Here is a 51,436-nt window from a genome sequence, read left to right as displayed (position 1 = left end):
AGCACCATAAGTCAGCACCAGCCATCATCACCAAAAAACACACCAAACGCGCGTATCAATCAACACTGCATGATCAGATGCGGTTGTGAAACAGCAGCCACGACAGCCGGGGCCCGGCTGACGTGATGACCCCCACTCTCTCGGGAGGCTGCAGGTCCCCCTGCGAAGGGCTGGCAGTCTAGCGAAGAACGCCGGGCTGTCAACCCCGTCACCGCGCCGCACCGTCACCGGCGCCGTCGCGGTGACGGCTCATTAGGCCCCTGCGCCGCGCCTGTAAACCCCCTGTCACGCATGCGCGCGCATGGCGCGCATGCGCCTCAGGCCATTGCCCGGCCGAATCAGCTATCGGCGCGGATGTTGTTCTCGTTGATCACGCGGCCCCACTTCGCGATCTCCCCCTGCACGAACTGGCCGCAGGCCTCCGGGGTGGAGGCCACGATGTCGCAGCCCTGCTCCTCGATGCGGTTCTTGATGGCGGGTTCGTTCAGGACGCGCACCAGCGCCTCGTTCATCTGCCGCACCAGAGGCTCCGGCGTGCCGGCGCGCCCCAGCAGCGCCCACCAGGTCGGCGCCTCGAAATCACCGAAGCCCTGCTGGCTGAAGCTGCGCGTGTTCGGCACATGCCGGCTCTCGCCGCGCGTGGTCACGCCGAGCGGCCGCAGCACGCCCGAGCGGATGTGCTGGCTCACGATCACCACATTCGTCATGAACAGCGGCACATGCCCCGCCACCGCATCCTGCACCGCCGGGCCGCCGCCCCGATAGGGCACATGCACGATCCGGAAATTCCCCTGCTGCTGCAGCAGCGTGGTGGAGACATGCGCCAGCCCGCCCACGCCCGAGGTCGCGTAGTTGATCGTGTCCGGCGCGCGGCGCGCCGCCGCCACCACCTCCTCGAAGCTGCGATAGGGGGTGGACTGGTGCGCCACCATCACCAGCGGGCCGGAGGCCACATGGCAGACCGGAACGAAGGCCTCCATGGTGCGGAAAGGCAGGCGCATCACCGTCTCGTTGGTCGCCTGCGTGTCGTAGACGAAGAGCCAGGTGCTCCCGTCGCCCGGCGCGCGCGCGGCCTCGATGGCGCCCGTGGCGCCGGAGGCGCCGCCCCGGTTGTCGATCACGATCGGCCGCCCCAGCACCTCCGCGAGGCGCGGCTGGTAGATGCGCGCGATGGTGTCCGTGGAGCCCCCCGGCGGCCAGGGCACGATCAGCCGCAGCGGCCGGTCGGGAAAGCCCGCCCCCAGCCCCTGCCCGCGCGAAACGGCCGGAGCCACGAGACCAGCGGCGAGAGCCGCGACGAGATGACGACGCTTCACGGGACGGATCCTCCGAGACAGGGCCTTTTGCGACCTCTTTGCCGCCTGCGCGGGCCGAGGACAAGCGCGATCAGCGCGCAAGCCCCGCATCGTCCGCGAAGCCGGCGCGAATCGCCCCAGCCAGGGCCGCCACGCCCTCCGGCAACGACGCTGCGGCCAGCCACTGGTCCGCGAAGGAGAGCAGGATCCCCATGCCGGGCAGCGCCGGCAGCCCCTCCGCCTCGCCCAGCCAGCACAGCCCCGGCGGCAGCCGCGCCGGCGTGGACACCGTCAGCGCGAGCCCGGCCAGCGCCACTGCGAAACAGCCCGACTGCGTGCTCGCATTGTAGGTGACCCGCGCCCGACGGCCCGCCCGGCCCAGCGCCTCCAGCGCCGCCCGCCGCCAACTGCAGCCGGGATGGGCGAGCGCCAGCGGCAGCGGGTCGCGCCGGTGCAGCGCCCCGGCCGAGGGCCCGACCCAGCGCAGCGGGCCGCGCCACACCTCCTCGCCCTCGCGCCCATGCCCCTCGGTGAGCAGCGCGAGATCCACCGCCCCGCTCGCGAGGCGATGCACCAGCTCCTCCGTGTTGATGCACACCACCTCCACCTCGATGCCCGGATGGGTGCGGGCGAAGCGGGCCAGGATTCCGGGCAGCCATTGCAGCGTGTAGTCGTCCGGGCTGCCGAGCCGCACCTGGCCGGTGATGGGCGGGGTGCGGAAGGCCTCGAGGATTTCCTCGTTGAGGGCGAGCAGGGTGCGGGCGCGCTCCAGCAGCCACAGCCCCTTGTAGGTCGGCTCCAGCCCCCGCGGCCCGCGGCGCAGCACCGGCTCGCCCAGGATTTCCTCCAGGCGCTTCATCTGCATCGAGACGGCCGATTGCGTGCGGCCCACGCGCTCGGCCGCGCGGGTCACGCTCCGCCCTTCGGCGACCAGCACGAAGCTGCGCAGCAATTCGGGATCGAGGCCTGCCGGGAGCACGCCCCATCATCAATAAATCTGATGGAGCGCGTCAATATTAGTCGTTTGGCTGATGATGCGGCGGCGGCCATTCTCTCGGCAGGATCACCCCAAGGGACACGCCGATGTCGAGCCGCTCCAGCCTCTCCCTCCCTGCCCTCCGGCCGTTTCCGGCGCCGCAGGCCGGGCTGTGGCTGCGCCAGCTCCTGCAGCTCCGGCGGGTCTGGAAGACGCGGCGCGCGCTCGCCGAGCTCGATCCCCGGCTGCTGCGCGACATCGGCCTGACGGCGGAGGAGGCGCGGCGCGAGATCAGCCGCGCACCCTGGGATCCGTGGCCGAAGACGGGGCGGCGCTGAATCTCCCGGCGGCGGGCAGCGCGCCCAGGCGCATCGCCTCCTCCACCGCCGCACGGATGCACAGCACGAACACCTGGCGCCGGTCGCCGTCCATGAAACCGGCCAGATCCACGCCGGTCAGCATGGCCAGCGCCGGGGCCGAGCCCGGCTCGGGCAGCGCCGTGGTCAGGCCCGTCACGCGGCCGTTCTCGTCCACCACGGGGCCGCCCGAGAAGCCCATCAGCGCGCCCAGCCCCGCCGTGTAGCCGGGGCCGAAGCGGCGCAGCACGACATCGGGCTGCGCCACCCGCCCCGCCGCCATGGCGCGGCCGAGCCCATGGGGCCCGAGCGCCCAGACCGGCTGGCCCGCCCGCACCCCGCCCTCCGCCAGGGCGGCGGGCCGCAGGAAGCCCGGGGGCGCCTCGAGCACCGCGAGATCGAGCCGCGGGCTGACGGCCACCACCCGGGCGGGGGCCGACTCGCCGTCATCGCCGCGCCGCAGCCGCAGCTCGCCCCCTGCCTGACGCAGCACATGGGCGTTGGTGAGCAGCCGCCCCTCGCCCACCGCCACGGCCGCCCCCACGGGAACCCCATGCGCTTCGAGGCTGGCCAGGCTCTCCGCCGCCACCCGGCCCGCCGGGGTGCCGCGCGCCTGCTGGGCGGGCGAGGCCGCACAGGCCCCCAGGGCCAGGAGGGCCGCGAGAAGAAGGGCGCCGAGGGCGCTCCGGCGACGGGCGGCTGCGAGCATTGCTTTCCTCACGGAGAGCGAAGCACGGAGCCTCTCCGAACCGGATGAACAAAGTATTTCGTGCCGGGTGCACAACATCCGGCTCCGGATACGAAAATCTCTTCCTAGCAATCGCTTGCGCACGGATCGCGCCGATCCCGTCAGAAACGGCCGCAACCCTGCCGGGAATCGCCGGCTCTTCCCTTGACGCTGGAAGACGCCTGCCCAGAAACTAGGAATAAGATCGCACAATGACCGAGCCCGTCCCCTCCCCCCCTCCCGCCATGGACCGCGCCGGCCTGCTCGCGGGGCTGCGCGCGCGCATCGCCCGACTCGACCGCAGCGGCCCCGACATGCAGGGCCGCGCCGCGCTCCCCCTCTCGCCGGAACTCGACGCGCATCTGCCCTGGGGCGGGCTGCCGCTGGCGGGGCTGCATGAGATTCTGGGCGAGGATCCAGGTTCAAGCCTCGGTTTCGCCGCGCTTCTCATGGCGCGCGCCCAGGCCGCCCTGCCCGGGCGCTCCCTGCTCTGGATCGCTCCGGAGCCGGACGCCTACCCGCCCGGCCTCGCCGGCCTCGGCCTCGACGCGGCGCGGCTGATCCTGGTGCGCGCGCCGCGCGCGGCCGATGCGCTCTGGGCCGCCGAGGAGGGGCTGCGCTCGCCCGCCATCGCCGCCGTGCTGCTGCTCGGCCCCGCGCCCGATCTCACCGCGGCGCGCCGGCTGCAGCTCGCCGCCGAGACGGGCGGCGGCATCGGCCTGCTGCTGCGCGACGGCGCGGAGGAGGCCGGCCCCGGTGCGGCGCTGACGCGCTGGCGCATCGCCCCCCGCCCGGCGCAGGAGGCCACGGCCCATCATCTCGGCGATCCGGCCTGGGAAATCCGCCTGTTGCGCGCCCGCGGCGGCCGGCCGGGCGCCTGGCTCGCGGAATGGGATGCGGCGCAGGGGCGGCTCGTCACGCCCGCCCCCCTCGCGGCGGCGGGCCGCAGGCGCGCCTGATGGCCGGGCGCCGGGCCGCGCGCCCCCCTTCCCTGCCGCTCCTCGCCGCGCTGGAGCCCCCTCCGCCCGCGCCCCTGCCCTCCGCTGGGCCGGCGCCGACCGCGCGGGGCCGCCGCTTCCTGGTGCTGGAGGGGCCGGGGGTCGGCGCGCGCGCCGTCTGGGCGCTGCGTTTCTCCCCGCTCGTCGGCCGGCGCGGCCCGGACGGGCTGATCGTCGAGACCACGGGGCTGCCCGAGCCCGAGCCCGAGCTGCTCGCCCGGGTGCTCGCGGCCTTCGCCCGGGCCGGAACGCCGGCGCGCGGGATGCTCGGCGCCGCCCCCGCCGCGCTGGCCGCGCTGCTGCGCGCGGGGCATGGTTCCGCCGTGCTGGCCCCCGCGCAGGAAGCCGCGGCCGTGAGCGCCCTGCCCACCGCGGCGCTCGACCTGCCGGAGGAAGTCGTCGCGGGCCTGCACCGGCTCGGGCTGCGCGAGGTGGCGGCGCTGGAGGCGCAGCCGCGCGGCCCTCTCGCCCGCCGCTTCGGCCCGGCGCTGCTCGCGGAGCTGGCCGCCCTGCGCGGCGCCCTCGGCCCCTTCACCCCCGTCCGCCCGCCCCCCTGCCATGTCGCGGCGCAGGATTTCCCCGCCCCGCTGCTGACCGCCCCGGCCATCGCGCGGGCGCTGGAACGGCTCCTCGCCTCCCTCTGCGCGGGGCTGGAGGAGGCGGGCGTGGGCGCGCGCGCGCTGCGCCTCACCGCCTTCCGCGGCGACGGCACCTGGCAGGAGATCGGCCAGGGCCTCGGCCGGGCGAGCCGCGATCCGGCCCATCTGATGGATCTCCTCCGCCGGCGGATCGAGACGCTGCGCCCGGAATTCGGCTTCGAGCGGATGATGCTGGCCGCCCCCGCGACCGAGCCGCTCGCCCCCGCCCAGAGCGGCCTGCCGGGCGAGGCGGTGGCGCAGGAGGCCCTCTCCGCCCTGCTCGACCGGCTCGGCCAGCGCCTCGAGCTCTGGCGCCCCCTGCCCCGGGCCTCGCACTGGCCCGAGCGCGCCCTGGCCCGCGGCGACGCCCATGGCCCCGGCGCCCCCTTCGCCCCCGCGCCGCGGCCGCTGCGCCTGCTGCGCCGGCCGGTGCCGCTCGAGGCGGTGGCGCTGCTGCCCGACGCCCCGCCGAGCCTGCTCCGCCGCGGCCGCCGCACCGAGCGCGTGGTCCGCGCCGAGGGGCCGGAACGCATCGAGCCCGAATGGTGGCGCGCGGGCCCAGAGCCGCCGCCGCGCGACTATTACCGGGTGGAGCTCGCCTCCGGCGCGCGCTGGTGGGTCTGCCGGCGCGGCGCGCCGGGCGATGCGGACACGCGCTGGTTCCTGCATGGGTATTTGAGTTGAGACCCCATACCAGCGGCCGCTTGCCATGACCCGTCGGAAGGCGGCGCGGCCGCTGGTATGCCTTTGTTTTGGCGCGCAGCCGCCACACCAACCCTGCGCGCGAGACGGGCGGGCGCTCCGCGCCCTTGGCTTCGCCGCGCCGTGGGGGCGCCTGGCGGCCCGGTCGCGCGGGCGGCGCCGGCCGCCTTGCGGCAGGATTCTTCGGCGCCACGGAGGCCGCCCTGTTCGGTGAACCCGCCGCCCTCTCGAACTTCACCTTCCTCGAGGGCGCCTCGCACCCGCATGAGCTGGCCGAGACGGCGAAGGCGCTCGGCCACACCGCGCTCGGCCTCGCCGACCGCAACTCCATGGCGGGCCTCGTGCGCGGCATGCTGGCCTGCGAGGCCGCGGGGCTGCGCTTCCTGCCCGGCGTGCGGCTCCACCTGACCGACGGCAGCGAATACCTCGCCTGGCCGACCGACCGCGCGGCCTATGGGCGGCTTTGCGCCCTGCTCTCGGCCGCGCGGATGCAGGCGCCCAAGGGCGAATGCCCGCTCGACTTCGCCGCGCTGGCCGCCGCGGCCGAGGGCCAGGTGCTCGCCCGCCTCGCCCCCGACCGGCCCGACGCCGCCTTCGCCGCCCGCCACGCGCGCGAGGCGCGGGGGCTGCGTGACCGCCTCGCCCTTCCCCTCCTGCTCGCCGTCAGCCACCGCGCATCGGGCGCCGACCGCCACCGGCTGGACAGCCTCGCCGCCCTGCCCGAGGCGCGGCTGATCGCGGCCGGCGGCGTGCGCTACCACGCGCGCGCGCGGCGCCGCCTCGCCGATGTGCTGACGGCGATCCGCCTCGGCGTGACGGTGGAGGCGCTCGGCCGCGCCGCCGAGCCGAACGCCGAGGCCTGCCTCAAGCCCGAGGCGGAGCTCCGCCGCCTCTTCGCGGGCCATGAGGCGGCGGTGGAGCGGGTGGCCGAGCTCCTCGCGGCCTGCCGCTTCTCGCTGCGCGAACTCTCCTACGAATACCCGGACGAGATCCTCGACCCCGGCCGCACGCCGCAGGAGACGCTCGAGGCGCGGGTGGCGGAGGCCGCGCGCGCCCGCTGGCCGGAGGGCGTGCCGGCGCGCGTCGCCGCCCAGCTCGCGCACGAGCTCGCCCTCATCCGGAAGCTGGACTACGCGCCCTATTTCCTGACGGTGCATGAGATCGTGCGCCACGCCCGCTCGCTCGGCATCCTCTGCCAGGGGCGGGGGTCGGCCGCCAACTCGGCCGTCTGCTACGCGCTCGGCATCACCGCCGTGCCGCCCGACAAGCACGAGCTCCTCTTCGAGCGCTTCATCAGCGAGGCGCGCGGCGAGCCGCCCGACATCGACGTGGATTTCGAGCATGAGCGGCGCGAGGAGGTGATCCAGCACATCTACGCGCGCTACGGGCGGGACCGCGCCGCCCTCGCCGCCACCGTGATCCGCTTCCGCGAGCGCAGCGCGATCCGCGAGGTGGGCAAGGCGCTCGGCCTGCCGGAGAGCGTGACCGCGCCGCTCGCCCAGGCCGTCTGGGGGGCCGGGGATGCGACCCTTCCCGAGCTCGCGCGCGCGCAGGGGCTCGACCCGGAGGATCCGCGCCTCGCCCTCGCCTGCGAACTCGCCGAGGAGATCCAGGACTTCCCCCGCCACCTCGCCACCCATGTGGGCGGTTTCGTCATCGCGCGCGGGAAGCTCACCGAGCTCTGCGTGGTGACGAAGGCGGCGATGGAGGGCCGTCACACCCTCGAATGGGACAAGGAGGACATCGAGGCGCTCGGCATGCTCAAGGTGGATGTGCTGGGGCTTGGCATGCTCTCCTGCCTGCGGCGCGCGATGGACATGCTGGGGCTGCGTGCGCTCACCGACATCCCGCAGGACGATCCGGCCACCTACGAGATGCTCGCGCGCGGGGATTCGCTCGGCGTCTTCCAGGTGGAGAGCCGGGCGCAGATGAACATGCTGCCGCGCATGCGCCCGCGCTGCTTCTACGACCTGGTGATCGAGGTCGCGATCGTCCGCCCCGGGCCGATCCAGGGCGACATGGTCCACCCCTATCTGCGCCGCCGCAACGGCGAGGAGCCGGTGGAGGTGCCGCCGGGCCTCGAAGGGGTGCTCGGCAAGACGCTCGGCGTGCCGCTCTTCCAGGAGCAGGCGATGAAGATCGCGATCGTCGCCGCGGGCTTCTCGCCCAGCCGGGCGGATCAGCTCCGCCGCGCCATGGCGACCTTCCGGCGCAACGGCGCGCTGCCGCAGTTCCGCGCCGAGTTCCTCGAGGGCATGGCGCGCAACGGCTATGACCGGGGCTTCGCCGAGCGCTGCTTCCGCCAGCTCGAGGGCTTCGGCACCTATGGCTTCCCCGAGAGCCACGCCGCGAGCTTCGCCCAGCTCGTCTATTTCTCAGCCTGGATCAAGCGCCACCACCCGGCCGTCTTCGCGGCGGCGCTGCTCAACAGCCAGCCCATGGGCTTCTACGCGCCCGCGCAGATCATCCGCGACGCGCGGGCGCATGGGGTCGAGCTGCGGCCCGTGGATGTGGCGCGGAGCGACTGGGACTGCACGCTCGAGGACGGCGCGCTGCGGCTCGGGCTGCGGCTCGTCAACGGGCTCGGGGAGGCGGCGGGGCGGCGCATCGCGGCGGCGCGGCCCTTCGCCTCGCTCGCCGATCTCGCGCGCCGCGCCGGGCTCGATCGCGGCGCGGTCGAGCGGCTCGCCGAGGCGGATGCGCTGCGCGGCCTCGGCCTCGACCGGCGCGCCGCGCTGTGGGAGGCGCGCGCGGTGGAGCGCCCCGCCCCCCTCGCCGCGCCGCTCCGCGAACCCGCCCCGCGCCTGCCGCCCGCCACGGCGGGCGAGCGCGTGGTGCTCGACTACGCCGCGACGGGGCTCAGCCTCGGCCCGCACCCGCTCGCCCTGCTGCGGCCGCGCCTCGCCGCGCTCGGCGCCGCGGACAGCCGCGCGCTCGCCGCCGCGCGGCAGGGCGCCTGGCTGCGGATCGCGGGCCTCGTGCTCGTGCGCCAGCGCCCCGGCAGCGCCAAGGGGGTGATGTTCTTCACGCTGGAGGACGAGCACGGCGTCGCCAATCTCGTGCTCCACCCCGACCTGCAGCGGCGCTTCCGGCGCGAGATCGTGGCGGCGCGGCTGCTGTTGGCGGAGGGGCGCGTGGAGCGCACCGAGGCGCATGTGCCGATCCTGCATCTGATCGCGCGCCGGCTCCAGGACCGTTCCGACCTGCTGCACGGGCTGCATGCGCTGGAGGAGGACGTGTTCGGCCGGGCCATCGCGCCGGCCGACGAGGTGCTGCGGCCCAACCTCTCGCCGGACCCGCGCGTGAAGCGGAAGGAGGCGCTGCGGCAGCCGAGCCGGGATTTCCGGTGATCGCGCCGGTCGTGGCCCTGGCCGCGATCTTCTATTTGCGAATCACTCGCATTTGCAGTAAGCCCATCGCCACGGAGGTTCCCGATGGCGACACATGGCCTGCCCGCCTGGCCCCTTCTCGGCGCCGAGGCCGATGCGCTGCCCGAGGCCGAGCGGCTGCTGCTCGACGCGCTGCGCGCCTGGGCGGGGGATGGCCCCGCCGGCCCCGTGGCGGCCGCGGCGCTGGTGCTGGCGAGCGCCGGGGCGGAAGGCGCCGCCCTTGCCCTCGATGCGGCCTGGCGCGGGCTTCCGGGGCTGGTGGCGCGCGCGCCGCTCTGCCCCTGCCTTGCGCCCGAGGAGGCGCATCTGCTCCAGGCCCTGGGGGCGGCCCAAGGGGGGCGGCGCAGCCTTGCCCTCGCCCTTCTCCACCGCCTCGCGCCGCCGCTCGGCGCCTATCGGGCCATGCCCGCGCTGCTGCTCGCCGCCGCCGCCCTGCGCCGCGCGGGGGTGCGCCTGACGCAGATCGGCTGAAACGGTCGGCATGACATGCCGACCGTATGGCGCGCAGGGTTGGCGGGCACCCATCGAAGCTTTGCTTCGATGGGACCCGGTGTGGCGGCTGCGCGCAAAACAAAGGCATACCAGCGGCCGCACCGGCCCCTCAGGAGTCGAAATCAGCGGCCGCTGGTATGAAACGGGCGGCGGCCACGACGAGGACATGTCGGCGAGAGCGCCGCCTTCTCCGAACGCGAAGAAGGCGGCCGCGCCCAACCCTGTGGCGGGATGGATGGCCGCCGATGTCGGAAGGCCCCCTTGCGGGGCGTTCCGCGAGGCCCCGCGGCCGCGGGCGGAGGGGTCAGCGCCAGCCCGCGCGCTGCATGATCCGCAGCGCCTCGGGCGAAAGGGCCGCGAGCCGCGCGGCGTTCAACGGATCCTGCCGGAAGGGGCCGAGGCTGCGCAGGAAGGCGCTGGGCTGGGCGTCCGCCACCACCGGGTATTCGCTGTTGCCGTCGGCGAAGAGCGACTGCGCCTGCGGCCCGCTCAGATAGTCGAGGAAGGCGACGGCCGCCTCGCGGTTCGGCGCGGTGCGCACCACCCCAGCCCCGGAGATGTTCACATGGGTGCCGCGATCGCCCTGGTTGGGGAAGAGCACCGCCATGCGCTCCGCGATGGCGCGGTCCTCCGCGCGCGGCGAGCGCGCGAGATGGCCGAGATAATAGGTGTTGGAGATGGCGAGCCGCCCCTGCCCCGCGGCCACGGCCCGGATCTGGTCCGTGTCGCCGCCCTGGGGCGGGCGCGAGAGATTGGCCACGACGCCGCGCGCCCAGGCCTCGGTGGCCTCCGGCCCATTCGCGGCCAGCACGCTGGCGGCCCAGCCGATGGTGTAGATGTTGCCCGAGGAGCGGGTGGAGACCATCCCGCGGAACTCGGGCCTCGCCAGATCCTCGTAGCGCGCGAGCCCGGCCGGAAGCCCCAGGGCGCGGTCGTACATCACCACCCGCGCCCGCACGGAGAAGCCGAACCAGTGGCCCTGCGGGTCGCGCAGATGGGGCGGGATGCGGCTGTCCAGCACGGCGGAGCGGATGGGCTGCAGCACCCCCGCCTCCTGGGCGCGGGCGAGGCGCCCGGCATCCACCGTGATCAGCACATCGGCGGGGCTGTTCGGGCCCTCGGCGCGGATGCGCTCCAGAAGCTGGTCGGCATTGGCCTCGATCAGCCGGATGCGTACCCCCGTCTGGCGGGTGAAGCTCTCGTAGAGCTCGCGATCCGTGTCGTAGTGGCGCGAGGAATAGAGGCTCAGCGTGCGCTCCTGCGCGCGCAGCGCCGCGGGCGCGGCGAGGCAGGCGGTGGCGGCGGCGAGCAGATGGCGACGGTGCATGGCGAACCCCGATGACAGGTGGCGCGGTGTTACCGCAAATGCGAACCATTCGCAAGAGAGATGCGAATCACTCTCATTTGACGGGCCGAGCGTGCCCCCATCGCCCCTCTGCCGCCTTGATCGGCCGCAACCCAGGGCGTCGCGGGGCGTCCTTCATCGCGGCGCCGCGCCCGACTCCGCCGCCAGGGCGGCCACCGCCTCGACCCCGTCCGCCTCGGCCGCGGGCTTGTCGCGCCGGATGCGCGCGATGCGCGGAAAGCGCAGCGCGAAGCCCGATTTGTGCCGGCGGCTGCGCTGCGCGGCGTCGAAGGCCACCTCCAGCACCAGCGTCTTCTCCACCTCGCGCACCGGGCCGAAACGCGCCACCGTGTGCTCGCGAATCCAGCGGTCGAGCCAGGCCAGCTCCTCGTCCGTATAGCCGGAATAGGCCTTGCCCACCGGCACCAGCTCCCCCTCCTTCCAGACGCCGAAGGTGTAGTCGGAATAGAAGCTGCTGCGCTTTCCGTGGCCGCGCTGGGCGTACATCAGCACGCAGTCGAGCGTGAGCGGGTCGCGCTTCCACTTCCACCACAGCCCTTTCACCCGGCCCGCGAGGTAGGGGCTGTCGCGCCGCTTCAGCATCAGCCCCTCGATGGCCGCCGCCCGCGCCTGCGCCCTGAGCCGCGCGAGTTCCTGCATGCTCTCGAAGGGGATCAGCGGCGAGAGATCCATCCGCGCCGGGCGGCTGCGCGCGAACCAGGCCTCGAGCCGCGCCCGCCGCGCCGCGAAGGGAAGCCCGCGCAGATCCTCCGCCCCGTCGAAGAGCATGTCGTAGAGGCGCACGGCCACCGGGAAATCGCGCTGCAGCCGCGCCGTCACGCTCTTGCGGTTCAGCCGCTGCTGCAGGTCGGAGAAGGGCGCGACCTCCGCCCCGCGCAGCACCACCAGCTCCCCGTCCAGCACGGCGTGGAACCGCGCCGCCGCAACGATCTCGGGGAAGGCGGCGGAAATGTCCTCGCCCGCGCGCGACCACAGCCGCGCCCCGCCCGGCCCGCCCGTGATCTGCACGCGGATGCCGTCCCATTTCCACTCGGCGCACCATTCGGCCGGGTCGAGCGCGGCGGCCTCGCGCTCCTCCAGCGGATGGGCGAGCATCAGCGGCCGGAACACGGGCGCGCCCGCCGGGTCGGGGCGCGGGCCCCTGCCCTCCAGCCAGAGGAAAAGCGGCTCATAGGGCGGCGCCACCCCGTGCCAGACCTCCTCGACCGCGCCCACCTCCACCCCCGCCCATTCGGCGAGGGCGAGCCGGGCGAGCCGGCCCGAGGCCCCGACGCGCAGCCCGCCGGTGACGAGCTTGATCAGCGCGAGCCGCCCCCCGGCGTCCAGCGCATCGAGCCAGCCCGCGATCAGCCCCGGGATGTCGGCGCGCGAGGCGGCCTCCAGCGCCCCCACCACCTGCGAGAGCGCGGGCGGCGGCCCGGTGAGGCCCTCCGGCTCGGGCCAGAGCAGGGCGATGGTCTCCGCGAGATCCCCCACATAGTCGTAGCTCAGGGCGAAGAGGGTGGGGTCGGTGCGCGCCGCCGCCATCTCGCGCAGCAGGGCGGGTTTGGCCGTGCGCAGCCTGAGCTCGCCCGAGAGGGCGGCGAGGCCGATGCCCCGTTCGGGGTCGGGCTGGCTGTCGAACCAGCCGCGCAGCAGCGCGAGCTTGCCCGCCCGCCCGGGCGTGAAGAGCAGCCGCTCCAGCAGCTCGGCGAAGGCCGGAAGGCTCATGCCCGCGGCCACCGGCATGGCTGCGTGCCGGCGCGGCCCCGCACGCCCGGGCCCCGACGCGGCGCGCCGCATCGGGTGTCGGCGCCCCGGCATGCGGGGAGGTCCGGCGAAACCGCCTGCCGCATCACTCCCCCTCCTCCGCGCGCCCGATCAGGTGCAGCGCGCGCCCGCGCACGCCGCGCCGGCCGAGAGCGTGGATCAGCGCCTCCTCCCGCCCATGTGTGATCCAGACCTCGGGCGCCTGCACCTCCTCGCAGGTGGCCAGCAGCTCCGGCCAGTCCGCGTGGTCGGAGATCACGAGCGGCAGCTCCACCCCGCCCTGCTTCGCGCGCTGGCGCACCCGCATCCAGCCGCTCGCCAGGCAGGGCAGCGGCTCGGCCAGCCGGCGCGCCCAGCGATCGGCGATGGCCGAGGGCGGCGCGAGCACGATGGCGCCGGCCAGCTTCTCCTTCCCCGCCACTGTCGCCGGCGGCAGGGGCCCGAGCGGCACGCCCAGCCGCTCGTAGAGCGCGCAGAGCCGGGCCAGCGCCCCGTGCAGCGGGATCGGCCGGTCCCAGCCCGCGGCGCGCAGCAGCGCGATCAGCCGCTGCGCCTTGCCCAGCGCGTAGCAGCCGATGACATGGCTGCGCTCGGGAAACAGCGCGACGCTGCGCAGCAGCCGCGCGATCTCCTGCTCCGCCGGGGGGTGGCGGAAGACGGGCAGGGCGAAGGTCGCCTCGGTGACGAAGACGTCGCAGCGCTCGGGCTCGAAGGGCGGGCAGGTCGGGTCCGGGCGGCGCTTGTAGTCGCCGCTCACCACCACGCGCGCCCCGCGCCATTCGAGGCAGACCTGCGCGCTGCCCAGCACATGGCCGGCCGGGCGAAGCCACAGCCGCACCCCGTTCACCTCCAGCGCCTCTCCGTAGCGCAGCGCCTGCTGCGTCCCGCCCGCGCGCTCCTCGCCCAGCCGTTCGCGCATCAGCGCGAGCGTCTCGGCGGTGGCCAGCACATGGCGGTGCCCGGGCCGGGCGTGGTCGGAATGGGCGTGGGTGATCACCGCCCGGTCCACGGCGCGCAGCGGGTCCACGAAGAAGCCTCCGGGTTCGCACCAGAGGCCCGCCTCGGTGACGCGCAGCCAGGTTTCGGGATGGGGTGGCATCGGGCTTCCCGCGCCATATAGGGGGTGGCGCGCATGACCGCACTCCCGCCCCCCTTCGCCCGCTGGTTCGCCGCGCGCGGCTGGACGCCGCGGCCGCACCAGCTCGTCCTGCTCGAGGCGGCGCGGCAGGGCCGCTCCGCCCTGCTCATCGCCCCGACTGGCGGGGGCAAGACCCTGGCCGGCTTCCTGCCCTCCCTCCTCGCGCTGCACGAGCGGCCGCGCGAGGGGCTGCACACCCTCTATGTCTCGCCGCTCAAGGCGCTGGCGGTGGACATCGCGCGCAACCTCACCGCCCCGGTGCGGGAGATCGGCCTCGACATCCGCATCGAGACGCGCACCGGCGACACGCCCCCGAACCGCCGCGCGCGGCAGCGCGAGCGCCCGCCGCACATCCTGCTCACCACCCCCGAGAGCCTGCTGCTTCTCCTCTCCCTGCCCGAGGCGGCGGGGCTCTTCGCCGGGCTCGAGGCGGTGGTGGTGGACGAGGCGCATGCGCTGGCCGGCACGAAGCGCGGGGACCAGCTCGCCCTCGGCCTGTCGCGCCTCTCGCGCCTCGCCCCCGCCGCGCGGCGCATCGGCCTCTCCGCCACGGTGGCCCACCCCGAGGCGCTGCGCGCCTGGCTCGCCCCCGGCGCCCGCGCCGGGGAGGTGGCGCTGATCCGCGGCGAGGCGGGCGCCGCGCCGGTGATCGGGGTGCAGCTTCCCGCCGGCCGGCTGCCCTGGGGCGGGCATATGGGCCTCGCCTCCGCGCCCGAGATCATGGCGGCCATCGCCGCGGCGCGCGTGAGCATCGTCTTCGTCAACACCCGCGCCCAGGCGGAGCTGATGTTCGCCGCCCTCTGGCGGCTGAACGAGCAGGCCCTGCCCATCGCGCTGCACCACGGCAGCCTCACCGTCGAGCAGCGCCGCAAGGTGGAGGCCGCAATGGCCGAGGGGCGGCTGCGCGCCGTCGTCGCCACCTCCTCGCTCGATCTGGGCATTGACTGGGGCGATGTGGACCAGGTGATCCAGGTCGGCGCGCCCAAGGGCGTCTCGCGCCTGCTGCAGCGCGTCGGCCGCGCCAACCACCGCATGGAGGAGGCCTCGCGCGCCCTGCTCGTGCCGGCCAACCGCTTCGAGGTGATCGAATGCGCCGCGGCGCTCGAGAGCATCGCCGCGGGCGAGCTGGACGGGGAGCCGCCGCGCCCGGGCGGCCTCGACGTGCTCGCCCAGCACATCCTCGCCATGGCCTGCCACGCGCCCTTCCACCCCGACGAGCTCTATGCGGAGGTGACGCGCGCCGCCCCTTATGCCGCGCTCTCCCGGCGCGACTTCGACGACGTGCTCCGCTTCGTCGAGGATGGCGGCTACGCGCTCCGCGGCTACGAGCGGTTCCGCAGGCTCTTCCGCGACGCTGAGGGGCGCGTGCATGTGCGCGGGCCCGCGGTGGCGCGGCAGTTCCGCCTCAACCTCGGCACCATCGTCGAGGCGCCGCTCGTGAAGGTGAAGCTGCGCGGCGGCCCGGTGCTGGGCGAGGTGGAGGAGTGGTTCCTCTCCACGCTGCGCCCCGGCGACGCCTTCCTCTTCGCCGGACAAGTGCTGCGCTTCGAACGCATCGCGGGCGCGGCGGCCGAGGTGAGCCGCGGCGGCGAGGGCGATCCGCGCGTGCCCGCCTATGCGGGCAGCCGCATGCCGCTCTCCACCCATCTCGCCGGCCGGGTGCGCGCCATCCTCGCCGATCCGCGGCGCTGGCGCGCCCTTCCCGGGAGCGTGCGCGACTGGCTGCGCCTGCAGGCGCGGACATCCGCGCTGCCGCGCGCCGACGGGCTGCTGGTGGAGAGCTTCCCGCGCGGCGGGCGCTGGTTCCTCGTCGCCTACGGCTTCGAGGGGCGGCTCGCGCACCATTCGCTCGGCATGCTGGCGACGAAGCGGATGGAGCGCCTGGGCTGGGGGCCGCTCGGCTATGTCGCGAGCGACTACGCGCTGGTCGTCTGGAGCGCCTTCGAACCCGGCGATGTCGCCGCGCTCTTCGCCGAGGATCTGCTGGGCGAGGAGCTCGAGGAATGGATCGCCGAGAGCAGCGTGCTGCGCCGCAGCTTCCGCCACATCGCCACCATCGCGGGGCTGATCGAGAAGCACCATCCCGGCGCGGAGAAGAGCAGCCGGCAGATGAGCGTGAACGCCGACCTGATCTACGAGGTGCTGCGCCGCCACGAGCCCGACCATGTGCTGCTGCGCGCCACCCGCGCCGAGGCCGCGCGCGGCCTGACCGATGTGGGGCGGGTGGGCGCGCTGCTGGCGCGCGCGAAGGGCCGCATCACCCATCGCCGGCTCGATCACGCCTCGCCCCTCGCCGTGCCCGTGCTCATCGAGGAGGGGCGGGAATGGGTGGCCGGCGGCGCGCAGGAGGCGCTGCTCGCCGAGGCCGCGGCGCTGGTGGAGGAGGCCACGGGCGGGCGCGAGGCCTTCGAGGAGACGCCGCCCCCGGCCGGGGAGGAGGGCTTCGCGCCGCGCCCCGAACGGCCGCGGGCCGCGCGCCGGGGCCGCTTCACGCGCAGCGCGCCGCGCGCGCTGCGGCGCTGATCCCGCCCCCCAGGCGCGGCCAAACCCATTGCGGCGCGCCGGCGCATCGCGCAGAACACGCCCCCCATGACCGAGAGCCCCCGCGCGTGAGCCTTGCGCCCCTGCACATGGCCGGCGAGCGGCTGATGCTCTGCCCCATGGGGGTCGCGCTCTGGCCGGCCCGGCGCAGCCTGATCGCGGCCGACCTCCACCTCGAGAAGGGCAGCCATTTCGCCGCGCGCGGGCGGCCGCTGCCGCCCTACGACACGCGCGCCACGCTCGAGCGCCTCGCCCTCGCGCTGCGCCGGCACGATCCGCGGCGGGTGATCCTGCTGGGCGACAGCTTCCACGACCCCGCCGGCGCGGCCCGCCTCGCGCCCGAGGATCTCGCCCTGCTGCGCCGGCTGCTGCAGGGGCGCGAGGTGCTGTGGGTGCTGGGCAACCATGACCCCTGCCCGCCCGAGGGTCTGCCCGGCGCGGCGGTGGATTCGCTCGAGGAGGGGCCGCTGCGCTTCCGCCACATCGGCGGGGCGGCGCTGGCCCGCCAGGGCGAGGCCGAGATCAGCGGCCATCTGCACCCCAAGGCGCGGCTGCTCACCCGGGCGGGGCCGGTCACGCGGCCCTGCTTCGTCAGCGACGGGCGGCGGCTCGTCCTGCCCGCGCTCGGCGCCTATGCGGGCGGGCTCGACCTCGCCGATCCGGCCTTCGCGGGGCTCTTCCCGCGCGGGGCGCGCGCCTTCCTGCTGGGGCAGGAGCGGCTCTACAGCCTGCCCGCCGCGCCGCATCGCGGGGCGCTGTCGGCCTGACGGCGGCGGCGGCGGGAGAAGGCCGGCCGCGGCGCGCATGACGCCCTTTCGCGCCGCAGGGGGCGCGCCCATGTCAGGCGCATGGTCATGCCCCGCCTCGTCTGGTTCCGCCAGGATTTGCGCATCGCCGACAATCCCGCCCTCGCCGCCGCCGCCGAAGGGCCCCTGCTCTGCGTCTATGTGCTGGACGACGCGGCGGCGGGGCGCTGGGCGCATGGCGGGGCGCAGCGCTGGTGGCTGCATCATTCGCTGGCCGCGCTGGAGCGCGCGCTGGCCGCGCGCGGCGCCGCGCTGCACCTCGCGCGGGGGAGCGCGCGCGAGATCATCCCGCGCCTGGCCGCCGCCATCGGCGCGGGCGAGGTTCACGCCGGGCGGCTGACCGAGCCCTGGGCCCGGGCGCGCGACGAGGCGGTGCACCGCGCGCTGGAGGCGGAGGGACGGCGCCTCGTCCTGCACACATCGAGCCTGCTGCACGAGCCGCACCGGATCCGCACCGGCCAGGGCCGGCCCTATTCCGTCTATACGCCCTTCGCCCGCGCCCTCTTCGCGCTGGGCGAGCCGCCGCCGCCCCTGCCCGCCCCCGCCCGCCTCCTCCCCGCCCCGGGCGCGCCCGAGGGGCTCCCGCTCGCGGCGCTGGGGCTGATCCCGGCCCCGCCCATCCCCGAATGGTGGCGGGAGTTCCCCGCGCACTGGACGCCCGGCGAGGCGGGGGCGGCCGAGCGCCTCGCGCGCTTCGCCCGCGCCGCGCTGCCGGCCTATGGCGCGCGGCGCAACACGCCGGGCGTGGAGGGCACCTCCGGCCTCTCGCCGCATCTGCGTTTCGGCGAGCTCTCGCCCCGGCAGGTCTGGCACGCCGCGCGGGCGGCCGGGGCGCGCGGCGAGGACGCGTTCCTCAAGGAAATCCTCTGGCGCGAGTTCGCCCACCACCTGCTCTGGCACCGCCCCGACATGCCCGAGCAGCCGCTCCAGCAGGGCTTCGCGCGCTTCCCCTGGCGGCCGGATGCGGCGCTGCTGCGCGCCTGGCGGCGCGGCCGAACCGGCTATCCCATCGTGGATGCGGGCATGCGCCAGCTCTGGCGCATGGGCTGGATGCACAACCGGGTGCGGATGATCGCCGGCTCGCTGCTCGTGAAGCATCTGCTGCAGCCCTGGCAGGAGGGCGCGGCCTGGTTCTGGGACACGCTGCTGGACGGCGACCTCGCCTCCAACAGCGCCTCCTGGCAGTGGGTGGCGGGCTGCGGGGCGGATGCGGCGCCCTATTTCCGCGTCTTCAACCCGGTGCTGCAGGGCGAGAAGTTCGACACTGACGGCGCCTATGTGCGGCGCTGGGTGCCGGAGCTCGCCCGGCTGCCCGACCGCTTCCTGCACAAGCCCTGGGAGGCGCCGGAGGCCGTGCTGCGCGCGGCCGGCGTGGCGCTGGGGCGCGACTATCCGAGGCCCGTCATCCAGCACGGGGAGGGCCGGGCGCGGGCGCTCGCGGCCTATGCGGCGCTGCGCGGCGCGGCCGAAGCGGCGTGAGCCTCACCCCGGCCAGCCTGCGCGCGCGCGGCTTCACCGGGCTGCGCGTGGTGGGCGACGTGCACGGAGATTCCGCCGGTTTCGCCGCCGCGCTGGAGGGCGCGCGCGCGGCGCGGCGCTTCGTGCTCCAGCTCGGCGACCTCACCGATTACGGCCCCGATGCGCCGGGCGTGCTGCGCCTCGCCTTCGCCATGCAGGATGCGGGCGAGGGCGTCTTCCTGCTCGGCAACCACGACCACAAGCTGCGCCGCGCCCTGGCCGGCGCGCGGGTGCGGGTGGCGGCCGAGGGGCTGGGGCGCACGCTGGACCAGCTCGCCCTCGTCCCCGACGGCGAGGCGCTCGCCGCCGAGGCCCTGCGCCGCTTCGCCGAGGCCCCCGCCTGGCTGCGCATCGGCCCCTGGTTCTTCGTGCACGCCGCCTTCCACCCGGCCATGCTCATCGAGCCCTCGCCCGAGGCGGCGGGCCGCCGCCGGCCGGATGGGCCCCTCGCCCGCGCCCTCTACGGCCAGGTCACGGGCCGCACCGCGGCGGACGGATTCCCCGAGCGCGTGCTGCACTGGCTCGATCAGGTGCCGGCGGGCATCACCGTCTATTGCGGACATGACCAGCGCTCGCAGGATGGGCGGCCCCTGCCGCTCAAGGGCCGGCAGGGCGGCATGGCGGTGTTCCTCGACACCGGCGCGGGCAAGGGCGGGCATCTCTCCTGGCTGGACCTGCCCTTTCCGGGGTGATTCCGCGCCCGGCGCTATCTCCGCCGCTGCAGGAAGCGCGCCATCATCGCGCGCGGCTCCTCGCCCTCCCAGGCCGCGGCGAAGGCCGGTATGCCGGCCGCGATGGCTTCGCCCAGCGGCAGATCCTCCCAGGCGCGGATCAGCGCCTTCTGGTCGGCGATGGCGCGCGGCCCCGCCTCGCGCAGCAGGCCGATCCATTCCTCCAGCGCCGCATCCAGCCCCTCGGGCGGAACCACGCGCTCGCAGAAGCCCCAGGCCTCGAGCGTCCCCGCCTCCAGGGTTTCGGCCAGCAGCAGCAGCCGGCGCGTGCGCCCCCAGCCGATCAGCCCGGGCAGCAGCGCGGCCTCCACCACCGAGGGGATGCCCACGCGCACCTCCGGCATGCCGAAGCGCGCCTCCGAGGCGGCGAGGCGCAGGTCGCAGGCGGCGGCGATCTCCATCCCCGCGCCCAGGCACCAGCCCTGGATGCGCGCGATCACCGGCACGCGGCAGGCGCGGATGGCGGCGCAGGCGCGGTGGATGCGCGCGATGAAGGCGCGCGCGGCCTCGGGCGTCTCGATCGCGCCCATCTCGCGGATGTCGGCGCCGCCGATGAAGGCGCGCGGCCCCTCGCCGGTCAGCACCACGGCGCGCGTGGCCTCGGGCGGGTCGAAGGCGGCGGCGAGCGCCTCGAGCAGGGCCGAGTTCACCACATTGAGCTTGGCGGCATGGTCCACGACCACCCAGCGCACATCGCCCCGCTCCTCCACGCGGATCGCGCCGCCGCTCATCGGGCGAAGCCCGCCATCTGCGCATAGCCCTTCGCGATGGCCGCCAGCTCCTCGGGCGCGATCACGTCCTCGATGCGCGCGAAGCCCTCGGGCGCGCGGGCGCTGACCACGTCCACCACGCGCTCGGGCCCGCCGCGGCGGTTGGCGAGCACGATCTCGCGCGTCGCGGGCAGGCGCTCCGCCTCATAGGCCTTGAGCGCGCGCGGCGCCGTGGTCTCCGCCAGCAGCCGCGCCAGCAGCCGCGCGTCCAGCACCGCCTGCGAGGCGCCGTTCGAGCCGACTGGATACATGGGGTGCGCGGCGTCGCCCAGCAGCGTCACGCGGCCCTGCGTCCACCAGGGCAGCGGGTCGCGGTCGCACATGGGATACTCCCAGAACTCCGGCGTGGCGCGCACCATCGCCTCCACGTCGAGCCAGGGCACGCGGAAGCGCTGCACATGGGGCAGAACCTCCTCCAGCCGTCCGGGGCGCGACCAGTCCTCGCGGCGCGGCGGCGGGCGCGCGGGGTCGCCGATCTGTGCGCAGACCACCCAGTTGGTCAGCCGCGTGCCGGGGCTGCGGCCCTCCGCGATGGGGTAGAGGACCAGCTTCTCGGTCATGTCGCCCGCGACGATCATCACGTCGCCGCCCTCGAAGGCCGGCCAGTCCACCGCCCCGCGCCACATCTGGATGCCGTTCCAGCGGATGCCGCCATCCTCCGGGTGGAGCAGCCGCCGCACCGCCGAGTGGATGCCGTCCGCCCCGATCAGCGCGCGCCCGCGCCGGGTGCTGCCGTCCTCGAAGCGGGCCGTCACGCCGCGCCCGTCCTGCGCGAAGCCCGCGAGCCGCTTGCCCGTGTGCAGGTGCTGGGGGCCAAGGCGCTCCAGGGCCGCCCGCCAAAGAACGCCATGCAGACGGCCGCGGTGGATGGAGAATTGCGGCACATCGAAGCCCGCGTAGATGCCACGCGGCTCGGTCCAGATCCGGTTGCCGAAGCGGTCGAGGTAGCGCAGCTCGCGCGTGCGGATGGCGACCGCATCCAGCGCCGGCAGCAGGCCGAGCGCCGCGAGTTCGCGGATCGCGTGCGGCAGGGTGTTGATGCCCACCCCGAGCTCGCGCACCTCGCGCGCCGCCTCGAACAGCTCGCAGGGAATGCCGCGCTCCTGCAGCGAGAGCGCGAGGGCGAGGCCGCCCACGCCCCCGCCCGCGATCAGGATGGGCGCGCTCATCGCGCGGCGGTCTCGCAGACGGCGTGGCGGCGCAACGGCATTCCTCCCTGTGCTGGCCCGGCCATTCTGCGCCGCCCCAGGCCCGGCTTGAAGCCCGCCCCCCCCGGGGGGATGGGCCTTGCGCGCGCCGCCGCCGCCTGCGTAAGCCTCGCGCCATGACGCTGATCCGCCTCCAGCCGCCCGGCTGGCCGCCACCGCGGGGCTATGCCCATGGGCTTCTCGGCGAGGGCCGGCTGGTCGTCATCGGCGGCCAGGTGGGCTGCGACGCCGAGGGGCGCTTCGCCCAGGGCTTCGTCGCCCAGGCGCGCCGCGCGCTCGAGAACATCCTCGCCGTGCTGGGCGAGGCGGGCGGGGGGCCGGAGCACGTCGCGCGCCTTTCCTGGTTCGTGACCGACATGCGCGCCTATCGCGCCTCGCTGCAGGAGCTCGGCCTCGCCTATCGCGCCGTGATGGGGCGCTGCTTCCCCGCGATGACGCTGGTGGAGGTCGGCGCGCTGGTGGAGGAGGAGGCGCTGCTGGAGATCGAGGCCACGGCCATCCTGCCGGGCGGATGACGCCCGAGGCGGAAATCCGCGCCGAGGCGCATCGGCTCGGCTTCGAGGCGGTGGGCTTCGCCCGCGCCCATCTGGCCGAGGAGCACCGCGCGCGGCTCGACGCCTTCCTCGCCGCCGGCCGGCACGGGAGCATGGGCTGGCTGGCGGAGCGGAGGGAGCAGCGCGCCCAGCCCAAGGCGCTCTGGCCCGAGGTGGTGAGCGTGATCTCGCTCGGCCAGAACTACGGCCCCGCCCATGATCCGCTCGCGAGCCTCGCTCAGCCCTCGCGCGCCACCCTCTCCTGCTACGCCCAGGGGCGCGACTACCACGACGTGGTGAAGAAGCGCCTCAAGGCGCTCGGCCAATGGATGGCGCGGCGCTTCAAGGGCGTTCCGCTCAAGGTCTTCGTGGACACGGCGCCGGTGATGGAGAAGCCGCTGGCGCAGCAGGCGGGGCTGGGCTGGCAGGGCAAGCACAGCAACCTCGTCTCGCGCCGCTACGGCTCCTGGCTGTTCCTCGGCGAGATCTACACCGCCCTCGACCTCGCCCCCGACGCGCCAGAGGCCGACCACTGCGGCTCCTGCCGGGCCTGCCTGGACGCATGCCCCACCGCGGCCTTTCCCGCGCCCTATCAGCTCGATGCGCGGCGCTGCATCTCCTACCTCACCATCGAGCATCGCGGCCCGATCCCGGAGCAGTTCCGCGCGGCCATGGGCAACCGGATCTACGGCTGCGACGACTGCCTCGCCGTCTGCCCCTGGAACAAGTTCGCGCGCGTGGCGGCGGAGGCGGCGCTGCACCCGCGCGGGCCCGTCGCGCCCGAGCTCGCCGAGCTCGCGCGGCTCGACGAGGCGGGCTTCCGCGCGCGCTTCGCGGGCAGCCCGGTCAAGCGCATCGGCATCGCGCGGTTCCGGCGCAACCTCGCCATCGCCATCGGCAACAGCGGCGAGCCCGGGCTGCGCGGCGCGGCGGCGGCGCTGGCGGCGGAGGAGGATCCGGTGGTGGCGGAGGCCGGGGCCTGGGCGCTGGCGCGGCTCGCCGGGGGCGCGAGGCCGGTCAGGGGGCCGGCTCCTCGAGAATCCGCACCGTGATCCCGGAGGTGGCGCCCTCGCGCAGGCGCAGCCGCGCCTCGACCAGAACGAGCCGCCGCCCGCGCTCGGGGCGGCGGTGCAGGCATTCCCATTCGCCCTCGCCGCTGTCGGGCGCGGTGCAGGAGAAGCCGAGCCGGATCAGGTGCTGGATGGCCGGCCCGGAATCCCGCCCCGCGGGGGAGAGGCGCAGCAGCGCCTCGCGCATCGCCTCCGCGCCCGCGGTCGGGCCGCGGCGCAGGTAGCGGTCCAGCTCGGTGACCGGCCGCCGGTCGGGCCAGACCCAGGCGATGAAGAGCAGCCCGAGCCCCAGCAGGCCCAGCATGAGCAGGGCGCGGCTCAGCGTCCCCTTCGGCAGCAGCGGGCCGCGCCGCGGCGTGGGCTCCGGCTCGACGATCACGCGCGCTGCGGGCGGCGCGGATTGCCGAGGAAGCGCCCCACCCCGGCGGTGGTGTGCGCCGCCCCCTCGCGGTAGGTGGTCTCGCCATTGCACCAGACGCGCAGGATGCCCTCCGAGGGCGCGGTGGGCTCGGCATAGGTCGCGCGGTCCCGCACCCGGGCGGGGTCGAGCAGCACGAGGTCGGCGAAGGCGCCGGGGCGGATCACGCCGCGGTCGGGAATGCCGAAGACCTGGGCGCAGCGCCCCGTCATCTTGTGGATGGCCGTCTCCAGGCTGAACAGGCCGATCTCGCGCACATAGCGGCCCAGCACGCGCGGGAAGGTGCCCCACAGACGCGGATGGGGCTTGGCGTCGTGCGGAATGCCGTCGCTGCCGATCATGCTGCGCGGGTGCGCCATGATGCGCTGCACATCCGCCTCGTCCATCGAGAAGGTGATGGCGCCCGCCGGCAGCAGCCGCTCGGCCGCGGCGCGGCGCGTCATGCCCCACTCGCGGGCGATGTCGTCGAGGTCGCGGCCCGCCATCTCCGGAAAGGGGACGGACCAGGTGATCTGCACCTTCACGTCCTGGCGGAGCTTGTCGGGCATCAGCACGGTCGAGCCGGCCGGATAGGGATAGACGTCGAAGGCCACGGGCTGGTCCTGGCCGAGCGCGTCCATCAGCGCGAGCGTCTCGCGCGAGCGGCCGAAATTCTCGCTCATCGTGCATTTGTGGTGGCTGATCACCACCTCGACGGGGCCGGGCTCGCCGCCCGCCTCGCGGCCGATGCGCAGCGTCTCGCGGATCGAATCGAGGACATGGTCGCCCTCGTCGCGCATGTGGGTGACGTAGAGGCCGCCCTCCTCGCGCAGCACCTCGGCCACCGCGATCACCTCCTCGGTGGGGGCCTGGGCGTTGGGCGGATAGTAGAGGCCGGTGGAGAAGCCGCCCGCGCCCTGGCGCAGCGCCTCGCGCAGGCGGTTCTGCATGCGCGCGATCTCGGCGTCGGTGGCGGGGCGGTACACGTCGCCCTCCATCGCCTCCATGCGCAGCGACATGTGCCCGCACAGCGCGAAGCTGTTCACCGCGGGCGGATTCTTCGCCAGCGCCTCGGCGTATTCCCCGAAGGAGCCGAAGCGCCACCACGCCTCGTCGCCCAGCAGGTCGAGCGGCGGCGGCGGGCGGTTCGCAAGCCGGGTGGGCGCGAGGCTGATGCCGCAATTGCCGACGACCACGGTGGTGACCCCCTGGCTCGACTTGCAGTGCAGGCAATCCGGGCCGCAGAGCACGGCGCGGTCGTCATGGGTGTGCGCGTCGATGAAGCCGGGGGCGAGCACCTGGCCCTCTGCGTCCAGCTCCTCCCGCCCGCTCGCGCCCTCGAGCGCGCCGAGGGCGAGGATGCGGTCGCCCTCCACCGCCACATCGGCGCGAAAGCGCGGCGCGCCGCTTCCGTCGATCACGGTGGCGTTCCGGATCACGAGGTCGCAACGAAACGGCATGTCTGGCCCCCCTCTCTCCCCGCCGATCATGGGCAAGACGGGCGGCGCGGCCAATCCGTCCCCGGCGCGGATTGCGCGCCGCGGGGCGGATGCCTTATGCCTCGGGCGTCAAAAGGGAGGATCCACCGCATGCCCGTCTTCCGCCGCCCGGCGCTTCTCGGCGCACTCGCCGCGCTGCTCGCCGCCCCCGCCATGGCCCAGACGCAGATCACGGTGCAGCACGCGCTGCCGCTCAACAGCCATTACGGGGCCGGAGCGACCGCGCTGAAGGAGACGCTGGAGCGCCTGACCAACAACCGCATCCGCGTGAACATCCAGCGCAACGACAACGAGCGCGAGATGATCGAGAGCGTGCAGATCGGCACCATCGACTGCACCATCACCTCCACCGGGCCCGTGGGGAACTTCGTGCCCGCGGTGCGCAACGTGGACGTGCCCTTCCTGTTCCGCGACTACGCCCATGCCCGCGGCGTGCTGGACAGCGAGATCGGCCAGGGGCTGCTCAACCAGTTCACCCCGCGCGGGCTGGTGGGCGTGATCTGGATGGAGAACGGCTTCCGCCACCTCACCAACTCGCGCCGCGAGGTGAACGCGCCGGCCGATGTGCGCGGCATGAAGGTGCGCACCATGGAGAACCAGGTGCACATGCGCGCCTTCTCCACCCTCGGCGCGCTGCCCACGCCCATGGCCTTCAGCGAGCTGGTGCCTGCGCTGCAGCAGGGCACGGTGGACGGGCAGGAGAACCCGATCCCGGTGATCGTGGCGAACAACCTCAACCAGGTGCAGCGCTTCCTGACGCTGACCGCGCACGTCTATTCGCCCGCCGTGCTGATCTGCAATCCGGGCACGCTGAACCGCATGAGCGCGGCCGACCGCGCGCACTTCATGGAGGCCGCGCGCGCCGCCCAGCGCGCCAACCGCGAGCGCGTCTCGGCCGACGAGGCGAGCGGCGTGGACGAGCTGCGCCGCCGCGGCATGACGGTGGTGACGCAGGTGGACACGGCGGCCTTCCAGGCGGCCCTCGCCCCGGCCTTCGCCGAGTTCGAGCGCACGCTGGACGGCGCGCTGCTGCGCCGCATCCGCGACTGGCGCCCGGCCGGCGGCTGAGCCGCCGCTTGGCGAGGGCGCGGCCCGCCCGCGCCCTTCCCGCTCCCGCACCGCACCGGGCGTCCCGCATGAATCCGATGAACCTCCTGCCGCTGCAGGTCACCGTCGCGGCCACGCTGGCGACGGTGGGCCTCGCGCTCTGGGCCGGATCAGGGAAGGGGCCGCGCGCGGCGCTGCGCCGCGCCGTGCTGGGGCTCGATCGCCTCAGCACCGGCGTCGCCGCCCTGCTCTCGGTGCTGGCGCTGGCGGTCGCGGTCTTCGCGGGCGCCTGGCAGGTGGTGGCGCGCTTCGCCACCGAGACGCCCTCCATCTGGTCCGAGGCGCTGGTGCGCACGGCGCTGATCTGGATGGCCTATATCGGGCTTGCGGTCGCGCTGCGGGCGGGGGCGCTCGTCTCCATCGACCTGCTGCACCAGCTCTCGCGCGGGGCGCTGCGCCGCGCCGTCGAGGCGGCGGGCCTCGCCTTCTGCCTCTCGCTGCTGGGCGTGATGTTCTGGTTCGGCTGGATCATGGCCGAGCGCGTGCGCTTCCAGGAAATGGCGGGGCTCGAAATCTCGATGGCCTGGGGCTATGCGGCCATTCCCATCGGCGCGGTCTTCGCCATGGTGGGCGTGCTCGCGCATTTCTTCGACCGCCGCAGCGCGGAACTGGACAACGCGGCGTGAGGCCGCCGGCCGGCAAGGAGGCGCGCTGATGGGCGGCGTCATGCTCACCGTCATGCTGGTGCTCTTCGCGCTGTCGGTGCCGGTGGCGGTGGCCATCGGCGTGGCGGCGGTGGTGGGCGTCACGCAGTTCACCAGCTTCCCGCTGATCGTGGCCGCGCAGCAGCTCTTCGTCGCGCTGGACCGCTTCCCGCTGGCGGCCATCCCCTTCTTCATCCTGGCCGGCAACCTGATGGATGTGGGCGGCATCTCGCGCCGGCTGGTCGAGTTCGCGCGCGCCATCGTGGGCGGCATCCAGGGGGGGCTCGCGGCCACCTGCGTCGTCACCTGCATGATCTTCGCCGCCATCTCGGGCAGCTCGGTCGCCACCACCTTCGCCATCGGCGCGATCATGATCCCCGCCCTGGTGCGCGCGGGCTATCCGGTGGGCTTCGCCGCCGCGCTGCAGGCCACGGCGGCCGAGCTCGGCGTGGTGATCCCGCCCTCCATCCCCATGATCCTCTACGGCGTGACGACGCAGACCTCCATTCCGGAGCTCTTCATCGCGGGCTTCGCGCCGGGGCTGCTGATCGGGGGCGCGCTGATCGCCACGGTGCTGATCTGGTGCCGCGTCTGCGGCTGGGGCAGGCGCGACGGCGAGGGCCGGCTGCCGCTTCTCGCCGCCACCCGCCAGGCGGGCTTCGCGCTGCTGATGCCCGTGCTGGTGCTGGGCGGGATCTACGGCGGCGTCACCACCCCCACCGAGGCCTCGGTGGTCGCCGTGGTCTATGCGCTGATCGTGGGCGTGCTCGTCCACCGCGAAATCCGCCTGCGCGACCTCTTCCCCATCTTCCGCAAGAGCGTGATCACCTCGGCGGTGATCATGTTCATCATCGCCTGCGCGGGGCTCTTCTCCTGGCTGCTCAACCGCCAGGGCGTGCCGGACGCGATGGCGGGCTGGCTGGTGCGCACCTTCGACAGCCCCGGCGAATACCTGCTGATCGTGAACCTGTTCCTGTTCGTCGTGGGCATGTTCATCGAGACCTCGGCCTCCATCATCGTGCTCGCGCCCATCCTGCAGGAGGCCGCCGGGCGGCTCGGCATAGACGGCGTGCATTTCGGCATGATCATGGTAGTGAACCTGGCGCTGGGCATGGTGACGCCGCCCTTCGGCGTGAACCTCTTCGCCGCCGCGCAGGTGGCGGGCTGCGGCCTGGACCGGATGATGCGCTACCTCGCGGTCTTCATCGCCGTGATCCTGGGCTGCCTGATGGTGATCACCTATGTCCCGTGGCTCACCCTCGCGCTGCCGCATCTCGTGTTCCGCTGAGGCGCGCTTGACCTGACCATGATGGGAAGGCCGAAGCTTTCCCGATGAGGCGCCTGATTCTTCTGTCTCTGCTGCTGCCCTGGCCGGCCCTTGCGCATTCCGAGCTGCGCGGGAGCGTCCCGGCACCGGGCGCGCGCCTCGCCGCGCCGCCCGAGGAGATTCTCCTGCGGTTCAACGAGCGCGTGCAGGTCACGGCGCTGCGGCTGCGCGACGCCTCGGGCCGCACCATCGCCCTGCGGCGGCAGGCCGGCGCCGAGCCCGCCCAGGAGGCGCGCGCCACCCCCGAGGCGCCGCTGCCGCCCGGCGATTTCGTGCTGGAATGGCGCGCCATCTCGGCCGATGGCCACCCCATCCGCGGCGCGATCCGCTTCACGGTGACGCCATGATCCTCGAATTCCTCCAGCCGGAGCCGAGCCTGCTCGACGGCGCGACAGTGCTGCTGCGCGCGGGGCTCTACGCCACCTCCCTCACGGCGGCCGGAGTGGGTCTGCTCCTCGCCCTGGCCGGGTCGGGGCTGGGCGAGGCCCCGCGCGCATTGGCGCGACGCTGGCTGCTGGCCGCCGCGCTGGCGGGCATCGCCGTCTCGCTCGCCTCCCTGCCGCTGCGCGCGCTCGTGCTGACGGGCGGCGAGAGCGCCCTGGACGGCGCGACCTGGCAGGCCATGATGATCTCGCGCATCGGCGACGCCTTCTGGCTGCGGCTCGCCGGGCTGCTCCTGCTGCTGGGCGGGACGCTGCGCTGGACGGCGGCGACGGCGCTGGCGGCGATGGGCGCGCTGATGGTGGCGGCAAGCTACGCCGCGCTCGGCCACTCCACCCTCTACCGGCCGAGGCAGGAGCTGGCCGCCCTCGTCACGCTGCACCTCATGGCGGTGGGCTTCTGGGTGGGCAGCCTGCCCCTGCTGTGGCGCGCCGCGCAGGCGGGCGATGGCGCGCTGCTCGCGCGCTGGTTGCCGCTCGGCGCGGCGGCGGTGGGGGTGCTGGCCGGCACGGGGCTGCTGCTGGCCATTCTGCTCGTCCGGCGCTGGGATCTCCTCCTGGCCTCCTGGTATGGTTGGGGAATGATGGCGAAGCTTCTGCTGGTGGCGGCGATGGCGGCGCTCGCGGCCCGCCATCGCTTTCTTCTGGTGCCGGCGCTGGCGCGCGGCGAACCGGGCGCGGGCGCGCGGCTGGCGCGCTCCATCCGCCGGGAGGCGGGGCTTGCCCTGCTCGTGTTCTGGGCCGCGGCGGAGATGGTCTCGGTGCATCCCCTCGACGCGGGCCACAGGATCTCCTCATGAAGCGCGCGCTTCTCGCCCTTTCGCTGCTGCTGCTCGCGGCCGGCGGCCTCTGGTTCTGGCAGCAGCGGCCCATCCCCGTGCAGGTGGCGCAGGTGGAGCGCGATGTGCCGCTGCGCGTCTTCGGCCTCGGCACCGTCGAGGCGCAGGTGCTCTCGCGCGTCGGCTTCGAGGTCTCCGGCGTGCTGCTCGAGGTGCTGGCCGACCATGGCGACCGGGTGCCCGCCGGCGCCGTTCTCGCGCGGCTCGATGCGGCCTCGCAGCGCGCGCGCCTCGCCCGGGCCGAGGCCGTGCTCGCCTCCGCGCAGGCGCAGCAGGGGCGGGTCGCGGCCGTCGTCGAGCGGGCCAATGTGCAGTACCAGCAGAAGCGCAGCCTCGCGCAGCGGCGGCGCGAGCTCGCCAATCGCGGCACGGCGAGCGTGGAGGCCGCCGAGATCGCGGAAACCGAGGCCGCCTCCGCCGCCGCCGACCTCGCCGTGGCGCGCGCCGATCTCGCCGTGGCGCGCGCCGCCCTGGCCGACGCCGAGGCGAATCTGCTCGCCGAGCGCACCGCCCTCGCCAAGCACGAGCTGCGCGCGCCCTACGAGGCGCTGGTCATCGCCCGGCACCGCGAGCCCGGCGTGGCGCTGGCGCCGGGCGAGGTGGTGTTCACACTGATCCCGCCCGACAGCCTCTGGGCGCTCGCGCATGTGGACGAGGCGCGCGCGGGGCGCATCCGCGAGGGGCAGCCCGCCATGGTGCGGCTGCGCTCCCTGCCCGGCGAGGTCTTTCCCGCCCGCGTGGTCCGCATCGGCCTCGAGGCCGACCGCACGACGGAGGAGCGGCGCGTGAACCTGCGTTGCGAGCGCTGCCCCGAGCGCCCGGTGCTGGGCGAGCAGATCAGCGTGGAGATCGAGACGGGCCGGCTGGCCGAGGCGCGGCTCGTGCCCGAGGCCGCCGTGCTGGGCTTCGACGGCAGCCAGGGCATGGTCTGGGTAGTGGAGAACGGCGTGCTGCGCCGCCGGCGCGTCGCCTTCGTGGCGCGCACGCTCGATTCGCGCCTTGCCCTCGCGCCCGACACCCCGGCGGGGCTCGCGGTGGCCACGCGCATCGAGCCCGGTTTCCGCGAAGGGCGCGCCGCGCGCGCGATGCCGTGAACCTCGCGCTGCGCGACATCCGCCACAAGCTCGGCCGCTTCCTGCTGACCTGCGCGGGGCTCGCGCTGCTGCTCGGCGTCGCGCTTGCCATGGTGGGCATCTATCGCGGCGTGGTGGAGGAGGCGCTCGCGCTCTCCCGCGCGCTGCGCGCGGAGCTCTGGGTGGTGGAGGGCGGCACCCGCGGCCCCTTCGCGGAGGCGAGCCGCATCCCCGGCGATACGCGCGAGGCGGTGGCCCGCCTGGCCGGCGTGCGCGAGGCGGGCAGCGTGACCTTCCAGACCGTGGAGGCGCGCGTGGCCGGCACCGCCGCCGCCTCCGCGGCCGGCGCCTTCCGCGACGAGACCGGGCGCGAGCGGATCGGGGCCTCGCTGCGCCTGCAGCTCGTGGGTTTCGAGCTGGATCGCCCTGGCGGCCCGCCCGCCACGGTCGCCGGCCGCCCGCCCGGCGGGGCGCGGCGCGAGATGGTGCTCGACCGCAGCGCCCGCCTGCCGGTCGGCGCGGTGGTGGAGATCGCGGGGCTGCGCTTCACCGTGGTGGGGCTGACGGCGCGCACCGTCTCCTCCGGCGGCGATCCGCTGGCCTGGATCGCGCTGCGCGACGCGCAGGAGATCCAGTTCCGCCTCAACCCGCCCGCCGCGCGCCGCGCCCAGGCCGCGGGCGGCGCGGCCCCCTCGCAGGACACGGTGAACGCCGTGATCGCGCGGCTCGATCCCGCCGCGGACGCGGCGCGGCTGGCGGAGGAGCTGCGGCGCTGGAAGCACCTCGCGGCGCTGACGGCGGCCGAGCAGGAGGAGGTGCTGACGCGCAGCGTGGTGGAGCGCGCGCGCCGGCAGCTCGGCCTCTTCACCGTGGTGCTGCTGCTCGTCTCCGGCGTGATCGTGGCGCTGATCGTCTACATGCTCACCATGGACAAGCTGCGCGAGATCGCGACCCTCAAGCTGATCGGCGCGCCGGATCGCACCATCGTCGCCCTCGTGATGCAGCAGGCGCTGCTGATGGGCGCGGCGAGTTTCGCCCTGGCCACCGCCCTCGTCCTCTCCGGCAAGGACGCCTTCCCCCGCCGCGTCGCCTTGGGGCCGGAGGAGGTGGCGGGGGTGGGCCTCGTCGTCTTCGCGATCTGCCTGCTCGCGAGCCTGCTCGGCGTGCGCGCGGCGCTGCGCATAGACCCCGCGAAGGCGCTGGGCGGATGAGCGCGCCGCTCGTGGAGCTCGCCGGAATCGCCAAGGGCTTCGGCCAGGGCGAGGCGCGGGTGCAGGCGCTGACGGACATCCATCTCAGCGTCTCGGGCGGCGAGGTGGTGGGGCTGCGCGGCCCCTCGGGCAGCGGCAAGTCCACGCTGCTCAACGTCATCGCCTGCATCCTCGAACCCGATGCGGGGGTGATGCGCCTCGCGGGCGAGACGGTCTGGGAGGGCGGCTGGCGCATCAAGGATCTGCGCGCGCTGCGGCGCACGCGCATCGGCTTCATCTTCCAGTTCCACAACCTTCTCCCGTTCCTGGATGCGACGGACAATGTGGCGCTGGCCATGACGCTGGCGGGCACCCCGCTCGCCGAGGCGCGGCGGCGCGCCCGCGCGCTGCTCGATCACCTCGACGTGGGCCGGCGCGCCCATGCCATGCCCGCCAAGCTCTCGGGCGGCGAGGCGCAGCGGGTGGCCATCGCCCGGGCGCTGGCCAACCGCCCCGCCATCATCCTGGCCGACGAGCCCACCGCCGCGCTCGACTCGGAGCGCGCGCGCGTCGTCATGGCGCTGCTGCGCCAGGTGGCGCGCGAGCAGGGGGTGGCCGTGCTCGTCGTCACGCATGACGAAAAGATCTTCGACCGTTTCGACCGCATGGTCAGCCTGCGCGACGGCCGCATCGAGGCCGATCAACGCACTTGCGCCCCGGCCTGAGGGCGCGCAGCATCCCCGCAAAACAGACGGGGAAGGAACCGACCATGACCGAGATGACCCGCCGCGCCGCGCTCGCGGGCGGGGCCGCGCTCGCCGCCGCCCCCCTGCCCGGCCGCGCCCAGCCGCGCGACGCGACCATCCGCATCGGCGTGCTGGCCGATTTCTCCGGCCCCTATCGCGACACCTCGGGGCCGACCTCCGTGGCCGCCGTGCAGCAGGCCATCGAGGATCTCGGCATGGCCGCGCGCGGCATCCAGGTCGAGGTGGTGCAGGGCGATCACCAGAACCGCCCCGACGCCGCGCTCGCCCTCGCCCGCCGCTGGATCGACACCCAGGGCGTGGACATGATCTGCGAGGTGAACAACAGCGCCATCGCGCTCGCCGTGGCGAACCTGGTGCGCGAGCGCGACAAGGTGCAGCTCGCCTCCGGCGCCGCCTCCTCCGCGCTGACGGGCGCGCAGTGCAGCACCCACACCATCCACTGGACCTACGACACCTGGATGTTCGCCAATGTCGTGGGCGGCGCCACCGTGCGCTCCGGCGGGGATAGCTGGTACTTCATCACGGCCGACTACGCCTTCGGCCATCAGCTCGAACGCGACACCAGCCAGTTCGTCACGCGCGCGGGCGGGCGGGTGATGGGCTCGGCCCGCTACCCCTTCCCCGGCACCACCGATTTCAGCTCCTTCCTCGTGCAGGCGCAGGCGAGCCGGGCCAAGGTGGTGGGCCTCGCCATGGCGGCGGGCGACATGCAGAACTGCGTGAAGCAGGCGCACGAGTTCGGGCTCACGCGGCGCGGCCAGCAGCTCGCGGGCATGATCATGTTCGTGCAGGACATCCGCTCCATCGGGCTCGAATCCGCCCAGGGCATGGTGATGTGCGAGGTGTTCTACCACGACCTCAACGACCGCACCCGCGGCCTCGCCCGCCGCATCCTGCGCCGCACGCCCGAGAACATGCCGAACCAGGAGCATGCGGGCACCTATTCCTGCGCCGTCCACTACCTCAAGGCGGTGGCGGAGCTCGGCGCGGCCCGGGCCAAGGCCTCCGGCATCGAGGTGATCAACGTCATGAAACGCATGCCCACCGACGACGACGCCTTCGGCCCGGGTCGCATCCGCGAGGACAACCGCAAGATCCACCCCGCCTATCTGTTCGAGGTCAAGTCGCCCGCCGAGAGCCGCGGCCCCTGGGATTTCTACAAGCTGCGCGCCACCGTCCCGGCGGAGGAGGCCTTCCGCCCCCTCGCCGAAGGCGGCTGCCCGCTGGTGAGGACATGAGCATGCTCGCACGCCGCCCTCTCGCCCTGCTCGCGGCAGGCGCGCTGCTGCCCGCCCCGGCCGCGCTGCGCGCCGCCGAGATCGAGCGGCCGGAGTTCCTGATCGAGGGTTTCTCCCGCGCGCGGCTGGAGCGTTTCGGCCCGGCGATGGCGCGCGAGGTGGAGCGCGGCAGCTTCAACGGCGCGGTGGCGCTGATCGCGCGCAACGGGCGGATCATCCACCACCAGGCCTACGGGCATCTCGACAACGCGCGCACGCGGCCGATGCACACGGAGGCGATCTTCCTGCTCGCCTCCATGACCAAGCCGCTCACCAGCGTGGCGGCGCTGATGCTGATGGAGGAGGGGCGGCTCAAGCTCTCCGACCCCATCGCCACCTGGCTGCCGGAGCTGCGCGAGCTGAAGGTGGAACTCCGCCAGGGCGAGCGCGTGGAGGATGTGCCGCTGGCGCGGCCGATCACGGTGCAGGATCTGCTGCGGCACAGCTCGGGCTTCGTCTATGCCGCCGCCTCGCCGAGCCCGCGCATCCGCGAGCTCTACGAGCGGCACGACATCGAGGCGCGCAACGGGCCGGTCCCGGGCGAGGAGATGCTGCGCGCGCTGGGGCAGATCCCCCTCGCCTTCCAGCCCGGAACCACCTTCTTCTACTCGATCAGCACCGATGTGCTCGGGCTGCTGCTGGAGCGCGTCTCCGGCCAGCGCCTGGACCGCCTGATCGAGGAGCGCATCACCGGGCCGCTCGGGATGCGTGATACGGTCTGGTGGCTCGACCCCGGGCGGCGGCCGCGGCTTGCGGAGAGCATCGCCTCCGACCCGCTCACCGCGCCCATGTGGCGCGCCTATCGCATCGAGCAGAACGAGGCGGGGCGCAGCTACCTCAAGGGCGGGGCGGGGATGATCGGCACCTCGATGGACTATTTCCGCTTCGCGCAGATGATCGCCAATGGCGGCGTCTTCGAGGGACGGCGCTACCTCTCCGCGCCGGTGGTGAACTACATGCTCTCGAACCACATCCTGGGCATGGGCGGCGCGCCCACCGCCAGCACGGGCCCGGGCTACGGCTTCGGCCTCGGCTTCGGGGTCCGCCTCGCGGAGGGGATGGCCGTCGCGCCCGGCTCGCCCGGCGATGCGATGTGGGCCGGTGCCTGGGGCACGAGCTTCACCATCGACCGCGCGGAGCGGCTGGTGGGCGTGTTCATGGCGCAGGGCCCCTCGAACCGCGTGCACACGCGGATGCTGTTCAAGAACCTCGTCTATGGGGCGATGGTGACGAGCGCGCGCGAGGGGTAGCCCCGCGCCGCGGAAGGGAGAGAGTCGATGGTGCTGCGTCTCGTCTGCCTGCCCCTGCGCGCGGCGCGCTGCGGGCTGCGTCTCGGTTTCGCGCTCGGCCTCGGCGGCGGGTTCGCCGCCGGCATGGCCGCCGCCGGCCTTCTCGGGCTCGCCCGCACGAGGCGCTGGCCCCCGGGCCGCGCGACCGAGTAGGCTTCAGCGAAACAAGAGAGGAGGAAGGACCGATGCGCCTGCCGCATCTCGCCGTGCCCGCGCTGCTCGCAGCCGCCATACCGGCCGCGCAGGCCGCCACCGTGACAACGGGCTGGGAAGCCAATGCCGGCAACCAGGACCAGTGCATCGCCACGGCCGCCGACGCCATCGGCCGCACCGGCTTCCGCGTGACCATCGCGCAGGACCGGCAGGCCGTCTTCGGCTGGCGCGGGGAGGAGAACATCTCCATCCGCTGCATCGGCGACCGCGGCCTCGCCGTGATCTTCATCTACACGCACGCCGGGCGCGACAACAACCAGCTCATGGCCATCCTCCGCGACGAGTATCGGCGCGGCGGCGGGAAGCGCTGACGGGGGGCGGCGTCAGCCCGCCCAGCCGTAAAGGCGCCGCGCCGCCTCCTCGCTGACGAGGCCATTGGCCACATCGCGCGCGACCAGGGCGGGGTCGCGCGCGCGCGGGTCGCCATAGCCGCCGCCGCCGGGCAGCTTCAGCACGAGATGCCGGCCCTTCGGCACCACCTGGAAGCCCTTGGTGCGCAGCACCGTGCCGTTCGGGTCGTCGAGCCCGACCCAGCCCGGCGCCCCGTCCAGCCCGCCGAAGCGGCCCTTGGGCGGGTTCGCCACGCGGTCGAAAATGGCGTTCACCGCGAACTCCGCGTCGTTCTTCGCGCCGATCTCCATGATCTGCCCGAAGCCGCCGCGCGTGCGGCCCGCGCCCGCAGAATCCGGGCGCAGCTCCTTCCGCCAGAAGATCACGGGGGCGACGTTCTCCGTCGCCTCCACCGGCATGGTGCGCACGCCCGAGGGGAAGGCGATGCCCGAGAGGCCATCCTTCGTCGGCCGCGCGCCCGTGCCGCCGGAGTTGAAGGTGATGATCTCGAAATCCTCCACCTCCGCCGCCTGGCCGCTCACCTGCGCCCCGCCGCGCAGCGGCGGGTTCCACAGCGCGGAGCTGCCCTCGGCGTTCACGCGCTCCGGCACCGCCTGGGCGAGGCAGCCCATCATCAGGTCGGGCAGAAGCTGGCCGATGACGTGGCGCACGCTGACCGGATAGGGCCGCGGCGCGTTGAGGATGCAGCCCTCGGGGATGATCATTTCGAAGGGCCTGAGGCTCGCCCAGTTGTTCGGGATCTCGGGGGCGACGACGCACTTGATCCCGAAGCAGGAATAGGCGCGGCAATAGGCCGGGGGCACGTTGATGCCGCGCGTGGAGAGGCCCGAGGTGCCGGCGAAATCCACGAGGATGCGGCGCTCCTCCGTGCGCATGGTCGCGCGCAGCACGACCGGCGCCTCGTAGCCGTCGGAGCGGATTTCGGCGGCGAAGCTGCCGCGCGGCAGGGCGGCGATGGCCTCCTCGGTGGCGCGCAGGCTGGCCTCGAAGATGAAGGCCGCGAGCGCGTCGAGGCTCTCCATCCGGTACTCGTCCATCATCTCGACGAGGCGCTTCGCCCCCGCGTCGTTGCAGGCGCAGAGAGAATAGACATCGCCCTCCAGCTCCACCGGCGTGCGGCTGCCCGCGCGCAGGAAGTCGAAGAAGGTCTCGTTCGGGCGGCCCTGGTCGAAGCACTTCACGATGGGGATGTAGAGGCCTTCCTCGAAGACCGAGCGCCCCTCCGGCCCCATGCCGAGGCCGCCGATGTCGATGATGTGCGCGGTGTTGGCGAAGAGCGCCACGATCTTCCCGTTGCGGAAGGCGGGCGTCACCACCGTCAGGTCGTGCAGATGACCCGTGCCGAGCCAGGGGTCGTTGGTGATGTAGTGGTCGCCCGGCCGCATGGTGTGGGCGGGGAACTTCGCGAGGAAATGCCCCACACTTTCGGCCATGGAGTTCACATGGCCCGGCGTGCCGGCGACGGCCTGCGCCATCATCCGGCCCTCGAGGTCGAAGATGCCGGCCGAGAGATCGCCCGCCTCGCGCACCGTGGTCGAGAAGGCGGTGCGGATCATGGTCTGCGCCTGTTCCTCGACCACCGCGATGAGGCGGTTCCACTGGATTTGGCGCTGGATGGTGGCGAGGGCGTTCATGCCGCGCGCTCCTTCGTGAGTTCGAGGTAGCCGAGCCCGTCCATCCGGCAGGACCAGCCGGGGCCCACCAGCGTCGAGGTCTCGTCCTCCGCCACGATGCAGGGGCCCGCCACGCGCGCGCCCGGGGCCATCGCCGCGCGGTCATAGACCGGCCAGGGCGAGACCTCGCCCGTCGCGGTGTCGCGCACCTGCTGCACGCGCAGCGGCGCGGGGGCGGGCGCATCCTCCACCTCGGCGGCGGGCAGCACCTCCTCCACCACGGTCGAGACGGTGACGGCGAAGCTCAGCACCTCGACGTCGCTGCCGGGCACGGGGCGGTCGTAGAAGCGCGTGTACTCGGCGTCATAGGCCGCGCGCAGCGCGGGCACATCGGCCTCGGTCAGCGGCCGTGCGGGAAGGGCGACGGCGATCTCATGCCCCTGCCCCACATAGCGCATGTAGGCGAGGCGCGTTTCCGTGGTGGGCGCGCCGAAGCTGCCCGCGGCCACGGTGCGCGCGGCCTCCGCACTCATCTCCGCGAGCAGCGCGTTCACGCCCGCAAGGTCGAAGCGGCCGAAGCGCGTGTAGAGGCTCTTGACCACCTCATAGGCCACGGGCGCGCGCAGGAAGCCGATGGCGGAGCCGACGCCCGCGCCCGAGGGGACGAGGATGCGCTCCACGCCGATCTTCTCCGCCACGCGATAGCCATGGACGGGGCCGCCGCCGCCGAAGGCGATGATGGCGCGCCCCTCATAGCTCTTGGCGCTCTCGATGGCGTGGACGCGCGCGGCGTTGGCCATGTTCTCGTCCACCACCTCGACCACGCCGAGCGCGGCCATGCCTGGCTCGAGGCCGAGCCGCGCGCCGACATGCTCCCGAAGGGCGCGCTCGGCCGCCGCCGCGTCCAGCGCGAGCGTGCCGCCGGCGAAGCTCGCCGCGTCGTAGCGGCCGAGGGCGAGGTTCGCATCCGTCACCGCGGGCTTCGTGCCACCGCGCCCGTAGCAGGCGGGCCCCGGCATGGCACCGGCGCTCTCGGGCCCCACCTGGATGCGGCCCATCGCGTCGAGAGAGGCCAGCGAGCCGCCGCCCGCGCCGATCTCCACCATCTCGATGACGGGGATGCGCAGCGGCAGGCCCGAGCCCTTCTTGAAGCGCCCGACGCGCGCCACCTCGAAGCTGCGCGAGGCCTGGGGCGCGAAGCCGTCAATGAGGCAGACCTTCGCCGTGGTGCCGCCCATGTCGAAGCTGAGCACCTTCTCAAGCCCGCGCTGCCGCGCGACATGGGCGGAGAAGATGGCCCCGCCCGCGGGCCCGCTCTCCACGAGGCGGATGGGGAAGCGCGCGGCCGTCTCGATGGTCGTCAGCCCGCCGCCCGAGAGCATGAGAAAGAGCGGCGCGCCCATGCCCATCTCGCGCAGCCCCGCCTCCAGCCGGCCAAGATAGCGCGCCATCAGCGGCTGCACATAGGCGTTGGCGACGGTGGTCGAGAAGCGCTCCCACTCGCGCATCTCGGGGCTCACCTCGCTGGCGAGGGAGACGGGCAGCTCCGGCCACTCCTCGCGCAGGATTTCGGCCGCGCGGCGCTCATGCGCGGGGTTCACGAAGCCGTGCAGGAAGCCGATGGCCAGCGCCTCGATGCCCTCCGCGCGCAGGAAGGGGATGTGCGCGCGCAGCGCCGCCTCGTCGAGCGGGCGCAGCACGCGGCCCGTGTTGTCGAGGCGCTCGGGCACCGGCAGACGCCAGCGGCGCGGCACGAGAGGCTCGGGCAGTTCGATGTTGAGGTCGTACTGGTCGTAGCGGCTCTCGTTGCCGAGGGCGAGCACGTCGCGGAAGCCCTCGGTGGTGAGCAGCGCCGTCCGCGCGCCCTTGCGCTCGATCAGCGCATTGGTGGCGAGCGTGGTGCCGTGGATCATCAGCGTCACGTCCGCCGCCGAGAGGCCCGCGCGAGCGAGCGCGACGCGCACGCCCTCCAGCACGCCGAGCTCGGGGGCGTGCGGCGTGGTGAGCACCTTGGCCGTCCAGCGGGTGACGCTCCGCTCCGCGTCCTCGGCCTCGAGCGCGACATCGGTGAAGGTGCCGCCGATGTCAGCCGCCAGGCGCACACGCGCCGGCCGGTCGGAGGGCGCCATCACCACCCGCGCACCATCCCGCCGTCCACGCGCAGCACGCAGCCCGTGATGTAGGCGGCCTGGTTGCTGCAGAGGAAGGCGACGAGCGGGCCGTATTCCGAGGGCAGACCATAGCGCCCGGCGGGGATGGTCTTGCTGCGCTCGGCGATCACCTCCTCCACGCTCCTCCCCTGGCGCTTGGCGAGGCTCGCCGCGGTTTCCAGGCTGCGGTCGGTGCGGATCGCGCCGGGGGCGACGATGTTGCAGGTCACGCCCTCATGCGCCACCTCGGCCGAGAGCGTCTTCATCCAGCCCATGATGCTCGCGCGCAGCGTGTTCGAGAGCACCATGTTGGGCAGCGGCTGCAGCATGCCCGTGCTGCCGACATTGATGATGCGCCCCCATTTCTGCGCGCGCATGCCCGGCAGCAGCGCGTTGGTCAGCCGCACGGGCGAGAGCACGATGCGCTGGAACCAGGTGGAGAGCGCCTCCTCCGTCACCTCCAGCGCGGGGCCGGGCGGCGGGCCGCCATGGTTCTGCACCAGGATGTCCACGCCGCCCATCGCGGCCAGCGCGCCCGCGGCCAGCGCGTCCATCTGCGCGCCCTCGGCCACATCGGCGGGAATCCCCTTGGCGGAGGCCGCGCCCAGCGCGCGCAGCTCAGCGCAGGCGGCGTCCAGGCTCGCCTGCTCGCGCCCGGAGATGACGAGATGCGCCCCCTCGGCGGCGAGGCACTCCGCGATGGAACGCCCGAGCCCCTTCGACGCCCCCATGACCAGCGCGCGGCGCCCCTTCAGCCCGAAATCCATCGCCTCAACTCCCTCCAGCGTTGCGCCGCTTTTCCTGCCGCGCGCCGCCCCCTCTGGCAAGACAGGTCGGCTCCGTTATGGTGCCGCGCACTCGCAAAGCCCGTGCAGGAAACGCCGATGCCCAAGCCCGTTCTGCTGCTGACCCGCAAGCTCCCCGCCGCCATCGAGGCGCGCGCGGCGGCGCAGTTCGACGCGCGGCTCAACCCCGACGACGCGCCCTGGTTCCGCGACGGCGCGGAAATCGCGCGCCGCGCCGCCGAGGCCGGTGCGCAGGGCATCCTCTGCGCGGCGGGCGATCCGATGGGTGCTGCCACCATCGCGGCCCTGCCCGCCTCCGTGCGCATGATCGCCACCTTCAGCGTGGGCTACGACCATGTGGACGTGGCGGCGGCGCGGGCGCGGGGCATCACCGTCACCAACACGCCGGAGGTGCTGAGCTTCGCCACCGCCGAATGCGCGATGACGCTGATGCTCATGGCCGCGCGCCGCGCCGGCGAGGGCGAGCGGATGGTGCGCGCGCGCCGGTGGGAGGGCTGGGCGCCCACCCAGCTCATGGGCGTGACGCTGGAGGGCAAGAAGCTCGGCATCCTCGGCATGGGGCGCATCGGGCGCGAGCTCGCGGCCATGGCGCGCGGCTTCCGCATGGAGATCCACTACCGCGACATCGCGCGCCTGCCGCCCGAACTCGAGCAGGGGGCGCGGTTCCACGACAGCGACGCCTCCTTCCTCTCCACCATCGACGTGCTCTCCATGCATGTCCCGGGCGGCGAGGCCACGCGCAAATGGCTGAACGCCGAGCGGCTCGCGATGATGAAGCCCGGCAGCCTCGTGGTGAACACGGGCCGCGGCGGCAGCGTGGACGACGCGGCGCTGGTGGCCGCGCTGACGTCCGGCCACATCCGCGCGGCGGGCCTCGACGTGTACGACGGCGAGCCACGCATCTTCGAGGGCTATTTCGGCCTGGAGAACGTGGCGCTGCTGCCGCATCTGGGCAGCGCCACCATCGAGACGCGCGACGCGATGGGCCACCGCGCGCTCGACAACCTCGCCGCCGTGCTCATCGAGGGCAGGCCGCCGCTTCACCCGGTGGGCTGAAGCATCGCCCTTAGCCGCGCCAGCCCCGCATGCGCCTCGCGCGCCATGCGGGCCACGATCTCGCCCGCCGGCAGCACCTCCTCGATCAGCCCCACCGCCTGGCCGGCCCAGACATAGCTCTCCGCGAGCCGCCCCTCGCCCACGCCGATCTCGTTCACCTCGCCGGCGATCAGCGGCACCAGCTCCTCGGGGCCGGCGCCCGCCGCCTCGCGCGCGTTCAGCGCCTCGGTGTAGGCCGTGCGGATCACGCGCCCGGGCTGGCGCAGGCTGCGCTTGATGATCGCCGTGTCCTGCGGCTGCGACTCCACCAGCGCCTGCTTGTAGCGCGCATGCGCGCGCGCCTCGACGGAGGCCACGAAGCGCGTGCCCATCTCCACGCCCTCGGCCCCGAGGGCGAGGGCGGCCAGCAGCCCCGCACCGTCCGCAATGCCCCCCGAGGCGAGCACCGGGATGGAGACGGCGCGCACCACGCGAGGCACCATCACCATCGTCGTCTCGTCGCCGAGGCCGAGATGGCCGCCGCCCTCATAGCCCACGGTCGCCACCAGATCGGCCCCCGCCGCCTCGGCCTTCTTCGCGAGCTCCGGCCCCGCGATGAGCACCAGCACCTTCGCGCGGCCCGCGATGCGCTTGATCCAGGGCGCGGGGTTGCCGGCCGTGAGCGCGATGACGGGCACGGCCTCCTCCAGCGCCACCTCCAGCATGGCGGTGATGTCCGTCCGCCCCAGCGGGAAGTTCACGCCGAAAGGCGCATCGGTCGCCGCGCGCACCTTCGCGATCTCGGCGCGCAGCGCCTCGGGGCCGTCGAGGCCCGCGGTCGCGATCTGCCCGAGCCCCCCGGCCGCCGAGACGGCGGCGCAGAGCTCCGCCCGCGCCACGCGCGCGAGCCCGCCCTGCACGATGGGATAGCGGATGCCGAGCAGGCGGCTCGCGCGGGTGAGGATGGGCGCGCTCACCCCTGCACCGTCGCGCCGCTCTCGCGCACCGCGCGGCCCCAGGCCTCCACCTCGCGCGCGAGGAAGGCGCGGAAGGCCGCGGGCGGCATGCCCGAGGGCAGCGCGCCGGTCGCGCGCAGCCGCGCCGCGTTCTCCTCCACGCGCAGCGCGGTGCCGACGATCTCGGCCATGCGCGCCACGATGGGCTCGGGCGTGCCGGCGGGCGCCATCACCGCCTGCCAGGCCACCGGCGCGAAATCCGGCCAGCCGAGCTCCGCGCCCAGCGGCGGAAGCTCCGGGAAATCCGGGTGCCGCGCGGCCGAGGAGATGGCGAGGCCGCGGATCGTGCCCGCGCGCATGTGCGGCGCCTGGGGCGGCAGGTTCTCCAGCACCGCCTGGATGCGGCCCGCGATCAGCTCCGTGATGGCGGGGGCGGAGCCGCGGAAGGGGATGTGCGTCGCCTCGATCCCGGCGCGCGCGCAGAGCATCGCCATGGCGAGGTGCGGGATGGTGCCGATCCCCGCCGAGCCATAGGTCACGCCGCCGCGCTGCGCGCGCGCCCAGGCGACGAACTCCGCCGCCGTGCGCGCGGGCACGGCCGGGTGCACCGAGAGCAGGTTGGGCACCTCGATCACCACGGTGACGGGCGCGAAATCCCGCAGCAGGTCGAAGGGAAGGTTGCGGTAGAGCGTCTGGTTGATCGCGGCCGCCGCGGCGGCGATGACGAAGGTGCCGCCATCGGGGGCGGCGCGCGCCACCGCCTCCATGCCGATGTTGCCGCCCGCGCCGGTGCGGTTCTCCACCACCGCGCCCACGCCGGTCGCGGCCTGAAGCGCCTGGGCGACGAAGCGCGCCGCGAGGTCCGAAGCCCCGCCGGGCGTGAAGGGCGAGACGATGCGCACCGGCCCCGAGGGCCAGGGCTGCGCGCGGGCCGGCAGCGCGAGCAGCGCGGGCGCCGCCAGGATGGAACGGCGCTTCATGCGCGGGCTCCCTTAATCATGTCGCGGGCGATGACGAGGCGCTGGATGTCCGAGGCGCCCTCGAAGATGCGGAACAGCCGCACGTCGCGGTAGAGCTGCTCCACCGCCGTGCCCCTCATGTAGCCCGCGCCGCCGTGGATCTGCACCGCGTGGTCGGCCACGCGGCCCACCATCTCGGAGGCGAAGAGCTTGCAGCAGGCGATGTCCGCCACCAGCGGGCCCTGCGCCTCGCCCGCCGCGTCGAAGGCGCGCGCCGTCTCGAGGATCATGCTGCGCGCGGCCAGCGTCTCGGCGCGCATGTCGGCGAGCCTGCCCTGCACCATCTGGAACTCGGCGAGCGGCTGGCCGAACTGGCGGCGGTTCATGGCGTGGAACAGCGTCTCCTCGATCAGCCGCTCGGCCTGGCCGACGCAGGTGACGGCGACATGCAGCCGCGCGTGGTTGATGCCGCGCATCGCGGTCTTGAAGCCGCCGCCCTCGCGCCCGCCGATCAGGTTGGCGGCCGGCACGCGCACCCCCTCGAGGAACACCTCCGAGGTCGCGCTGCCGTCCTGGCCCATCTTGCGGTCGGCGGGGCCGCAGCGCAGGCCCGGCGTGCCCGCCGGCACGATGAAGGCGGAGATGCCCGAGGCGTCCTTCGAGGCGGGGTCGGTGCGCGCCATCACGATGAACACATCCGCCTGGCGGGCGTTGGTGATGTAGCGCTTCACGCCCTCCAGCACATAGTCTTCGCCCTCGCGCCGCGCCGCGGTGCGCAGCCCCCCCGCGTCGCTGCCCGCCTCGGGCTCGGTCAGGCAGAAGGCGGCCGTCACCTCGCCCGAGGCCATGCGCGGCAGCCATTCCCGCCGCTGCGCCTCGCTGCCGTTGTAGAGGATGGGCTGCGAGCCGAGGCCGATGGTGGTGGAGAAGCGCGCGCGGAACACGGAAGAGGCGCGCGTCACCTCGAACATCACGCGCACCTGCTGCTCCATGGTCAAGCCCAGCCCGCCGTAGCGCGTCGGGATGGAGATGCCGAACAGCCCCGCCTCGCGCAGCAGCCGCGTGAGGTCCTCGGGCAGGGTCTCCTCGCCGTCCAGCCTGGGTTCGGCGGGGATCAGCCGCTCGCGCACCAGGCGGCGGACGCCGTCCAGATACGCCTCGAACTCCGCAGGCGTGGCCCGCTGCGGCAGGCCGTCGTTCATGGCCCGTCTCCTTCCCTGTCCGCCGAGCATCCGCCGCGGGGAAGGCGGCTGTCAAACCTCCCTCTCGCGCTCCAGCAGGGCGAGGCGGCGGATATGGGGCGCATTCGCCGGCGGCCGCGCCGCCTTCACCATGCGGAGGCGACAAGCGGCGGCCGGTCTGGAGAAGTCTTGCCGCACGCAGCGCCCTCGGGGTCAACCGGATCGCGCGCCCGCGCGCGGGACGGGACATCGAGGCCCTGGGCGCGTTAGCCTCGCGGCCCGTCCCGTCCGGACGATTCGCCCCTGGAGCCCGCCTTGGAGCCTGCCTTCCACCTGCGCCTCGCCCCCAGCCCCGGGAATGTCGCCACCCTGCTGGACGCGCTGGAGGCCTATGCCGAGGCCTCCGCCCTGCCGCCCGCGGTCGCCATGCGCCTCGCGCTGATCGCGGAAGAGCTTGCGGCCAATGTCGCGATGCACGCCACCGGGGCCAGCTTCTTCGCCCTCAGCGTGCGGCCCGCCGAGGGGGGGCTCGAACTTGCGATCGAGGACGACGGGCCGGCCTTCGACCCGCTCGGCGCCGCCGCCCCCGACACCGCCGCGCCGCTGGAGACGCGGGAGGTGGGCGGGCTCGGCGTGCATTTCCTGCGCGAGATGACGCGCGCCCCCCGCTACGAGCGCAGGGAGGGGCGCAACCGTCTGGTTTGCACGCTCCCCCTCGAGGCCTAGACTGCGCGGAACACCCAAGGAGACGCATCGCATGGAGATCACCGAAACGACCGAAGGCGCGATGGGCGTGGCGGTGCTGGACGGGCGGCTCGACACCGCGACCGCCCCGGCGACCGAGGCGAAGCTGCTGGCGATGCTCGAGAAGGGCGGCGTGATCGCGGATCTCTCGGCGGTGCGCTACGTCTCCTCGGCCGGGCTGCGCGTGCTGCTCAAGGCGGCGAAGCAGGCCAAGGCGGCGGGGCGCGGCTTCAGCGTGGTGGGGCTGCAGCCCGCCGTGCGCGAGGTGTTCGAGATCAGCGGGTTCGACAAGATCATCCCCGCCTTCGACTCCCGCGCCGCCGCCGCCGCCGGCTGATACGGTCGGCAGGACATGCCGACCGTATCGCGCGCAGGGTTGGCGTGGCGGCTGCGCGCCAAAACAAAGGCATACCAGCGGCCGCGCCGGCTCCTCAGGAGCCGACATCAGCGGCCGCTGGTATGAGGCGCTTGGACGGGGCCGCGCCCGAGGCGGGGCTCCTGCGGGCCGCCGGCGAGGCGCTGGCCCGCATCGCCGGGCTCGCGCCCTCGCCGGTGCTGGCCGGGCGGCTGCTGCGCGCCGCGCCTCTGCTGCCCGGCTGCTGGCCGGGCCCCGAGCATCACGACGCCCCGGGCTGGGCCGCGCTGCTCGATGCGGTGACGGTGCAGCAGACGCGGCTGTTCCGCCACCCGCAGCAATGCCTCGCCCTCGGCGCGCGGCTGCCGGCCCTGGCCGCCGCGGCGCGGGCGCAGGGCCGGCCGCTGCGCCTGCTCTCGGCCGGCTGCGCCACCGGCGAGGAGGTCTTCACCCTCGCCGCGCTCGCGCAGGAGGTGCGGCTCGCCACCCCCGGCCTCGCGGTCGAGGTGCTGGGGGTCGATCTCTGCCGGCCCGCGCTCGGCGCGGCGGCGCGGGGCGTCATCGCCCCCGGGCTCGGCGCGCCGCTCGAGCATGTGCCGGACGCGATGCGGCGCTGGTTCCTCGGCGCCGGGGGCGAGGCCGCGCTGCATCCCGCGCTGCGCGAGATGGCGCGCTTCCGCCGCGCCAATCTGCTGCAGGGGCTCCCGGGAGAGGCGCCCTTCGACGTGGTGATGTGCCGCAATGTGCTGGTCTATCTGACCGACGCCGCGCGGCGGCGCGTGCTCGGCCATCTGCTCGCCCTGCTGCGCCCGGGCGGGGTGCTCGCGCTCGGCCCCACCGACCGCGCGCCGCCGGGGGCGGAGGCGCTGGCCGAGGGGCTGCTGGGGGCGGGCCATGGCTGAGACGCCGCGCCCCCTGCCCGGCGGCGGATGGTTCGTCTGGACCGGGGGCGAGGCGCTCCCCGCGCCCCTGCCCCCCCGGCCGCCCTCCGGGCCCGCCCCGCCCGCGCCCCGGGCCGAGGGGCGCGGCGGGCGCCGCGCGGCGGGGGGGCTAGCGGCGCTGCACCTCGCCCTGGGCGGGGTGGCGCTGGCCGTGCCGGCGGCGCTGGCTGAGCACATCCTGCCCATGCCTCCGCTGCGGCCCTTCCCCGGCGCCCTGCCCGCCGTGCTGGGGCTGGCGGAGGCGGGCGGCGCCCCGGCCCTGGTGCTCGACCTCGCTGCACCGGCCGGCGGGGGCGAGACGGGCGTGCCGGAATGGCTGCTGGTGCTGCAGGCGGCGGGCCGCCGCATCGGCCTGCCGGCGCAGCGCATCGCCGCCGGCCCCGCCACCCCCGCGCTCGGGCTCTTCGAGGCCTGGCTCGCCTCGCCCCAGGCGGCGGCGGCCCTCGCCGCCGCCCCCCTGCATCGCCCCGCCGCCCCGCCCGCGGCCCGGGCCGAGCGCGCCCTGGTGCTGTTCCGCGCGGGCGGCATGATCGCCGCCCTGCCGGCCGAGGCGGTGGCGGCGGTGCTGGCCCCGCAGCGCCTGCTGCCCGCGCCGCCGGAGGCCGCGGCCCGGGGGGTGGCGGGGCTCGCCGCCCATCGCGGCGCGGTGCTGCCGGTGCGCGACGCGGGCCGCGCGCTGGGCGGGCAGCCCGTGCTGGCCGGGGGCGAAGCGCCGCTCATCCGCCTCGCCCTGGAGCCCGGATGGCTGCTGGCGGTGAGCGAGGTGCTGGGCGTGCGCCGCGCGCCGGAAGCCGAGATCCTGCCCGCCGGCGGCGGTCTCGTCGCCGCCGTCGCGCGGCTGGGCGCGGAGCCGCTGCCCCTTCTCGCGCCGCGAGGGCTTGCGGCATGAGCGCGCCCATCCCCGTGCTGGTGGTGGACGACAGCGCCTTCATGCGCCTCGCCCTGCGACGGATCATCGAGGCGGAGGGCGACCTGCGCGTGGTCGGCGAGGCGGCGGACGGCGAGGCCGCGCTCGGCGCGGTGGAGCGCTGCCGGCCCGCGGTGGTGGTGATGGATGTGGAGATGCCCCGTCTCTGCGGCATCGAGGCGACCCGCCGCATCATGGCCCTGCCCGATCCCCCGGCGGTGGTCATGGTCAGCCAGCACACGCGGGACGAGAGCCCGGCCGCGCTCGCCGCGCTGGCCGCCGGCGCGGCCGATTACGTGAGCAAGGAGACGGGGCTCGGCGGGCTCGATCTCGCGCATCTCGATCGCGCGCTGCGGGCGCGGCTGCGCCACTGGGCGCGGGCGGCGCGCGCCGGCCCCGCCCCCGCCGGCCCCGCCCCCGCCGCCGCCCCTGCGGCCGAGGCCGCCCCGCCCCTGGTGCTGGTGGCCGCCTCCACCGGCGGGCCCGACGCGCTGGCCGCGCTGCTCGAGGCGAGCGGGCCGCTGCCCGCCCCCATGGTCATCGCCCAGCACATGCCCGAGGGCCTCGCCGGGGAGCTCGCCGCCGCGCTCGCCCGGCGCGCCGGCTGGGCGGTGCGCGCGGCCGGGCCCGAGCAGCCGCTCGCCCCGCGCGAGGCCTGGCTGCTGCCCACCGATGGCGTGCTGCTGCGCCGCGCGGGCGGGCTCTGGCTGCGCCTCGCGCCCGGCGAGGGGCCGGTGCGGCCCTCGGCCGATCTGCTCTTCCGCTCCGCCGCCCTGCTCGGCCTTCCCGCCTGCGCCGTGGTGCTGACCGGCATGGGCGAGGACGGGGCGGCCGGGGCGGCGGCGCTCGCCGCGCTCGGGGCGCGCGTCTTCGTCCAGACCCCGCAGAGCGCGGTGGTGGCCGGCATGCCCGAGGCCGCGCGCCGCCGCGTGCCGAACGCCGAGGCCTTCTCGCCCGCGGTGCTCGGCGCGCGGCTGCGGCGGCTGTGGGGGGCGGGCTGATGGAAGACGAGTTGCTCGCCGCCTTCCGCGCCGAGTTCGCCGAGGGCTGCGCGGCGCTGGCGGAGGCCGAGACGCCGGAGGCGGCGCGGCGCAGCCTGGCCCGTCTGCGCGCCATGGCCGAGGGCATCGGCCATGCCGCCCTGGCGGCGGCGCTGGTGGGGCTGGCGGAGGCCGAGGATCTCGCCGCCTGGCGGGCCGCCGCCCCGCGCCTCGCGGCTCTGGCGGAGGGGGGCGAGGCCGCCGCCCCGCCGCGCATCCGCACCCTGATCGTGGACGACAGCGCGATGATGCGCCGCCTGCTGCGCGGCATCCTGGCCGCGGAGCCGCGTTTCGAGGTGGTGGGCGAGGCGGCGGACGGCGTCGAGGCCCTGGCCGCCCTGCGCGCCCTGGCGCCCGACCTCACCCTGCTCGATCTCGAGATGCCGCGGCTCGACGGCATGGGCTTCCTCGCCGAATGGGCGCTGACGGGGCCGGGGGCGGTGCTCGTCGTCTCCTCCGCCGCGCAGCCGGGCAGCGCCGCGGCGCTGGAGGTGCTGCGGCGCGGCGCATGGGGGGCGGTGGCCAAGCCCTCGGGCGCGCTCTCGCCCGATCTCGCCGCGCGCGCGGGCGAGGCGATCCTGGCCGCGGCCCGCCAGGCCGCAGGGGGCTGAGCATGGAGGCCGAGGATCCGCTCTGGCAGGAATTCGCCGCCGAGACGGCCGAGCACCTGGACGCGCTGGAGCAAGGCCTCTCCGGCGAGGGGCGCGTGGATGTGCTGTTCCGCGCCATGCACAGCCTCAAGGGCATGTCGGCGGCCATCGGCGCCACGGGCATGGGCGGGCTCGCGCACAGGGCCGAGGATGTTCTGGGCCAGGTGCGCGCCGGGCAGCGCGCGCTGGATGCGCCCACGCGCCGGCTGTTGCTCGCGGCGGTGGACAGGCTGCGCGCCCAGCGCGCGGCGCTGCTGGAGCGGCGGCAGGATCTCCCTCCCCCGGCCGCCTTGCTGGCCGAGCTCTCCGCCCTGGCCGATGGGCGCGCCAGCGATGCCGATGCCGCCGCCGCCCCGCCCCTCGCCCCCCGCGCGGGGGATCCGCTGCGCCTCAGCCTGGCCTCGCGGCTGCAGGAGGAGTTGCCGGCGGTGCTGCAGGCGCCCGCCCGCGCCCTGCCGCTGGCCGAGGCCGCGCGCGCGGCGGGCCTGCCGCGCCTCGCCGCGCTGCTCGAGGCTGTCGCGCGGGCCGAGGCGCCCCTGCCCGCCTTCGGCCGGCTGCGCGTCGCGCTGCGGCTGCTGGAGGAGGCGACCGGCCAGCCCGCAGGGGCGGGACTCAGCCTGCCCGGCGCGCCCGACCCCGCGCCGCTCGCCGCCGCGCTGGAGGCCGCGCCCGCCGCCCTGGCCGAGGCCGCCGAGGACTTCGCCGCCTCGGGCGAGGCGCTGGGCGATGCGGGGGCCGCCGCCCTGGGCTGGCAGATCCTCGATCTCGCCCGGCGCGGCCCCCTCGCGCCCGCCCAGCGCGCGGCCTTCGCCGAGGCGCTGCGTGCGCGTCCGCTCGCGCCGCTCGGCGAGCGCCTCGCCCCCCCTCCCCCGCCGCTCACCGCGCGGCTGGCCGCCGCCCTGCCGCCCGCCGCCCATGCCCGCGCCGCCGCCGCGCTGGCCGAGGGGCGGCGCATCTGGCGGCTGCGCCTCGGCCCCCTGCCCGGCGCCGAGGCGCAGGCCGAGCCCTTCCTCGCCCGCGCGGGCGAGGTGCTGGGCAGCGCCGGCCCGCCCGAGGCGCTCGACCTCTTCCTCGCCAGCGACCTTCCGCCCGAGGAGATCGCCGCGCTGCGCGCCGAGGCGGACCCTGATGGCGCGGCGCTGCTCGAACTCGCCCCGGCCGACGCCCCTCCCCCCGCCCCCACCATGCGCGTGCGGCAGGACCGGATCGATGCGGTGATCGCGCTGGAGGCGGAGCTGCGCGCCGCCGCCCTGGCGCTGGGCGAGGCGCTGGCCGCGCCCGAGGCGCGCGCCGCGCTCGAGGAGCTGGCCGCGCTGCAGCGCCGGCTGCCGGCCGGAACGGCGGCGCGGCTCGCCGGGGCGCTGGAGCGGCTGCGCGCCGCCCAGGGCGCGGCCGAGCGCGCGGGCGGGCGGCTCTCCATCGCGCTCGGCCAGCTCGACGAGGCGGTGCTGGCGCTGCGCGTCGTGCCCTTCTCCTCCCTCGCGCTGCGCCTGCCGCGCGCGCTGCGCGCCACCGCCGAGGCGGAGGGCAAGCAGGTGCAGCTCCTCGTCCGGGGCGAGGAGGTGCAGCTCGACCGCGGCCTGGCGGAGCTGCTGGCCGACCCGCTTCTCCATCTGATCCGCAACGCGGTGGACCATGGCGTCGAGCGGCCCGAGGAGCGGCGCGCCCTGGGCAAGCCCGCCACCGCGACCGTGACGCTGAGCGCCGAGCGCCATCCGGGCCGGCTCGTGGTCAGCCTCGCCGATGACGGGCGCGGCATCGAGGAGGAGCGGGTGCTGGCGCGGGCCGTGGCGCTCGGCCTCGTCGCCGCCGAGGCGGCGGCGCGCCTCAGCCCCGCCGAGATCCACGCGCTGCTGTTCCTGCCCGGCTTCTCCACGCGCGAGGCGGTGAGCGAGACCTCGGGCCGCGGCGTGGGGCTCGATGTGGTGCAGGAGGCGGCGCGCCGGGCGGGCGGCAGCCTGAGGGTGGAGAGCCGGCGCGGCGCGGGCGCGCGCTTCGTGCTCGACCTGCCGCTGACCGCCGCCATCCAGCCCGTGCTGCTGGTGGAGGCGGGCGGCCACCCCTATGCGCTGCCCGCCAGCCGGGTGGAGAGCGTGCTGCGCCCCGGCGAGGCGCATGGCGCGCGCAGCGAGGCGAGCCTGGAGGCGCTGCTGCATCTGCCGCCGGCCGAGGCGCAGGCGGTGGTGGTGCTGGCCCGCCCCTCAGGCGCGCTGGCGCTGGCCGTGCACCGGCTGGGGCGGCGGACGGATCTGCTGCTCAAGCCGCTGCACCCGGCCCTCGCCGGCACGCCGGGCGTGGGCGGGGTGGGCGTGCTCGGAAATGGCGAGCCGGTGCTGCTGCTGGAGCCCGACGGGCTGGGGGTGTAGACAGGAACCAGAGCCATTTCACATCGACTGGAATCGCGATCGGGGATTCCGGCACGGCGCTGATGCGTGATTCATCGGTCTCCGGAGCTGAAACCGGAGGCGGCGATGACGTGGCGATCTGGCCAAGCGTATTCGCAGGATCTGCGTGAGCGCGTGTTGGCGGCGGTGGACGGCGGACTGCGCGTGCGCGAGGTGGCGCCGCTGTTCCGGGTGAGCATCTCCTACATCTACAAGGCGCTGGCGCGCCGTGCGGCGACGGGGGCGACCACCGCTTCGGCGCGTGGTGGCGCGCGGCGCAAGGCGGTGCTGGCCGGGCA

48 protein-coding genes are annotated in these 51,436 nt (G+C 74.9%); 32 read left to right on the top strand and 16 right to left on the bottom strand.

The genetic code is table 11. The features are described 5' to 3' along the window. Positions 1-338: 338 nt before the first annotated feature. On the bottom strand, positions 339-1,316 hold the full coding sequence (locus tag H596_RS0115210; protein ID WP_245584028.1) for a tripartite tricarboxylate transporter substrate binding protein: 978 nt from the start codon (positions 1,314-1,316) through the stop codon (positions 339-341). A gap of 70 nt (positions 1,317-1,386) precedes the next feature. After that, a complete protein-coding gene (locus tag H596_RS21895; protein WP_051213172.1) occupies positions 1,387-2,274 on the bottom strand; it encodes a LysR substrate-binding domain-containing protein in 888 nt (295 codons plus the stop codon). A 104-nt stretch (positions 2,275-2,378) separates the two neighbouring features. On the opposite strand from H596_RS21895, the gene H596_RS0115200 reads away from it, so the two are divergent. After that, on the top strand, positions 2,379-2,609 hold the full coding sequence (locus H596_RS0115200) for a DUF1127 domain-containing protein (RefSeq protein ID WP_027285604.1): 231 nt from the start codon (positions 2,379-2,381) through the stop codon (positions 2,607-2,609). Here H596_RS0115200 and H596_RS23050 read toward each other — a convergent pair. After that, positions 2,563-3,336, bottom strand: coding sequence for a S1 family peptidase (locus H596_RS23050; RefSeq protein ID WP_027285603.1), 774 nt, complete (start codon positions 3,334-3,336; stop codon positions 2,563-2,565). The two genes, H596_RS0115200 and H596_RS23050, sit on opposite strands and share 47 nt — an antisense overlap. A 230-nt stretch (positions 3,337-3,566) precedes the next feature. Between H596_RS23050 and H596_RS0115190 the strand changes: the two genes are divergently transcribed. The 4 genes from H596_RS0115190 (at position 3,567) to H596_RS21880 (ending at position 9,552) form a co-directional block, all read left to right on the top strand. Then, entirely contained in the window at positions 3,567-4,313 is a 747-nt protein-coding gene (locus H596_RS0115190) for an ImuA family protein (RefSeq protein WP_156910145.1), read from the top strand. Next, positions 4,313-5,674: a DNA polymerase Y subunit UmuC family protein gene (locus H596_RS21885; protein WP_051213169.1), complete on the top strand. Its 1,362-nt coding sequence runs from the start codon at positions 4,313-4,315 to the stop codon at positions 5,672-5,674. Before H596_RS0115190 ends, H596_RS21885 begins: the two co-directional genes overlap by 1 nt. A gap of 68 nt (positions 5,675-5,742) precedes the next feature. Next, entirely contained in the window at positions 5,743-9,042 is a 3,300-nt protein-coding gene (locus H596_RS0115180) for an error-prone DNA polymerase (RefSeq protein ID WP_342663354.1), read from the top strand. An 84-nt stretch (positions 9,043-9,126) separates the two neighbouring features. Further along, entirely contained in the window at positions 9,127-9,552 is a 426-nt protein-coding gene (locus H596_RS21880) for a hypothetical protein (RefSeq protein ID WP_051213166.1), read from the top strand. Between the two features lie 325 nt (positions 9,553-9,877). Here H596_RS21880 and H596_RS0115170 read toward each other — a convergent pair whose 3' ends face one another. The 3 genes from H596_RS0115170 to H596_RS0115160 form a co-directional block, all read right to left on the bottom strand. After that, positions 9,878-10,900 (bottom strand): Fe(3+) ABC transporter substrate-binding protein, encoded by a 1,023-nt coding sequence (locus tag H596_RS0115170; protein WP_027285600.1) that lies wholly within the window; start codon positions 10,898-10,900, stop codon positions 9,878-9,880. 153 nt (positions 10,901-11,053) lie between these two features. Further along, complete coding sequence (locus H596_RS0115165; RefSeq protein WP_027285599.1) at positions 11,054-12,649, bottom strand: cisplatin damage response ATP-dependent DNA ligase; 1,596 nt, start codon at positions 12,647-12,649, stop codon at positions 11,054-11,056. A gap of 124 nt (positions 12,650-12,773) precedes the next feature. Continuing rightward, positions 12,774-13,787, bottom strand: a complete 1,014-nt coding sequence (locus H596_RS0115160; protein ID WP_027285598.1) for a ligase-associated DNA damage response exonuclease — start codon at positions 13,785-13,787, stop codon at positions 12,774-12,776. Between the two features lie 33 nt (positions 13,788-13,820). Here H596_RS0115160 and H596_RS21875 point away from each other — a divergent pair, with 33 nt between their 5' ends. From H596_RS21875 to H596_RS0115140, 4 genes are all read left to right on the top strand, one after another. Beyond that, a complete protein-coding gene (locus tag H596_RS21875; RefSeq protein WP_084602852.1) occupies positions 13,821-16,349 on the top strand; it encodes a ligase-associated DNA damage response DEXH box helicase in 2,529 nt (842 codons plus the stop codon). Between the two features lie 86 nt (positions 16,350-16,435). Next, positions 16,436-17,134: a ligase-associated DNA damage response endonuclease PdeM gene (gene pdeM, locus H596_RS0115150; RefSeq protein ID WP_027285597.1), complete on the top strand. Its 699-nt coding sequence runs from the start codon at positions 16,436-16,438 to the stop codon at positions 17,132-17,134. Between the two features lie 81 nt (positions 17,135-17,215). Further along, entirely contained in the window at positions 17,216-18,652 is a 1,437-nt protein-coding gene (locus H596_RS0115145) for a cryptochrome/photolyase family protein (protein ID WP_027285596.1), read from the top strand. Beyond that, entirely contained in the window at positions 18,649-19,383 is a 735-nt protein-coding gene (locus H596_RS0115140) for a metallophosphoesterase (RefSeq protein WP_211225291.1), read from the top strand. The genes H596_RS0115145 and H596_RS0115140 overlap by 4 nt, the downstream gene beginning before the upstream one ends. A gap of 14 nt (positions 19,384-19,397) precedes the next feature. Here H596_RS0115140 and H596_RS0115135 read toward each other — a convergent pair whose 3' ends face one another. Together H596_RS0115135 and H596_RS0115130 are read right to left on the bottom strand one after the other, a co-directional pair. Continuing rightward, positions 19,398-20,153, bottom strand: a complete 756-nt coding sequence (locus H596_RS0115135; RefSeq protein WP_027285594.1) for an enoyl-CoA hydratase — start codon at positions 20,151-20,153, stop codon at positions 19,398-19,400. Next, positions 20,150-21,361, bottom strand: coding sequence for a flavin-dependent oxidoreductase (locus H596_RS0115130; protein ID WP_037301696.1), 1,212 nt, complete (start codon positions 21,359-21,361; stop codon positions 20,150-20,152). The genes H596_RS0115135 and H596_RS0115130 overlap by 4 nt, the downstream gene beginning before the upstream one ends. A gap of 155 nt (positions 21,362-21,516) precedes the next feature. Between H596_RS0115130 and H596_RS0115125 the strand changes: the two genes are divergently transcribed. Both H596_RS0115125 and queG read left to right on the top strand, forming a co-directional pair. After that, a complete protein-coding gene (locus tag H596_RS0115125; RefSeq protein WP_037301693.1) occupies positions 21,517-21,915 on the top strand; it encodes a RidA family protein in 399 nt (132 codons plus the stop codon). Continuing rightward, complete coding sequence (queG, locus tag H596_RS0115120) at positions 21,912-22,985, top strand: tRNA epoxyqueuosine(34) reductase QueG (RefSeq protein ID WP_027285592.1); 1,074 nt, start codon at positions 21,912-21,914, stop codon at positions 22,983-22,985. Before H596_RS0115125 ends, queG begins: the two co-directional genes overlap by 4 nt. Here the strand turns inward: queG and H596_RS0115115 are convergent. Then, the gene (locus tag H596_RS0115115) at positions 22,951-23,382 is read right to left on the bottom strand and encodes a hypothetical protein (protein WP_027285591.1); all 432 of its coding nucleotides are present in this window, start codon (positions 23,380-23,382) and stop codon (positions 22,951-22,953) included. The two genes, queG and H596_RS0115115, sit on opposite strands and share 35 nt — an antisense overlap. Continuing rightward, on the bottom strand, positions 23,379-24,860 hold the full coding sequence (locus H596_RS0115110) for an N-acyl-D-amino-acid deacylase family protein (protein WP_027285590.1): 1,482 nt from the start codon (positions 24,858-24,860) through the stop codon (positions 23,379-23,381). Before H596_RS0115110 ends, H596_RS0115115 begins: the two co-directional genes overlap by 4 nt. 129 nt (positions 24,861-24,989) lie before the next feature. Between H596_RS0115110 and dctP the strand changes: the two genes are divergently transcribed. The 12 genes from dctP (at position 24,990) to H596_RS0115050 (ending at position 35,376) form a co-directional block, all read left to right on the top strand. Further along, entirely contained in the window at positions 24,990-25,967 is a 978-nt protein-coding gene (gene dctP, locus H596_RS0115105; RefSeq protein WP_027285589.1) for a TRAP transporter substrate-binding protein DctP, read from the top strand. Between the two features lie 77 nt (positions 25,968-26,044). Beyond that, positions 26,045-26,632 (top strand): TRAP transporter small permease, encoded by a 588-nt coding sequence (locus tag H596_RS0115100; RefSeq protein ID WP_027285588.1) that lies wholly within the window; start codon positions 26,045-26,047, stop codon positions 26,630-26,632. A 28-nt stretch (positions 26,633-26,660) separates the two neighbouring features. Next, a complete protein-coding gene (locus H596_RS0115095; protein ID WP_027285587.1) occupies positions 26,661-27,938 on the top strand; it encodes a TRAP transporter large permease in 1,278 nt (425 codons plus the stop codon). A gap of 44 nt (positions 27,939-27,982) precedes the next feature. Next, the gene (locus tag H596_RS0115090) at positions 27,983-28,324 is read left to right on the top strand and encodes a copper resistance CopC family protein (RefSeq protein WP_027285586.1); all 342 of its coding nucleotides are present in this window, start codon (positions 27,983-27,985) and stop codon (positions 28,322-28,324) included. Then, positions 28,321-29,217, top strand: a complete 897-nt coding sequence (locus tag H596_RS21870; protein WP_051213163.1) for a CopD family protein — start codon at positions 28,321-28,323, stop codon at positions 29,215-29,217. Before H596_RS0115090 ends, H596_RS21870 begins: the two co-directional genes overlap by 4 nt. Beyond that, positions 29,214-30,350: an efflux RND transporter periplasmic adaptor subunit gene (locus H596_RS0115080; RefSeq protein WP_027285585.1), complete on the top strand. Its 1,137-nt coding sequence runs from the start codon at positions 29,214-29,216 to the stop codon at positions 30,348-30,350. Before H596_RS21870 ends, H596_RS0115080 begins: the two co-directional genes overlap by 4 nt. After that, positions 30,347-31,540 (top strand): ABC transporter permease, encoded by a 1,194-nt coding sequence (locus H596_RS0115075; RefSeq protein WP_027285584.1) that lies wholly within the window; start codon positions 30,347-30,349, stop codon positions 31,538-31,540. The genes H596_RS0115080 and H596_RS0115075 overlap by 4 nt, the downstream gene beginning before the upstream one ends. Then, positions 31,537-32,244, top strand: coding sequence for an ABC transporter ATP-binding protein (locus H596_RS0115070; RefSeq protein WP_027285583.1), 708 nt, complete (start codon positions 31,537-31,539; stop codon positions 32,242-32,244). Before H596_RS0115075 ends, H596_RS0115070 begins: the two co-directional genes overlap by 4 nt. 44 nt (positions 32,245-32,288) lie before the next feature. Continuing rightward, on the top strand, positions 32,289-33,524 hold the full coding sequence (locus tag H596_RS0115065) for an ABC transporter substrate-binding protein (protein WP_027285582.1): 1,236 nt from the start codon (positions 32,289-32,291) through the stop codon (positions 33,522-33,524). Positions 33,525-33,526: 2 nt separating this feature from the next. Beyond that, on the top strand, positions 33,527-34,813 hold the full coding sequence (locus H596_RS0115060; protein ID WP_027285581.1) for a serine hydrolase domain-containing protein: 1,287 nt from the start codon (positions 33,527-33,529) through the stop codon (positions 34,811-34,813). Between the two features lie 27 nt (positions 34,814-34,840). Beyond that, positions 34,841-35,005, top strand: coding sequence for a hypothetical protein (locus H596_RS23890; protein WP_156910144.1), 165 nt, complete (start codon positions 34,841-34,843; stop codon positions 35,003-35,005). A 32-nt stretch (positions 35,006-35,037) separates the two neighbouring features. Then, a complete protein-coding gene (locus tag H596_RS0115050) occupies positions 35,038-35,376 on the top strand; it encodes a hypothetical protein (RefSeq protein ID WP_027285580.1) in 339 nt (112 codons plus the stop codon). A gap of 12 nt (positions 35,377-35,388) precedes the next feature. On the opposite strand, the gene H596_RS0115045 is transcribed toward H596_RS0115050, so the two are convergent. The 3 genes from H596_RS0115045 to H596_RS0115035 are packed head-to-tail and all read right to left on the bottom strand — an operon-like array spanning position 35,389 to position 39,946. Next, on the bottom strand, positions 35,389-37,050 hold the full coding sequence (locus H596_RS0115045; RefSeq protein ID WP_027285579.1) for a hydantoinase B/oxoprolinase family protein: 1,662 nt from the start codon (positions 37,048-37,050) through the stop codon (positions 35,389-35,391). Continuing rightward, complete coding sequence (locus H596_RS0115040) at positions 37,047-39,158, bottom strand: hydantoinase/oxoprolinase family protein (RefSeq protein ID WP_027285578.1); 2,112 nt, start codon at positions 39,156-39,158, stop codon at positions 37,047-37,049. Before H596_RS0115040 ends, H596_RS0115045 begins: the two co-directional genes overlap by 4 nt. Then, entirely contained in the window at positions 39,158-39,946 is a 789-nt protein-coding gene (locus tag H596_RS0115035; protein WP_027285577.1) for an SDR family oxidoreductase, read from the bottom strand. Before H596_RS0115035 ends, H596_RS0115040 begins: the two co-directional genes overlap by 1 nt. A gap of 117 nt (positions 39,947-40,063) precedes the next feature. Between H596_RS0115035 and H596_RS0115030 the strand changes: the two genes are divergently transcribed. After that, entirely contained in the window at positions 40,064-41,041 is a 978-nt protein-coding gene (locus tag H596_RS0115030) for a 2-hydroxyacid dehydrogenase (protein ID WP_037301686.1), read from the top strand. Here the strand turns inward: H596_RS0115030 and H596_RS0115025 are convergent. The 3 genes from H596_RS0115025 to H596_RS0115015 are packed head-to-tail and all read right to left on the bottom strand — an operon-like array spanning position 41,026 to position 44,137. Continuing rightward, positions 41,026-41,997 carry an NAD(P)H-dependent flavin oxidoreductase gene (locus tag H596_RS0115025; RefSeq protein ID WP_211225290.1) on the bottom strand — a complete coding sequence of 324 codons (972 nt, stop codon included), beginning with the start codon at positions 41,995-41,997 and terminating at the stop codon, positions 41,026-41,028. The genes H596_RS0115030 and H596_RS0115025 overlap by 16 nt on opposite strands. After that, positions 41,994-42,956: a Bug family tripartite tricarboxylate transporter substrate binding protein gene (locus tag H596_RS0115020; RefSeq protein ID WP_027285574.1), complete on the bottom strand. Its 963-nt coding sequence runs from the start codon at positions 42,954-42,956 to the stop codon at positions 41,994-41,996. Before H596_RS0115020 ends, H596_RS0115025 begins: the two co-directional genes overlap by 4 nt. Beyond that, entirely contained in the window at positions 42,953-44,137 is a 1,185-nt protein-coding gene (locus tag H596_RS0115015; RefSeq protein WP_051213160.1) for an acyl-CoA dehydrogenase family protein, read from the bottom strand. The genes H596_RS0115020 and H596_RS0115015 overlap by 4 nt, the downstream gene beginning before the upstream one ends. Before the next feature lie 294 nt (positions 44,138-44,431). On the opposite strand from H596_RS0115015, the gene H596_RS21865 reads away from it, so the two are divergent. The 8 genes from H596_RS21865 to H596_RS23480 form a co-directional block, all read left to right on the top strand. Further along, positions 44,432-44,842 (top strand): ATP-binding protein, encoded by a 411-nt coding sequence (locus tag H596_RS21865; RefSeq protein WP_037301683.1) that lies wholly within the window; start codon positions 44,432-44,434, stop codon positions 44,840-44,842. A gap of 31 nt (positions 44,843-44,873) precedes the next feature. Then, positions 44,874-45,197: an STAS domain-containing protein gene (locus tag H596_RS0115005; protein ID WP_027285572.1), complete on the top strand. Its 324-nt coding sequence runs from the start codon at positions 44,874-44,876 to the stop codon at positions 45,195-45,197. Between the two features lie 122 nt (positions 45,198-45,319). Beyond that, positions 45,320-46,117 carry a CheR family methyltransferase gene (locus H596_RS21860; RefSeq protein ID WP_084602846.1) on the top strand — a complete coding sequence of 266 codons (798 nt, stop codon included), beginning with the start codon at positions 45,320-45,322 and terminating at the stop codon, positions 46,115-46,117. After that, positions 46,110-47,045 (top strand): chemotaxis protein CheW, encoded by a 936-nt coding sequence (locus H596_RS0114995; RefSeq protein ID WP_027285571.1) that lies wholly within the window; start codon positions 46,110-46,112, stop codon positions 47,043-47,045. Before H596_RS21860 ends, H596_RS0114995 begins: the two co-directional genes overlap by 8 nt. Further along, a complete protein-coding gene (locus H596_RS21855) occupies positions 47,042-48,064 on the top strand; it encodes a chemotaxis protein CheB (protein WP_051213154.1) in 1,023 nt (340 codons plus the stop codon). Before H596_RS0114995 ends, H596_RS21855 begins: the two co-directional genes overlap by 4 nt. Further along, complete coding sequence (locus tag H596_RS23045; RefSeq protein ID WP_156910143.1) at positions 48,064-48,714, top strand: response regulator; 651 nt, start codon at positions 48,064-48,066, stop codon at positions 48,712-48,714. Before H596_RS21855 ends, H596_RS23045 begins: the two co-directional genes overlap by 1 nt. Positions 48,715-48,716: 2 nt before the next feature. Next, positions 48,717-51,119, top strand: a complete 2,403-nt coding sequence (locus H596_RS0114980) for an ATP-binding protein (RefSeq protein WP_027285569.1) — start codon at positions 48,717-48,719, stop codon at positions 51,117-51,119. Positions 51,120-51,224: 105 nt separating this feature from the next. Further along, positions 51,225-51,436, top strand: a 212-nt coding sequence (locus H596_RS23480; RefSeq protein ID WP_245584027.1) for an IS630 transposase-related protein, incomplete at its 3' end; no start/stop codon positions are given.

This window comes from Rubritepida flocculans DSM 14296 (genome assembly GCF_000425365.1).
Lineage (GTDB): Bacteria > Pseudomonadota > Alphaproteobacteria > Acetobacterales > Acetobacteraceae > Roseococcus > Roseococcus flocculans.
The sequence above is the reverse complement of the archived record's forward strand: the minus strand, read 5'-3'. Positions and strand labels throughout refer to the sequence as shown.

Bases quoted from the DNA above. Each gene is read 5' to 3' on its own strand.
- H596_RS0115200 (WP_027285604.1), top strand. From the start codon at position 2,379: ATGTCGAGCCGCTCCAGCCTCTCCCTCCCTGCCCTCCGGCCGTTTCCG.
- H596_RS23050 (WP_027285603.1), bottom strand. From the start codon at position 3,336: ATGCTCGCAGCCGCCCGTCGCCGGAGCGCCCTCGGCGCCCTTCTTCTC.
- H596_RS0115190 (WP_156910145.1), top strand. From the start codon at position 3,567: ATGACCGAGCCCGTCCCCTCCCCCCCTCCCGCCATGGACCGCGCCGGC.
- H596_RS21885 (WP_051213169.1), top strand. From the start codon at position 4,313: ATGGCCGGGCGCCGGGCCGCGCGCCCCCCTTCCCTGCCGCTCCTCGCC.
- H596_RS21880 (WP_051213166.1), top strand. From the start codon at position 9,127: ATGGCGACACATGGCCTGCCCGCCTGGCCCCTTCTCGGCGCCGAGGCC.
- H596_RS0115170 (WP_027285600.1), bottom strand. From the start codon at position 10,900: ATGCACCGTCGCCATCTGCTCGCCGCCGCCACCGCCTGCCTCGCCGCG.
- H596_RS0115165 (WP_027285599.1), bottom strand. From the start codon at position 12,649: ATGAGCCTTCCGGCCTTCGCCGAGCTGCTGGAGCGGCTGCTCTTCACG.
- H596_RS0115160 (WP_027285598.1), bottom strand. From the start codon at position 13,787: ATGCCACCCCATCCCGAAACCTGGCTGCGCGTCACCGAGGCGGGCCTC.
- H596_RS21875 (WP_084602852.1), top strand. From the start codon at position 13,821: ATGACCGCACTCCCGCCCCCCTTCGCCCGCTGGTTCGCCGCGCGCGGC.
- H596_RS0115145 (WP_027285596.1), top strand. From the start codon at position 17,216: ATGGTCATGCCCCGCCTCGTCTGGTTCCGCCAGGATTTGCGCATCGCC.
- H596_RS0115135 (WP_027285594.1), bottom strand. From the start codon at position 20,153: ATGAGCGGCGGCGCGATCCGCGTGGAGGAGCGGGGCGATGTGCGCTGG.
- H596_RS0115130 (WP_037301696.1), bottom strand. From the start codon at position 21,361: ATGAGCGCGCCCATCCTGATCGCGGGCGGGGGCGTGGGCGGCCTCGCC.
- H596_RS0115125 (WP_037301693.1), top strand. From the start codon at position 21,517: ATGACGCTGATCCGCCTCCAGCCGCCCGGCTGGCCGCCACCGCGGGGC.
- queG (WP_027285592.1), top strand. From the start codon at position 21,912: ATGACGCCCGAGGCGGAAATCCGCGCCGAGGCGCATCGGCTCGGCTTC.
- H596_RS0115110 (WP_027285590.1), bottom strand. From the start codon at position 24,860: ATGCCGTTTCGTTGCGACCTCGTGATCCGGAACGCCACCGTGATCGAC.
- dctP (WP_027285589.1), top strand. From the start codon at position 24,990: ATGCCCGTCTTCCGCCGCCCGGCGCTTCTCGGCGCACTCGCCGCGCTG.
- H596_RS0115100 (WP_027285588.1), top strand. From the start codon at position 26,045: ATGAACCTCCTGCCGCTGCAGGTCACCGTCGCGGCCACGCTGGCGACG.
- H596_RS0115095 (WP_027285587.1), top strand. From the start codon at position 26,661: ATGGGCGGCGTCATGCTCACCGTCATGCTGGTGCTCTTCGCGCTGTCG.
- H596_RS0115090 (WP_027285586.1), top strand. From the start codon at position 27,983: ATGAGGCGCCTGATTCTTCTGTCTCTGCTGCTGCCCTGGCCGGCCCTT.
- H596_RS21870 (WP_051213163.1), top strand. From the start codon at position 28,321: ATGATCCTCGAATTCCTCCAGCCGGAGCCGAGCCTGCTCGACGGCGCG.
- H596_RS0115080 (WP_027285585.1), top strand. From the start codon at position 29,214: ATGAAGCGCGCGCTTCTCGCCCTTTCGCTGCTGCTGCTCGCGGCCGGC.
- H596_RS0115070 (WP_027285583.1), top strand. From the start codon at position 31,537: ATGAGCGCGCCGCTCGTGGAGCTCGCCGGAATCGCCAAGGGCTTCGGC.
- H596_RS0115065 (WP_027285582.1), top strand. From the start codon at position 32,289: ATGACCGAGATGACCCGCCGCGCCGCGCTCGCGGGCGGGGCCGCGCTC.
- H596_RS0115060 (WP_027285581.1), top strand. From the start codon at position 33,527: ATGCTCGCACGCCGCCCTCTCGCCCTGCTCGCGGCAGGCGCGCTGCTG.
- H596_RS23890 (WP_156910144.1), top strand. From the start codon at position 34,841: ATGGTGCTGCGTCTCGTCTGCCTGCCCCTGCGCGCGGCGCGCTGCGGG.
- H596_RS0115050 (WP_027285580.1), top strand. From the start codon at position 35,038: ATGCGCCTGCCGCATCTCGCCGTGCCCGCGCTGCTCGCAGCCGCCATA.
- H596_RS0115045 (WP_027285579.1), bottom strand. From the start codon at position 37,050: ATGAACGCCCTCGCCACCATCCAGCGCCAAATCCAGTGGAACCGCCTC.
- H596_RS0115040 (WP_027285578.1), bottom strand. From the start codon at position 39,158: ATGGCGCCCTCCGACCGGCCGGCGCGTGTGCGCCTGGCGGCTGACATC.
- H596_RS0115035 (WP_027285577.1), bottom strand. From the start codon at position 39,946: ATGGATTTCGGGCTGAAGGGGCGCCGCGCGCTGGTCATGGGGGCGTCG.
- H596_RS0115030 (WP_037301686.1), top strand. From the start codon at position 40,064: ATGCCCAAGCCCGTTCTGCTGCTGACCCGCAAGCTCCCCGCCGCCATC.
- H596_RS0115020 (WP_027285574.1), bottom strand. From the start codon at position 42,956: ATGAAGCGCCGTTCCATCCTGGCGGCGCCCGCGCTGCTCGCGCTGCCG.
- H596_RS0115015 (WP_051213160.1), bottom strand. From the start codon at position 44,137: ATGAACGACGGCCTGCCGCAGCGGGCCACGCCTGCGGAGTTCGAGGCG.
- H596_RS0115005 (WP_027285572.1), top strand. From the start codon at position 44,874: ATGGAGATCACCGAAACGACCGAAGGCGCGATGGGCGTGGCGGTGCTG.
- H596_RS21860 (WP_084602846.1), top strand. From the start codon at position 45,320: ATGAGGCGCTTGGACGGGGCCGCGCCCGAGGCGGGGCTCCTGCGGGCC.
- H596_RS0114995 (WP_027285571.1), top strand. From the start codon at position 46,110: ATGGCTGAGACGCCGCGCCCCCTGCCCGGCGGCGGATGGTTCGTCTGG.
- H596_RS21855 (WP_051213154.1), top strand. From the start codon at position 47,042: ATGAGCGCGCCCATCCCCGTGCTGGTGGTGGACGACAGCGCCTTCATG.
- H596_RS23045 (WP_156910143.1), top strand. From the start codon at position 48,064: ATGGAAGACGAGTTGCTCGCCGCCTTCCGCGCCGAGTTCGCCGAGGGC.
- H596_RS0114980 (WP_027285569.1), top strand. From the start codon at position 48,717: ATGGAGGCCGAGGATCCGCTCTGGCAGGAATTCGCCGCCGAGACGGCC.